This window comes from Hydrogenophaga defluvii (assembly GCF_042665235.1).
Taxonomy (GTDB): Bacteria; Pseudomonadota; Gammaproteobacteria; order Burkholderiales; family Burkholderiaceae_C; genus Hydrogenophaga; species Hydrogenophaga defluvii_A.
Map to the genome: position 1 here is coordinate 112,496 of NZ_JBHTBZ010000020.1, position 52,399 is coordinate 164,894.

General features: G+C 64.4%; 66 protein-coding genes, 2 tRNA genes and 2 pseudogenes (2 of these 70 cut by a window edge). 29 read left to right on the forward strand and 41 right to left on the reverse strand.

Features of this window, described 5'->3' with window-relative positions; translation table 11 throughout:
• The 3 genes in view from ACFQU0_RS09860 to ACFQU0_RS09870 are tightly spaced (at most 7 nt apart) and all read left to right on the forward strand, a layout consistent with a single transcriptional unit that may run on beyond the window.
• On the forward strand, positions 1-1,304 hold the 3' portion of the coding sequence (locus ACFQU0_RS09860; protein WP_382200260.1) for an amidase. Its footprint begins 79 nt before the window's first position; the window shows 1,304 of its 1,383 coding nt (coding positions 80-1,383); its start codon lies off the left edge, out of view; the stop codon is at positions 1,302-1,304.
• The gene (locus tag ACFQU0_RS09865) at positions 1,301-2,575 is read left to right on the forward strand and encodes a D-amino acid dehydrogenase (RefSeq protein WP_382200262.1); all 1,275 of its coding nucleotides are present in this window, start codon (positions 1,301-1,303) and stop codon (positions 2,573-2,575) included. Before ACFQU0_RS09860 ends, ACFQU0_RS09865 begins: the two co-directional genes overlap by 4 nt.
• A gap of 7 nt (positions 2,576-2,582) precedes the next feature.
• Positions 2,583-4,103 (forward strand): NAD(P)H-hydrate dehydratase, encoded by a 1,521-nt coding sequence (locus tag ACFQU0_RS09870; RefSeq protein WP_382200264.1) that lies wholly within the window; start codon positions 2,583-2,585, stop codon positions 4,101-4,103.
• A gap of 1 nt (position 4,104) precedes the next feature.
• Here ACFQU0_RS09870 and ACFQU0_RS09875 read toward each other — a convergent pair whose 3' ends face one another.
• Positions 4,105-4,641: a YggT family protein gene (locus ACFQU0_RS09875; RefSeq protein WP_382200266.1), complete on the reverse strand. Its 537-nt coding sequence runs from the start codon at positions 4,639-4,641 to the stop codon at positions 4,105-4,107.
• 1 nt (position 4,642) lies between these two features.
• Complete coding sequence (rnr, locus tag ACFQU0_RS09880; protein WP_382200268.1) at positions 4,643-6,931, reverse strand: ribonuclease R; 2,289 nt, start codon at positions 6,929-6,931, stop codon at positions 4,643-4,645.
• 51 nt (positions 6,932-6,982) lie between these two features.
• Between rnr and ACFQU0_RS09885 the strand changes: the two genes are divergently transcribed.
• Both ACFQU0_RS09885 and ACFQU0_RS09890 read left to right on the forward strand, forming a co-directional pair.
• Positions 6,983-7,067, forward strand: a tRNA-Leu gene (locus tag ACFQU0_RS09885).
• Positions 7,068-7,242: 175 nt separating this feature from the next.
• Positions 7,243-7,327: transfer RNA gene (locus tag ACFQU0_RS09890), tRNA-Leu, on the forward strand.
• A gap of 75 nt (positions 7,328-7,402) precedes the next feature.
• Here the strand turns inward: ACFQU0_RS09890 and rimO are convergent.
• Together rimO and phaR are read right to left on the reverse strand one after the other, a co-directional pair.
• Positions 7,403-8,779, reverse strand: coding sequence for a 30S ribosomal protein S12 methylthiotransferase RimO (gene rimO / locus ACFQU0_RS09895; protein ID WP_382200270.1), 1,377 nt, complete (start codon positions 8,777-8,779; stop codon positions 7,403-7,405).
• 48 nt (positions 8,780-8,827) lie between these two features.
• The gene (gene phaR, locus ACFQU0_RS09900; protein ID WP_382200272.1) at positions 8,828-9,400 is read right to left on the reverse strand and encodes a polyhydroxyalkanoate synthesis repressor PhaR; all 573 of its coding nucleotides are present in this window, start codon (positions 9,398-9,400) and stop codon (positions 8,828-8,830) included.
• A 153-nt stretch (positions 9,401-9,553) separates the two neighbouring features.
• Between phaR and ACFQU0_RS09905 the strand changes: the two genes are divergently transcribed.
• Positions 9,554-11,026 (forward strand): amidase, encoded by a 1,473-nt coding sequence (locus tag ACFQU0_RS09905; protein ID WP_382200274.1) that lies wholly within the window; start codon positions 9,554-9,556, stop codon positions 11,024-11,026.
• A 355-nt stretch (positions 11,027-11,381) separates the two neighbouring features.
• Positions 11,382-11,747, forward strand: a complete 366-nt coding sequence (locus ACFQU0_RS09910) for a DUF6232 family protein (RefSeq protein ID WP_382200276.1) — start codon at positions 11,382-11,384, stop codon at positions 11,745-11,747.
• Between the two features lie 292 nt (positions 11,748-12,039).
• Here the strand turns inward: ACFQU0_RS09910 and ACFQU0_RS09915 are convergent, their stop codons facing one another.
• A complete protein-coding gene (locus ACFQU0_RS09915) occupies positions 12,040-12,696 on the reverse strand; it encodes an SOS response-associated peptidase (protein ID WP_382200277.1) in 657 nt (218 codons plus the stop codon).
• A gap of 58 nt (positions 12,697-12,754) precedes the next feature.
• Here ACFQU0_RS09915 and ACFQU0_RS09920 point away from each other — a divergent pair, with 58 nt between their 5' ends.
• Entirely contained in the window at positions 12,755-13,456 is a 702-nt protein-coding gene (locus ACFQU0_RS09920) for a hypothetical protein (RefSeq protein WP_382200278.1), read from the forward strand.
• Positions 13,457-13,530: 74 nt separating this feature from the next.
• On the opposite strand, the gene ACFQU0_RS09925 is transcribed toward ACFQU0_RS09920, so the two are convergent.
• From ACFQU0_RS09925 to ACFQU0_RS09985, 13 genes are read right to left on the reverse strand one after another with little or no spacing between them, the layout of a single operon-like run.
• The gene (locus ACFQU0_RS09925; protein ID WP_382200279.1) at positions 13,531-14,040 is read right to left on the reverse strand and encodes a DUF2514 family protein; all 510 of its coding nucleotides are present in this window, start codon (positions 14,038-14,040) and stop codon (positions 13,531-13,533) included.
• Positions 14,037-14,378 (reverse strand): hypothetical protein, encoded by a 342-nt coding sequence (locus tag ACFQU0_RS09930; RefSeq protein WP_382200281.1) that lies wholly within the window; start codon positions 14,376-14,378, stop codon positions 14,037-14,039. Before ACFQU0_RS09930 ends, ACFQU0_RS09925 begins: the two co-directional genes overlap by 4 nt.
• Positions 14,378-14,884 carry a glycoside hydrolase family protein gene (locus ACFQU0_RS09935; RefSeq protein WP_382200283.1) on the reverse strand — a complete coding sequence of 169 codons (507 nt, stop codon included), beginning with the start codon at positions 14,882-14,884 and terminating at the stop codon, positions 14,378-14,380. Before ACFQU0_RS09935 ends, ACFQU0_RS09930 begins: the two co-directional genes overlap by 1 nt.
• Entirely contained in the window at positions 14,884-15,132 is a 249-nt protein-coding gene (locus ACFQU0_RS09940; protein WP_382200285.1) for a holin, read from the reverse strand. Before ACFQU0_RS09940 ends, ACFQU0_RS09935 begins: the two co-directional genes overlap by 1 nt.
• Positions 15,133-15,140: 8 nt before the next feature.
• The gene (locus ACFQU0_RS09945) at positions 15,141-15,425 is read right to left on the reverse strand and encodes a hypothetical protein (RefSeq protein WP_382200287.1); all 285 of its coding nucleotides are present in this window, start codon (positions 15,423-15,425) and stop codon (positions 15,141-15,143) included.
• Positions 15,422-15,616 carry a hypothetical protein gene (locus ACFQU0_RS09950; RefSeq protein ID WP_382200289.1) on the reverse strand — a complete coding sequence of 65 codons (195 nt, stop codon included), beginning with the start codon at positions 15,614-15,616 and terminating at the stop codon, positions 15,422-15,424. Before ACFQU0_RS09950 ends, ACFQU0_RS09945 begins: the two co-directional genes overlap by 4 nt.
• 3 nt (positions 15,617-15,619) lie before the next feature.
• Complete coding sequence (locus tag ACFQU0_RS09955; RefSeq protein ID WP_382200291.1) at positions 15,620-15,949, reverse strand: hypothetical protein; 330 nt, start codon at positions 15,947-15,949, stop codon at positions 15,620-15,622.
• Positions 15,950-16,294, reverse strand: a complete 345-nt coding sequence (locus tag ACFQU0_RS09960) for a hypothetical protein (RefSeq protein WP_382200293.1) — start codon at positions 16,292-16,294, stop codon at positions 15,950-15,952. It abuts the gene before it with no gap.
• A gap of 3 nt (positions 16,295-16,297) precedes the next feature.
• A complete protein-coding gene (locus ACFQU0_RS09965; protein WP_382200295.1) occupies positions 16,298-17,143 on the reverse strand; it encodes a hypothetical protein in 846 nt (281 codons plus the stop codon).
• A complete protein-coding gene (locus ACFQU0_RS09970; protein WP_382200297.1) occupies positions 17,143-17,373 on the reverse strand; it encodes a hypothetical protein in 231 nt (76 codons plus the stop codon). The genes ACFQU0_RS09965 and ACFQU0_RS09970 overlap by 1 nt, the downstream gene beginning before the upstream one ends.
• A gap of 6 nt (positions 17,374-17,379) precedes the next feature.
• Positions 17,380-18,360: a head decoration protein gene (locus ACFQU0_RS09975; protein WP_382200299.1), complete on the reverse strand. Its 981-nt coding sequence runs from the start codon at positions 18,358-18,360 to the stop codon at positions 17,380-17,382.
• A gap of 10 nt (positions 18,361-18,370) precedes the next feature.
• Complete coding sequence (locus ACFQU0_RS09980; protein WP_382200301.1) at positions 18,371-18,766, reverse strand: hypothetical protein; 396 nt, start codon at positions 18,764-18,766, stop codon at positions 18,371-18,373.
• On the reverse strand, positions 18,756-19,130 hold the full coding sequence (locus tag ACFQU0_RS09985) for a hypothetical protein (RefSeq protein WP_382200303.1): 375 nt from the start codon (positions 19,128-19,130) through the stop codon (positions 18,756-18,758). The genes ACFQU0_RS09980 and ACFQU0_RS09985 overlap by 11 nt, the downstream gene beginning before the upstream one ends.
• A 96-nt stretch (positions 19,131-19,226) precedes the next feature.
• Between ACFQU0_RS09985 and ACFQU0_RS09990 the strand changes: the two genes are divergently transcribed.
• Entirely contained in the window at positions 19,227-19,388 is a 162-nt protein-coding gene (locus ACFQU0_RS09990) for a hypothetical protein (RefSeq protein WP_382200305.1), read from the forward strand.
• On the opposite strand, the gene ACFQU0_RS09995 is transcribed toward ACFQU0_RS09990, so the two are convergent.
• From ACFQU0_RS09995 to ACFQU0_RS10035, 9 genes are all read right to left on the reverse strand, one after another.
• Complete coding sequence (locus ACFQU0_RS09995; RefSeq protein ID WP_382200307.1) at positions 19,385-23,221, reverse strand: LPD38 domain-containing protein; 3,837 nt, start codon at positions 23,219-23,221, stop codon at positions 19,385-19,387. The two genes, ACFQU0_RS09990 and ACFQU0_RS09995, sit on opposite strands and share 4 nt — an antisense overlap.
• Positions 23,218-24,378 carry a hypothetical protein gene (locus ACFQU0_RS10000; RefSeq protein ID WP_382200309.1) on the reverse strand — a complete coding sequence of 387 codons (1,161 nt, stop codon included), beginning with the start codon at positions 24,376-24,378 and terminating at the stop codon, positions 23,218-23,220. Before ACFQU0_RS10000 ends, ACFQU0_RS09995 begins: the two co-directional genes overlap by 4 nt.
• Positions 24,372-25,202 carry a hypothetical protein gene (locus ACFQU0_RS10005; protein WP_382200311.1) on the reverse strand — a complete coding sequence of 277 codons (831 nt, stop codon included), beginning with the start codon at positions 25,200-25,202 and terminating at the stop codon, positions 24,372-24,374. The genes ACFQU0_RS10000 and ACFQU0_RS10005 overlap by 7 nt, the downstream gene beginning before the upstream one ends.
• Before the next feature lies 1 nt (position 25,203).
• Positions 25,204-26,073, reverse strand: coding sequence for a hypothetical protein (locus tag ACFQU0_RS10010; RefSeq protein WP_382200313.1), 870 nt, complete (start codon positions 26,071-26,073; stop codon positions 25,204-25,206).
• Positions 26,074-26,085: 12 nt separating this feature from the next.
• Positions 26,086-26,490: a hypothetical protein gene (locus tag ACFQU0_RS10015; protein WP_382200315.1), complete on the reverse strand. Its 405-nt coding sequence runs from the start codon at positions 26,488-26,490 to the stop codon at positions 26,086-26,088.
• A 422-nt stretch (positions 26,491-26,912) separates the two neighbouring features.
• Entirely contained in the window at positions 26,913-28,382 is a 1,470-nt protein-coding gene (locus tag ACFQU0_RS10020; protein WP_382200317.1) for a portal protein, read from the reverse strand.
• A gap of 8 nt (positions 28,383-28,390) precedes the next feature.
• On the reverse strand, positions 28,391-29,938 hold the full coding sequence (locus ACFQU0_RS10025) for a terminase (RefSeq protein WP_382200319.1): 1,548 nt from the start codon (positions 29,936-29,938) through the stop codon (positions 28,391-28,393).
• Positions 29,935-30,675 carry a hypothetical protein gene (locus ACFQU0_RS10030; protein ID WP_382200320.1) on the reverse strand — a complete coding sequence of 247 codons (741 nt, stop codon included), beginning with the start codon at positions 30,673-30,675 and terminating at the stop codon, positions 29,935-29,937. The genes ACFQU0_RS10025 and ACFQU0_RS10030 overlap by 4 nt, the downstream gene beginning before the upstream one ends.
• Before the next feature lie 83 nt (positions 30,676-30,758).
• Positions 30,759-30,995 (reverse strand): hypothetical protein, encoded by a 237-nt coding sequence (locus tag ACFQU0_RS10035; protein WP_382200322.1) that lies wholly within the window; start codon positions 30,993-30,995, stop codon positions 30,759-30,761.
• Positions 30,996-31,101: 106 nt separating this feature from the next.
• On the opposite strand from ACFQU0_RS10035, the gene ACFQU0_RS10040 reads away from it, so the two are divergent.
• Positions 31,102-31,797, forward strand: coding sequence for a hypothetical protein (locus ACFQU0_RS10040; RefSeq protein ID WP_382200324.1), 696 nt, complete (start codon positions 31,102-31,104; stop codon positions 31,795-31,797).
• Here the strand turns inward: ACFQU0_RS10040 and ACFQU0_RS10045 are convergent.
• The 12 genes from ACFQU0_RS10045 to dnaB all read right to left on the reverse strand — a co-directional run bounded on the left by ACFQU0_RS10045 (position 31,764) and on the right by dnaB (position 38,029).
• Positions 31,764-32,324 carry a hypothetical protein gene (locus ACFQU0_RS10045; RefSeq protein WP_382200326.1) on the reverse strand — a complete coding sequence of 187 codons (561 nt, stop codon included), beginning with the start codon at positions 32,322-32,324 and terminating at the stop codon, positions 31,764-31,766. The genes ACFQU0_RS10040 and ACFQU0_RS10045 overlap by 34 nt on opposite strands.
• On the reverse strand, positions 32,321-32,563 hold the full coding sequence (locus ACFQU0_RS10050) for a hypothetical protein (protein ID WP_382200328.1): 243 nt from the start codon (positions 32,561-32,563) through the stop codon (positions 32,321-32,323). Before ACFQU0_RS10050 ends, ACFQU0_RS10045 begins: the two co-directional genes overlap by 4 nt.
• Complete coding sequence (locus tag ACFQU0_RS10055; protein ID WP_382200330.1) at positions 32,560-33,030, reverse strand: hypothetical protein; 471 nt, start codon at positions 33,028-33,030, stop codon at positions 32,560-32,562. The genes ACFQU0_RS10050 and ACFQU0_RS10055 overlap by 4 nt, the downstream gene beginning before the upstream one ends.
• Complete coding sequence (locus tag ACFQU0_RS10060) at positions 33,027-33,635, reverse strand: hypothetical protein (protein WP_382200332.1); 609 nt, start codon at positions 33,633-33,635, stop codon at positions 33,027-33,029. The genes ACFQU0_RS10055 and ACFQU0_RS10060 overlap by 4 nt, the downstream gene beginning before the upstream one ends.
• Complete coding sequence (locus tag ACFQU0_RS10065; protein ID WP_382200334.1) at positions 33,632-34,147, reverse strand: nuclease domain-containing protein; 516 nt, start codon at positions 34,145-34,147, stop codon at positions 33,632-33,634. The genes ACFQU0_RS10060 and ACFQU0_RS10065 overlap by 4 nt, the downstream gene beginning before the upstream one ends.
• A gap of 2 nt (positions 34,148-34,149) precedes the next feature.
• Entirely contained in the window at positions 34,150-34,563 is a 414-nt protein-coding gene (locus ACFQU0_RS10070) for a Gp49 family protein (RefSeq protein ID WP_382200336.1), read from the reverse strand.
• On the reverse strand, positions 34,563-34,697 hold the full coding sequence (locus ACFQU0_RS10075) for a hypothetical protein (RefSeq protein WP_382200338.1): 135 nt from the start codon (positions 34,695-34,697) through the stop codon (positions 34,563-34,565). The genes ACFQU0_RS10070 and ACFQU0_RS10075 overlap by 1 nt, the downstream gene beginning before the upstream one ends.
• Positions 34,690-34,860, reverse strand: a complete 171-nt coding sequence (locus ACFQU0_RS10080) for a hypothetical protein (protein ID WP_382200339.1) — start codon at positions 34,858-34,860, stop codon at positions 34,690-34,692. Before ACFQU0_RS10080 ends, ACFQU0_RS10075 begins: the two co-directional genes overlap by 8 nt.
• The gene (locus ACFQU0_RS10085) at positions 34,857-35,399 is read right to left on the reverse strand and encodes a hypothetical protein (protein WP_382200341.1); all 543 of its coding nucleotides are present in this window, start codon (positions 35,397-35,399) and stop codon (positions 34,857-34,859) included. The genes ACFQU0_RS10080 and ACFQU0_RS10085 overlap by 4 nt, the downstream gene beginning before the upstream one ends.
• Positions 35,400-35,544: 145 nt before the next feature.
• Positions 35,545-36,132 carry a hypothetical protein gene (locus ACFQU0_RS10090; protein WP_382200343.1) on the reverse strand — a complete coding sequence of 196 codons (588 nt, stop codon included), beginning with the start codon at positions 36,130-36,132 and terminating at the stop codon, positions 35,545-35,547.
• Entirely contained in the window at positions 36,129-36,599 is a 471-nt protein-coding gene (locus ACFQU0_RS10095; RefSeq protein ID WP_382200344.1) for a RusA family crossover junction endodeoxyribonuclease, read from the reverse strand. Before ACFQU0_RS10095 ends, ACFQU0_RS10090 begins: the two co-directional genes overlap by 4 nt.
• Positions 36,599-38,029, reverse strand: coding sequence for a replicative DNA helicase (gene dnaB / locus ACFQU0_RS10100; protein ID WP_382200346.1), 1,431 nt, complete (start codon positions 38,027-38,029; stop codon positions 36,599-36,601). The genes ACFQU0_RS10095 and dnaB overlap by 1 nt, the downstream gene beginning before the upstream one ends.
• Before the next feature lie 103 nt (positions 38,030-38,132).
• Here dnaB and ACFQU0_RS10105 point away from each other — a divergent pair, with 103 nt between their 5' ends.
• Positions 38,133-38,666 (forward strand): hypothetical protein, encoded by a 534-nt coding sequence (locus ACFQU0_RS10105; RefSeq protein ID WP_382200348.1) that lies wholly within the window; start codon positions 38,133-38,135, stop codon positions 38,664-38,666.
• A 10-nt stretch (positions 38,667-38,676) separates the two neighbouring features.
• On the opposite strand, the gene ACFQU0_RS10110 is transcribed toward ACFQU0_RS10105, so the two are convergent.
• Positions 38,677-38,964 (reverse strand): hypothetical protein, encoded by a 288-nt coding sequence (locus ACFQU0_RS10110; RefSeq protein ID WP_382200350.1) that lies wholly within the window; start codon positions 38,962-38,964, stop codon positions 38,677-38,679.
• Positions 38,965-39,002: 38 nt separating this feature from the next.
• Here ACFQU0_RS10110 and ACFQU0_RS10115 point away from each other — a divergent pair, with 38 nt between their 5' ends.
• Positions 39,003-39,803 carry a S24 family peptidase gene (locus ACFQU0_RS10115; protein ID WP_382200352.1) on the forward strand — a complete coding sequence of 267 codons (801 nt, stop codon included), beginning with the start codon at positions 39,003-39,005 and terminating at the stop codon, positions 39,801-39,803.
• 40 nt (positions 39,804-39,843) lie between these two features.
• Positions 39,844-41,277, forward strand: coding sequence for a GIY-YIG nuclease family protein (locus ACFQU0_RS10120; protein ID WP_382200353.1), 1,434 nt, complete (start codon positions 39,844-39,846; stop codon positions 41,275-41,277).
• 605 nt (positions 41,278-41,882) lie between these two features.
• On the opposite strand, the gene ACFQU0_RS10125 is transcribed toward ACFQU0_RS10120, so the two are convergent.
• The gene (locus tag ACFQU0_RS10125; RefSeq protein WP_382200355.1) at positions 41,883-42,200 is read right to left on the reverse strand and encodes a hypothetical protein; all 318 of its coding nucleotides are present in this window, start codon (positions 42,198-42,200) and stop codon (positions 41,883-41,885) included.
• A 160-nt stretch (positions 42,201-42,360) separates the two neighbouring features.
• Here ACFQU0_RS10125 and ACFQU0_RS10130 point away from each other — a divergent pair, with 160 nt between their 5' ends.
• From ACFQU0_RS10130 to ACFQU0_RS10205, 16 genes and pseudogenes are all read left to right on the forward strand, one after another.
• Complete coding sequence (locus ACFQU0_RS10130; protein ID WP_382200356.1) at positions 42,361-42,564, forward strand: hypothetical protein; 204 nt, start codon at positions 42,361-42,363, stop codon at positions 42,562-42,564.
• Complete coding sequence (locus tag ACFQU0_RS10135) at positions 42,561-42,785, forward strand: hypothetical protein (RefSeq protein WP_382200358.1); 225 nt, start codon at positions 42,561-42,563, stop codon at positions 42,783-42,785. Before ACFQU0_RS10130 ends, ACFQU0_RS10135 begins: the two co-directional genes overlap by 4 nt.
• Positions 42,782-43,054 carry a hypothetical protein gene (locus ACFQU0_RS10140; RefSeq protein ID WP_382200360.1) on the forward strand — a complete coding sequence of 91 codons (273 nt, stop codon included), beginning with the start codon at positions 42,782-42,784 and terminating at the stop codon, positions 43,052-43,054. The genes ACFQU0_RS10135 and ACFQU0_RS10140 overlap by 4 nt, the downstream gene beginning before the upstream one ends.
• Positions 43,054-43,749, forward strand: coding sequence for a hypothetical protein (locus ACFQU0_RS10145; RefSeq protein ID WP_382200362.1), 696 nt, complete (start codon positions 43,054-43,056; stop codon positions 43,747-43,749). The genes ACFQU0_RS10140 and ACFQU0_RS10145 overlap by 1 nt, the downstream gene beginning before the upstream one ends.
• On the forward strand, positions 43,746-44,249 hold the full coding sequence (locus ACFQU0_RS10150; protein WP_382200364.1) for a zinc-finger-containing protein: 504 nt from the start codon (positions 43,746-43,748) through the stop codon (positions 44,247-44,249). The genes ACFQU0_RS10145 and ACFQU0_RS10150 overlap by 4 nt, the downstream gene beginning before the upstream one ends.
• Positions 44,246-44,377: a hypothetical protein gene (locus ACFQU0_RS10155; protein WP_382200365.1), complete on the forward strand. Its 132-nt coding sequence runs from the start codon at positions 44,246-44,248 to the stop codon at positions 44,375-44,377. Before ACFQU0_RS10150 ends, ACFQU0_RS10155 begins: the two co-directional genes overlap by 4 nt.
• A gap of 26 nt (positions 44,378-44,403) precedes the next feature.
• Positions 44,404-45,501, forward strand: a complete 1,098-nt coding sequence (locus ACFQU0_RS10160) for a hypothetical protein (RefSeq protein WP_382200367.1) — start codon at positions 44,404-44,406, stop codon at positions 45,499-45,501.
• Positions 45,498-47,237, forward strand: coding sequence for a YqaJ viral recombinase family protein (locus tag ACFQU0_RS10165; protein ID WP_382200368.1), 1,740 nt, complete (start codon positions 45,498-45,500; stop codon positions 47,235-47,237). The genes ACFQU0_RS10160 and ACFQU0_RS10165 overlap by 4 nt, the downstream gene beginning before the upstream one ends.
• Before the next feature lie 29 nt (positions 47,238-47,266).
• A complete protein-coding gene (locus ACFQU0_RS10170; RefSeq protein WP_382200369.1) occupies positions 47,267-47,887 on the forward strand; it encodes a 3'-5' exonuclease in 621 nt (206 codons plus the stop codon).
• Positions 47,888-47,897: 10 nt separating this feature from the next.
• Complete coding sequence (locus tag ACFQU0_RS10175) at positions 47,898-48,134, forward strand: hypothetical protein (RefSeq protein WP_382200371.1); 237 nt, start codon at positions 47,898-47,900, stop codon at positions 48,132-48,134.
• A gap of 43 nt (positions 48,135-48,177) precedes the next feature.
• The gene (locus ACFQU0_RS10180) at positions 48,178-48,870 is read left to right on the forward strand and encodes a hypothetical protein (protein WP_382200372.1); all 693 of its coding nucleotides are present in this window, start codon (positions 48,178-48,180) and stop codon (positions 48,868-48,870) included.
• The gene (locus ACFQU0_RS10185) at positions 48,867-49,082 is read left to right on the forward strand and encodes a hypothetical protein (RefSeq protein ID WP_382200374.1); all 216 of its coding nucleotides are present in this window, start codon (positions 48,867-48,869) and stop codon (positions 49,080-49,082) included. Before ACFQU0_RS10180 ends, ACFQU0_RS10185 begins: the two co-directional genes overlap by 4 nt.
• Positions 49,082-50,701 carry a DUF4942 domain-containing protein gene (locus ACFQU0_RS10190; protein ID WP_382200375.1) on the forward strand — a complete coding sequence of 540 codons (1,620 nt, stop codon included), beginning with the start codon at positions 49,082-49,084 and terminating at the stop codon, positions 50,699-50,701. The genes ACFQU0_RS10185 and ACFQU0_RS10190 overlap by 1 nt, the downstream gene beginning before the upstream one ends.
• A pseudogene (locus ACFQU0_RS21855) lies at positions 50,698-51,126 on the forward strand (DNA methyltransferase); the annotation flags it as partial. The gene ACFQU0_RS10190 and the pseudogene ACFQU0_RS21855, both read left to right, overlap by 4 nt.
• A 504-nt stretch (positions 51,127-51,630) precedes the next feature.
• Positions 51,631-52,299 (forward strand): annotated as a pseudogene (locus ACFQU0_RS10200) (DNA-methyltransferase); the annotation flags it as partial.
• Positions 52,296-52,399, forward strand: the beginning of a protein-coding gene (locus ACFQU0_RS10205) for a DNA cytosine methyltransferase (RefSeq protein WP_382200377.1). The gene runs 1,723 nt beyond the window's last position; only the first 104 of its 1,827 coding nucleotides appear in the window; it begins with the start codon at positions 52,296-52,298; its stop codon lies off the right edge, out of view. The pseudogene ACFQU0_RS10200 and the gene ACFQU0_RS10205, both read left to right, overlap by 4 nt.

The window sequence follows — 52,399 nt, forward strand, 5'->3', positions numbered from 1 at the left end:
AACTGTTGAACGCATCGCTCGCTGCCGCGCAAAGCAGCGCCTGCGAACACGCCTGGGTGGTGGCCCCGACCGCTGCTGATGTCCACGATCAACTGGCCTCGCTGGAAAGGCGCCACGGCCAGGACCTGCCGCACACGCCGCTGGCCGGCTTGGCTGTCTCGGTGAAAGACTTGTTCGACGTGGCCGACCAGGTCACCACCGCTGGATCGCGCGTGCTCGGTCCGGATGGCGTCAACCTGCCGGCTGCCAAAGCGGACGCCACGGCCGTGGCCCGCCTGCGTGCGGCGGGCGCCGTCATCTTCGGGCGCACCCAGATGAGCGAATTCGCTTTCTCGGGCGTGGGCGTCAACCCCCACCACGGCACCCCTCGCAACCCCTGCGATGCCACCACCCACCGTATTCCGGGCGGGTCGTCATCGGGCGGCGCCGTCACGGTGGCGGCAGGTGCTGCCTGGGCCGCGCTGGGCAGCGACACCGGCGGCTCCATCCGCATCCCCGCCGCGTTGTGTGGCATCGTCGGGTTCAAAAGCAGCGCTCAGTGGGTGCCCACCGACGGCGCCTTTCCCCTGTCCACCACGCTGGACACCGTGGCCGCCATGACGCTGAGCGTGCGTGACGCCATCTTGCTGCACGAGGTGCTGGCCGCCCGCAGCGTGGTGCGCAGTCCCACCGGCCTGCGCGATTGCCGTTTTGCTGTGCCCCAACACACCGTGCTCGATGGGCTGGACGCGACCGTGGCGCGCGCGTTCGAGCGCAGCCTGAGCATCCTGTCGGCGGCGGGCGCCCACATCGTGGACGTCGCCCTGCCAGAACTGGGCGAAGCGGCCGACATGCAGACCCGCTGCACCTTCCCAGCCGCAGAGGCGTTCAGCGTGCAGCGCACCTGGGTGCAAGACCATGCCGCGCTCTATGACCCGCGTGTGCTCGCCCGCGTGTTGCGTGGCGGCACCATGCTGGCCGGCGACTACATCGAACTGCAACGCGCCCGCACCGACTGGATGCGCCGCGTCAACCAGGCGATTGCCCCGTTCGACGCCCTGCTCTCGCCCACCGTGCCCATGGTCGCACCACCGCTGGCCGAGGTGGCACCGGGCACCGAACGCGACGAGGCCTTTTTTGCCGCCAACGCCCGCCTGCTGCGCAACACCGCCTTGGGCAACCTGCTGGACGGTTGTGGCCTGTCGCTGCCCTGCCACCGCGATGGCGAACTGCCCGTGGGCCTGATGCTGTGGCACGGCAATGGCCGCGACGACAGCGTGCTGCACGCGGCACAGCTGGTCGAGCGGGCACTGGAGGCCGCATGAAGGTGGCCATCATCGGCGCCGGCATCATCGGCGTGACCACCGCGTACGAACTGAGCCGTGACGGCCACGATGTCACGGTGTTCGAGCGCCGCGCCGCCGCCGCAGAAGAAACCAGCTTTGCCAACGCCGGCATCGTCGCACCGGGCTACGTCACGCCCTGGGCCGCGCCCGGCATGCCCCAAAAAGTGCTCAAGCACCTGTTCAGTGCCCATGGCCCGGTCAAACTGGCCTGGCCCTTGAGCGCCCGGGATCTGGCCTGGATGTGGCGCTGGTGGCGCGCCTGCGACGCCGGCACCTACATGGCAACCCGGCGCCAGTTGCAGCAACTCGCTTTCTACAGCCGCGAACGCTTGCACCACCTCACACACGACCTGCAATTGCAGTACGACCGGAGCGATGGCTTCATGGTGCTGCTGCGCGACGCGCAAGACCAGGCGATGGTGCAACCTGGCCTGGCGGTGCTGCGCGAGCTGGGCATCGCGTTCCACGAAGTGCCTGGCCACGTGGCCCGCGCGGTGGAGCCCGCGCTCAACCCCGACACGCCTTTGGTGGGCGCGGTGCACGTGCCCGGCGACGAGGTGGGCAACTGCCGCCAGTTTGCCCTCCTGCTCAAGGACGAGGCCCAGGCGCTCGGCTGCCGCTTCGAGTTCAACACCGAAGTCGAGCGCATCGAAGCGCAACCCAGCCGCGTGTGGGTGCGCCCGCGCCAGGGCGCAGGCGCCGCTGATGCGCAGACTTTCGACACCATCGTGCTGAGCGCAGGCGTGCACAGCGCGGCCCTGGCGCGCCCGCTGGGCGTGCACATCCCGTTGACCGCCGTCTACGGCCACTCCATCAGCATGGCGGTCCGCGAAGACATGGATGCCCCGGTCTCCGGCGTGATGGACGAACGCTACAAAGTGGCCATCTCGCGCATGGGCCAGCGTGTGCGAGTGGCCGGTGGCGCCGAAATCGGCGGCCGCGCCGACCGCCACGGCAAACACGCCTTCGACACCTTGCACAAGGTGTTGTACGACTGGTTCCCGGGCTCGGCTCGACACGGCCGCACCGGCGGCCAGATGCAGACCTGGAAAGGGGCCCGCCCCATGTTGCCCGAGGGCCCGCCCCTGGTGGGCGCCAGCGCCGTGCCCGGGCTCTGGCTGAACCTGGGCCACGGCTCCAGTGGCTGGGCCCTGAGCTGTGGCAGCGCGCGGGTGCTGGCCGACCAGCTCAGTGGCCGCAGCCCTGGCCTGGACGCCACCGCCCTCTCCCCCTCCCGCCTGCCCGCCTGAGGTCCACATGATCCAGCGCGTCACCCCCGATCGCCCCTGGCCCCTCTTCGGCGCCACACGCAGCCGAGCGATAGAGGACGCCGCGCTGGCCGCCTCTGCCCCCCACGCCTTGATGGCCCGCGCCGGCCTGGCGGTGGCGCAGTGGGCACGCGCGTTGTACCCACACGCACGCCATGTGTGGGTGGCCTGCGGCCCTGGCAACAACGGCGGTGACGGCCTGGTGGCTGCCTGCCACCTGGCGGAATGGGCAAAAACATCAGGCGCCCAACTGAGCGTCAGTTGGCAGGGTGACGTGACCCGCCTACCCACCGATGCGGCCTGGGCCTTGGCGTTGGCACAACAAGCCGGGCTGCACTGGGTGAACCACCCACCCGACGACTGCGACCTCGCCATCGATGCGCTGTTTGGGCTGGGCGGCCGCGCCGACCAGATCGCCGGTCCTCTCAAACTCTGGCTGGACGCCTTGCGCCGGGCCACTTACCCCGTGTTGTGCGTGGACCTGCCCAGCGGCCTGAACCCCGACACCGGCGCCCTGTCAGGCCCGACACCTGCACGCGGCCGCCGGCACACTTTGAGCCTCTTGACCCTCAAGCCGGGCCTGTTTACCGCAGAGGGGCGCGACGCCGCCGGCGAGGTCTGGCTGGACGACCTGGGCTGCGCCAGTGCCGATGCGCCCGACGCCTGGCTGGGCATAGCGCCACCACCGCACCACCCGCGTCCGCACAGCAACCACAAGGGCAGCCACGGCGACGTGCTGGTGCTCGGCGGCCAAGGCCTGAACGTCAACGGCGCGGGTATGACGGGCGCTGCGGTGCTGGCCGCGCGCGCCGCCTTGCACGGCGGCGCCGGCCGGGTATATCTGGTGCCACTGGAAGCAGCTGGCACATCCAGCCTGGGATGGGACGCCGAGACACCCGAGCTGATGGTGCGCACCACGGCGCACCTCACCCCTGAAGGACTCGGCAACACGACCGTGGTCTGCGGTTGTGGCGGCGGGGACGCCGTGGCCCCTTGGTTGCCACAGGTCATCGCCCACAGCCAGGCACTGGTGCTCGACGCCGACGCGCTCAACCACGTGGCCGCTTCGCCCACTTTGCAACAGGCACTGCGCGAACGCGGCCAAGCGCGGGGCGTTGCCGCCACGGTCATCACCCCTCACCCGCTGGAAGCAGCACGGCTGCTCGGCACCAGCACGCACGACGTGCAGTCAGACCGACTGGCGGCGGCACAGCGGTTGGCGCAAGAGCTGGGGCTGATCTGCGTGCTCAAAGGCTCAGGCACCGTGGTCGCGATGCCAGACCAAGTGCCGGTCATCAACCCCACCGGCAACGCGCGCCTGGCCACAGCAGGCACCGGTGACGTGCTGGCCGGCTGGCTGGGCGCCCGTCTGGCCGCACAGGAGGCCACCCCCTTCCAAACCACCTGCAATGCCGTGTACCAACATGGGCGGGTGGCAGACAATTGGTCAGTCCACCGCAACGGCACCCTGACCGCCAGCGGCCTGGTGCGCCACCTGGGGCGGCACTGACTCAGCCCAGCACCAACAGGCCCACCTGCATCAGCAGGATCAGCACCAGCACCGACAGATCCACACCGCCAATCAGCGGCACCACACGGCGTATGGGCGCCAACAAGGGCTCCACCAGGCGGCCCATCAGGTGCATCACCGGCGCCTGCGGCTGCACCCAAGACAGGATGGCGTAGGCAAACGCCAGCAGCATGATGAGCTGAATGGTCGAACGCAGCAGCATCTTGATCGCCACGAGCGGAATGCCCACCAGCCCCATCACGGCCGACAACCCGCCCACCAAGGCAAGCAACACCACCGCGTACAGCAGCGACAACATGACGGCCGCCAACAAGCTGCCCATGTCCATGTCGTGTTGGGCCAGGCGGCGCGGCAGCACACGGCGCAGGGGGCCCACCAACCAGTTGGTCAACGCCATCACAAAGGGGCCGGGCTGCTGGGTCATGCGTATGCGCCGGGTGTTCATCCAGGCGCGCAGCAGGCAGGCCGCGATCAACGCAAAAAACAGCGTGTCGAGCAGGAAAAGCAAGACCGACATGTCAACGAGGCCCCTTGCGCGATGACGGCGCACCTCCACGGCCGCTCCCGCCGCTGCGACCTGAGCGCTTGCCGGCCGTGCGCGCTGCGCCGCCCTTGTCGGCGCGCTCGCGTTTGGCGCTTTTTGGCATGGCAACGCCCTGGCGCGCTTCCGCGTTGCCAGAGGACCGCTTGCGCAACGCCCCCGCACCACCACTGTCGGCGCCCGCCTTGTCGCGCATGGCTCGCGCCAGCACATCATCGCCCTCGTTCACCAGGCGGAAATCGATGCGCCGGCCATCCAGATCGACCCGGCTGACCTGCACTTGCACACGCGAACCCAGGTGGTAGCGGATGCCGGTGCGCTCGCCGCGCAGCTCCTGACGCGCCTCGTCGAAGCGGAAGTACTCGCCGCCGAGTTCGGTGATGTGGACCAGGCCCTCGACGTACATCGCGTCCAGCGTGACGAACAACCCGAAACCCGTGACCGCCGTGACCACGCCGCTGAACTCTTCGCCCAGGTGCTCGCGCATGTACTTGCACTTGAGCCAGGCCTCCACATCGCGGCTGGCCTCGTCGGCGCGGCGTTCGTTGGCGCTGCAGTGCAGGCCGGCAGCCTGCCAGGCCAAGGTGTCGGCCGAGGGTTTTGCGCGTGGTTTGTCGGTCGGCGGCGCCGGGCGCGACGCCAGGCGTTTGCTGAGCTTGGCATGGGCCTCGCCCGGCGTGGGCAAGGTCGGCAGCTGGTAACGCTTGCCACCCAGGATAGCCTTGATCACCCGGTGCACCAGCAGATCGGGGTAACGCCGGATGGGGCTGGTGAAGTGGGTGTAGGCCTCGAAGGCCAGGCCAAAGTGGCCGTTGTTGCTGGGCGTGTAAATGGCCTGCTGCATGGAGCGCAGCAACATGGTGTGGATTTGCTGCGCCTCTGGCCGGTCCTTGGTGGCGTTGGCGATGTGCTGGAACTCGCCCGGCGAAGGGTTCTCGCTCAGGGTGTGGGGCACGCCCATGGCCTTGAGGTAGTTGCGCAGGGTTTCCTGCTTTTCGGGCGTGGGGCCTTCGTGCACACGGAAAAGGCCGGGCTGCTTGCCCTGGGCAATGAACTCGGCGCTGCACACGTTGGCGGCCAGCATGGCCTCCTCGATCAGCTTGTGCGCATCGTTGCGGGTGCGAGGCACAATTTTTTCAATGCGGCCCGATTCGTCGCAGACGATTTGTGTTTCGGTGGTTTCAAAGTCCACCGCACCCCGGGCGTTGCGCGCCGACAGCAAGGCCCGGTAGACGTCGTGCAGGTTGAGCAGGTAGGGCACCAGCGGCTTGCGGTTCTGCGCCTCGGGGCCGCGCGTGTTTTGCAGGATGGCCGCCACCTCGGTGTAGGTGAAGCGCGCGTGGCTGTGCATCACCGCCGGGAAAAACTGGTAGGCGTGGATCTCGCCCTTGGCGTTGATCAGCATGTCGCAGACCATGCACAGGCGGTCCACGTCGGGGTTGAGCGAGCACAGGCCGTTGGACAGCTTCTCGGGCAGCATGGGAATCACGCGACGCGGGAAGTACACGCTGGTGGCGCGGTCGTAGGCATCGACGTCGATGGCGCTGCCCGTTTCCACGTAGTGGCTCACATCGGCGATGGCCACCAGCAGGCGCCAACCCTTGCCGCGCCCAACTTTGGCGGGCTCGCAATACACCGCGTCGTCGAAGTCACGCGCGTCCTCACCGTCGATGGTGACCAGGGGCACATCAGTCAGGTCGATGCGGTTTTTCTTGTCGGCCGCTCGGACCTTGTCGGGCAGCGCCCGCGCCTGCGCCATGGCGGCATCGGAAAACTGGTGGGGCACGCCGTATTTGCGCACCGCGATCTCGATTTCCATGCCGGGGTCGTCGATCTCGCCCAGCACCTCTTTCACGCGCCCCACGGGTTGCCCGTACAAGGCCGGCGGCTCGGTCAACTCGACCACCACCACCTGCCCCGGCTTGGCCGAGCCGGTCGCACCTTTGGGGATGAGCACATCCTGGCCATAGCGCTTGTCTTCAGGCGCCACCAACCAGATGCCACTTTCCTGCAGCAATCGCCCGATCAAAGGGGCGGACGAGCGTTCGATGATTTCGGTGACGCGGCCCTCTGGACGGCCCTTGCGGTCGTAACGCACGACACGGACCTTGACGCGGTCCTTGTGCAGAACCGCACGCATTTCGTTGGAGGGAAGGTAGATGTCGGGCTGCCCGTCATCGCGGACCACAAAGCCGTGGCCATCGCGGTGGCCTGAGACGGTGCCTTCGATTTCGGCCAGCAGATGGTTTTGATTTTTTTCGTTCACGTAGTTTGAGACTGGCTCTTTGTTAGTGCTATACTAGTCGTTTCCTGAGATGCCCAGGTGGCGGAATTGGTAGACGCACTAGTTTCAGGTACTAGCGCCGAGAGGCGTGGAGGTTCGAGTCCTCTCTTGGGCACCATCATAAAGTTGAAAGGTCTGCAAACTGAATGTTGCAGGCCTTTTTTCTTTTCTGGGCCACTCAACGCCGCCTACAGGGCGTGGCGCCTGCCAACCAGGACAACCATCCCAAGGCAGATGCGCCTACCACGCACAAGCGATCAAATTCTCGGTGTATACTGCTGACTTCCTGAGATGCCCAGGTGGCGGAATTGGTAGACGCACTAGTTTCAGGTACTAGCGCTGCGAGGCGTGGAGGTTCGAGTCCTCTCTTGGGCACCAAAAATTTGAAAAGCCTGCGATGTCACCATCGCAGGCTTTTTTGATTGACCAGAACGTCCCCGTTCTGACCTGCGATCAGACGGGCATCGCCACCAAATCGTGCCCTTCGGCCGCCACGATGCGCGCCTTGGTGAACTCCCCCACCTTCAAGGTCTTGCTGATCTTCTGCGGCGGCAACAGGCGCACGGTACCGTCGATCTCAGGCGCATCGGCGTAGCTGCGGCCCACCCCGCCCTTTTTGCCCATGCCGGGCGCCGAATCCACCAGCACTTGCATGGTGGCACCCACACGGCGCTGCAGGCGTTCGGCCGAGACGGCTTCGGCCACCGCCATGAAGCGGGCACGGCGCTCTTCGCGCAGCTCATCGGGCACCGGGTTGGCCAGCTCGTTGGCGGCCGCGCCCGTCACCGGCGAATAGGCAAAACAGCCAGCGCGGTCGATTTGCGCCTCGCGCACGAAATCGAGGAGGTGCGCAAACTCTTCTTCGGTCTCACCTGGGAAGCCGGCGATGAAGGTGCTGCGCACCACCAGTTCCGGACACACGTCGCGCCACTGCTGGATGCGCTCCTGGTTGCGCTCGCCACTGGCGGGGCGCTTCATGCGGCGCAGCACGTCGGGGTGGCTGTGTTGCAGTGGCACGTCCAGGTAGGGCAGCACCAGACCTTCGGCCATCAGCGGCAGCACCTCGTCCACGTGCGGATAGGGGTAGACATAGTGCAGGCGCACCCAGGCGCCAAAACCTTTGGCCAGCTCGCCCAGTTCGCGCACCAGATCGAACATGCGGGTCTTGACCGGCTTGCCATCCCAGAAGCCGGTGCGGTACTTCACATCGACGCCGTAGGCCGAGGTGTCCTGGCTCACAACAAGCAGTTCTTTGACGCCCGCCTCGAACAGCTTGCGCGCCTCGGTCAACACGTCGCCAATCGGACGGCTCACCAGATCACCGCGCATGGACGGGATGATGCAGAAGGTGCAGCGGTGGTTGCAGCCCTCGCTGATCTTGAGGTAAGCGTAATGGCGGGGCGTGAGCTTGATGCCCTGGGCGGGCACCAGGTCCACAAAGGGGTCGTGTGGCTTGGGCAGGTGTTTGTGCACCGCCTCCATCACCTCGTGGGTGGCGTGTGGGCCGGTCACGGCCAACACCGATGGGTGGATGTTCTGCACCATGTTGCCGCCATCATCGCCCTGGCGTGCGCCCAGACAGCCGGTGACGATGACACGGCCGTTTTCGGCCAGCGCCTCGCCAATGGTGTCCAGGCTTTCCTTGACCGCGTCGTCGATGAAGCCGCAGGTATTGACGATGACCAGATCGGCACCATCAAATGTCTTGCTGGTTTGGTAGCCCTCGGCGCTGAGTTGCGTGAGGATGAGTTCGGAGTCGGTGAGCGCCTTGGGGCAGCCCAGCGAAACAAAGCCGACCTTGGGGGCGGCGGAGGTGGCGGGAGCGTTCATAGCCCCGATTGTCTCAGGTCGGCCCGGGATGCGCCCGGGCAAACGTCGTCAGCGCTTGAGCCCCATGGCCGCCAGCATCTGCTCACTGTTGCGTTGCATCTGCTCCTGCATCTGCACAAAGGCGTTCTTGGACTGCTCCATGTAGGTGCCCATCATGCCCTGCATCATGGGCGACTGCACATTGACAAACTGCTGCAGCAGTTCGGGCGTGAGCACCTTGGACTGTTCGGTCATCTTCTTCTGCAGGTCCATGAAGATCTGGACGTTTTTCTCCAGATAGGAACCCATGAAGTCCTGCATGGCGTGGCCGTAGAAACGGATGATGTTGGCCAACACCTGCTCGGTGAAGATGGGCACGCCAGCGGTCTCTTCCTCCAGGATGACTTGCAGCAAGATGCTGCGCGTGAGGTCTTCGTTGGTCTTGGCGTCGCGCACCACAAAACGCTCGTCGTCCATGACCAGCTGTTTGATTTCCACCAGCGTGATGTAGGACGACGTGTCGGTGTCGTACAGACGCCGGTTGGGGTATTTCTTGATCACCCGAACGCCGTTCGGGCGGGCGGCCTGGGGGTCGGCCTTGGATTTCTGCACTGAGTCGGCTCCTGTAGGAAGAAAAGACATTCTAAAAACCGCCATCAACGGCACAGACATGGGTTTACCCTGAAGCGGCGTCTGGCACAAGAGCGCCGGCATCCTGGCCCACGTTATGCTTTTCAACACCACGCGGCCGCACCAGTGTGTGAGCGGCCATTGTTTCACACAGGAATACGACACATGACCTTGGCAATGAGTTGGGAAGAATGGGCCTCGCACGACGCGTGTGCCTTGGCCGAGAAGGTGCGAACAGGCGAATTGAGCGCCACCGAACTGGCCCAACAAGCCGCTGCCGGCATCGCACAAACCAACCCGGCACTGGACGCCGTGCTGGAGGTGTTCGATGACGTGGTGACCGATCCGCTGCGCGATGGCCTCAACCCCCAAGGCCCCTTGGCCGGTGTGCCCTTTCTCATGAAAGACCTGGGCCCCACCCTCAAAGGGCGACTGCAAGAACAAGGCTCCCTGTTCATGCGCGGCAACCGCCCCACACAAGACACCTGGCTGACCAGCCAGATGCGCCGCGCCGGCCTCAACCTCATGGGCCGCACCACCACGCCCGAGTTCGGCGTCTGCAGCTCGGCCGAAAATCCCGCCGTCTGCGTCACCCGCAACCCCTGGAACACCGAGTACACCACCTGCGGTTCGTCGGCCGGCACAGCCGCCATGGTGGCGGCAGGTGCGGTGCCGCTGTCGCACGCCACCGATGGCGGTGGCTCCATCCGCATTCCCGCCGGGTTCAACGGCAACATCGGCCTCAAAGCCTCGCGCGGCGTGTTTTCCATCGCGCCCCACCTGTCAGACATCAGCGGCTATGTGTCCACCCAAGGCTGCCAAAGCCGCACCGTGCGCGACACCGCCGCCTTTGTGGACGCCTGCCGGGGCGGCGCGCCGGGGGAATTCATGCCCTACTGGAGCCCGGCCGAACCCTACAGCACGCTGATCCAGAAAGACCCTGGCCGCCTGCGCATCGCGCTGTCGCACGAATGGGGCGACTACCGCGCCACACCCCACATCGTGGGCGAGCTTGAGCGTGCCGGCAGTTTTCTGGAAAGCCTGGGCCACCACGTCGAATGGGCGCTGCCCCAAACCGATTTGCGCGCCGCTTTCGCAGCCCAGACCACCTGCTACATCAGCAACTTCGCCCAGGTCATCAATGGCATGCTTGCGTCGCGTGGGTTGGAGCGCCCACCAGCCGATCTGATCGAGCCCATCAACATCCGCATCTGGGAAGCCGGCAAAGACATGTCGTACACCGAGCGTCACAAGATGCAGGGCGTGTTCAACCACACGGCGCGGGCATTTGGCGCCTTCTTTGAGGACTGGGACATCATCCTCACCCCCATCACCGCCCTGCCCACACCACGCGTGGGCACCACGGAGTACCTCACCACCAGCGACAACCCGGACGTGCTGGACTGGTTTGGCAACCTGTGGAAGTTTTTCGCCTACACGCCGCTGTCCAACCTGTGTGGCATCCCCGCGATCTCTTTGCCCATGGCATGGCAAGAGAACGGCCTGCCCTTCGGCATACAAGTCCAGGCCAAACAGGCCAACGACGGCCTGCTGTTGCAACTGGCGGCGCAGATCGAGCGCGCATTGGGCGGCAAATGGAATGACGGCCGGCGACCTGCCGTGCACGTCACCCATTGAAAGTCCTGGCCGACAGACAACAAAAAACCCCTGCAGGCCGGGGCTTGCAAGGGTTGATGTTTGGTAGGCGCGATTGGATTCGAACCAAGCAAGCCGGGGAACTCAGGGGGTCTACAGAGTGAAGCGGCCAGACGATGACGGGGACGAATTACCCCAAAATCCCCCGATAAGTCCCCGGATTCGTCCCCAATGCAAAAAGCCGCCCACCCCGGAGGGCAGGCGGTAAGGGCTGGTTGCCTGACGCCTACTGGGGGCGCCCAGTCCGGCCATGGCCGCTCCCTGCACTACGCAATTCCCCGGCACATGGTGTCGCTGGTAGTATTTCCAGCGCTTTCAACAACAGACGGAGCCGAGGATGGAAGAGAAGTCGTTTTTTCAACACGACGGCGTGCAGGTCACGAACAGCCGATTCGTCGTTGATGGTCAAACCTACGCTATGAGCAACATCACCTCGGTGAAAGCCTGGGTGAACAAGCCAAGCCGACTTTGGCCCGTATTGCTGATCATCGTAGGACTGCTGCCAGTCATCAGCGGGTCAAAAGCCTACGGCGCCCTGATCTTTGCATTGGCTGGCGTGATTTGGTTGCTGCTGCAAAAAACCTACTACCACGTGCAACTGCACACCGCAGGTGGTGAGACGAACGCCCTCAAGAGCAATCAGAAAGAGTACGTCGAGAAGGTAGTGTCAGCGATCAACGAAGCGATCATTCACCGCGGGTGACCGGCGTATCACCTTTTGATACGGGCGCCCGCCACACTCCGTGCACAAGGAGTGTTTTCGATGAAGCCCACCAAATTCTGGAGTTGGTCCCTCAAGAGTCTTGAGGGCCGCAGCCGTTACGTCATGCGCGGAAAGTACACCGAGGACGAGGCCCATCGGTACTTTCCCAACCAAGACCCCCAGAAAGTAGAGGGCTCAGTGGAGGTCAGGGACTTGCCGGAGACTGCTGAGGAGACCTTGGCGATGCAAACCAGCACGAGCCTCACCCGCTGGCATCTCCAGCAAGCCGAGCTCAAGAAGCAGGCAGTGAGTCCAGCAGCTCCACCGCCGGCGCCCTGAGTAGCCGCTGCGCATCAGCCAGCGTGCCCGCCAGCCACTGGTCCACGTCGGCCGCTTCGATGGCCACCACCGAGCGTTTGTCCTGCTGGTCGGGCGGAAACTTGGGGTCGGGCTTGTGCATGCGGCTCATGATCGGGTGGTCATCCGCGTTGACCGTCAGCATGGTGTAGCTCTCGTGCAGTTCGCCTGTGACTTTGTCCACCCAGGTGTTCCACAGTCCGGCCAGGCCCCAGGGTGCGCCATCGGCGCGGCGGAAGGTCCACCAGACGTTCTTTCCGGTCTCCCAGCACGGTTCGTCGAAACTCTCAGCAGGGATGATGCAGCGCTGGCCACGTGCCCACGGGTGCTTGTAGCTGGCCTTGGCCGCCAGCTCCTCTGACCTGGCGTTGTTGGTGCTGTACGGCAGTTTGGGTTCCTTGGCGAACCAGGGGATCAAACCCCATTGCCCCACCACCAGCTCAAGGCTGTAGCCGGCATCATCGCGGGCGCGCCGAATGAACGGGCCAGGCGAGCGGGGGAATACACCGCCACCGGGCCAAGGGTTGCATCCACCGATGGCCCACTCGCGCTCGATGCGGGCGTCGGTGGGAGAGACGTATCGGTTGCACATGGGCGGCAGGATAGCGCAGTAGGCATACGGCCGGAAACCACTGTGCTAGAACTGAGCCATGGACTACAAACAGCTACTCACCCTCTTACTCGGGGCCGTTGGGGCGCTCGGTGCCATTTTCCTGAAGGAGGCGGTCCAAGTCGCCATGCAACGGAGGACCATCGCCTGGCAGTTGTTTGGCTACATGCAAACCTACAAGGCGCAGATCATGCGAATTCCCGGCATTTTGCCGGCCTGGAACAAGATTAAGGAACAAGAGGCCAGCTTGGCCAAAGCCTACCAGGCTGGTGCGGCTACTTTCGAACAGGAGTATGCAAAGCACACCTCCCAGCGAACGGAGATCCGTGAACTCATTCGGGAGCGCGTTGTCGAAATGCTTGCAACGCCCACCGGGCTCGGGCCTAGTTTGGGCAACTCAATCATCTTGGCTGGAACGCGTCGGCAGCTGAGCAAGGCTCACGACTTGATGATCGAATCAAAAGTTTTCATCAGTGATCGGGATGCCGCACTACTTGGCCCTCGTGCTGCGATCCACGTCATCAAGTTCAGGACATCATGGATCGGCGTGCTGTCAGCCCTGGAAACGCTGCTGGCAATAACTGAGCAGGACGGTGTTCACAAACCGGAAGTTTCAACCGTGCTCGTGGACGCGTTGGTCAGAAACGGCGAGGAAGCATTGGTGGCGGTCGCATACCTAGAAGGCATATCCGAGGAAATGACCCGCAAAACCATGATTTCAATGCTACGAGACACTTGGTGAAAAAGGCCCGCACACCCCATACAAGGTGGCGGGCCTGAAGCGGGGGCGGTGGCACCCCACGCGGAGACAACAGGTCAACTGGGCGGGCGGGCCGCGTTCATTTGGTCGAAGATGCGCTCGCAGGTTTGGCCGGCGAGGTGAGCTGCGTCAGCGAATCCAACAGTTCCGTCCGTAGCTTCGTCCAGCCGGCGGCGCACGTCGGCGAGCAGATCGGCGGCGGGGTCGGCTGTCGGGCTTCGGCCGGCAGTGTCGGAAGGATTGCTTGGGGCGTTGGTGCGGGTGGCAGCTGCGAGGGCGATGCGCAGGCGCTCACCAACAGCACGAGCAGCAGCCAGGTCAGTGCCCAGGTCTTGGGCTTTCTTGCGGGCATGGGTGACTTCCTTTTCAACTACGGCGGTTCGGCGGTGTTCTTCGGAGCGGGCGGCCTCAACGGCCACTCGGGATTCCCGTTGCCAGTCGCCGCGCTCGCGTTCGAGCTGGGCGACGGTGGTTTGGTGGGCGGTGCGCTCGTCGGCTAGGCGCATGGTTTGCCAGCCGGCCAACCCGGCCAGGGCCAGGACGGCGGCGATCAGGATGCGGCTCACTTGGGCACCTCGCACTCGTAGCCGTGGTACTTGTTGGCAGCGCAGGCCTTTTCGTCCGCCCACGCCTTGGCCCCTTCGATGCCACAGGACTCCAGCACCGGCCCCACGGCTGTGTACCAGCCCGGCACCAGATCGCCCTCACGCATGGCGATGTCCAACAGCTCGCAGGCCTGGGCGGCGGTGCGGTACTGCACGACCGTGCAAGCGGACAGGAGCGTGGCCGCCACCACAGCTAGTACCACCAATGCTGCGATTCGCCAGAAGCGCCGGACCAACAGGCCAGCGCCCACCACCAGCAGCAGAGGAATCCACCACCATTCCTTGAAACGTCCGTCCATCACTGAACCTCCATGCACTTGGTGTGGCGCTCAAGCTGGCGCGTCCACACGCCGGAACAGCGCTTGTTCCCCGGCGTGCTGCAGTCGTAGCCGTCCACAAAGCGGTAAAGCAACAGGGATGCACAGGCGTCGGCGTAGCGGCCCGCCAGCAGATGGGTGCGAATGCTTGACTTCGCCCAGGCCCCGGTGCCGTACTGGTAGACCCAATCCATGTAGAGGTCGTATTCGGACTGGTGCAGAGCCACCCCGGGCAGCAATGCGCGAAAGGCCGCTTCCTCCCGGGTGATGTGGGCATGCGCCTTGATGATGGCCCGCACGGGCGTGGTGCGGTCGCCCATCTGCACCGGGCGGCCATCCTCATGGAAGGTGCTGCCCAGGCCCACGGTGGGGCGGTCGCCCTTCACGGGCACCACCGCAGTGTCGGTGTAGCCCTCATGGGTCACAAGGCCGATGAACGCTGCCGCGCTGAGAGACAGCGACGCCACCAGAATGCGAGCCGCCTTCATCAGTACAGCCCCATGCGGGCCTCATGCTCGCGTTGCATACGCTTGTCGGCCTTGTGCTTGTAGTACCAGTTCACAAGGAAGCCCGCGACACCCAGCACCAGACCGGCCAGAACGGCGAACTCCGACGAGAGCAGCCAGCCACTGAGGGTCATTCCGGCGCCCGTGTAGGTGGCCTTGCTGCCAGCGGCGGCGACAGTGGTTTCAATCATCGCCTTGCCGGCTTCTGCGTGTGTTTGTATGTCACTCATGGGCGTGCTCACTGGTCAATCGGGTCGCCGCCCGGTGGGTAATAGACGTGCTTCTCTGGTGGAGGTGGCAAGACCGAGCGAGCAAAACGCAGGTCATCCTCGTAGGACTGGCGGCAGTGGTCGGCCTGCCAAAAGAAAACACGGTTGATGGCGTGATAAGCCCGCGACCAGCCGGAGCGCTCGCGGTTGACCCAGCACCGGGCACTGACGGTCATGTTGGGATTGCCGGCCAAGAACACCGTGTTGAGGCCCTGGCTAAACCATTCGAGGATGTTCCAGATATACGTGCTCATGCCGCCACCCACGAGGTTCCGTCCCAGCGCTTCAGCACGCCCGTGTTCACCCACACGCTGCCGTTCCACCACTTCAGAGGCTTGAGCACCCAGGCGCTGCCGGCCCAATGCTTCAGGGTCGGCCCGGTCGATGGCGGCTCGGACTGAAGCTGCGCAGCGGCCGGCAGGATTGGCTGAAAACCCCACGACATGGCTTATTCCGGCGCGGTCGCGGGTGCGTCTCGTGCCACTGCCAACGCGATGTAGAGGCTATGCAGCAGAACATAGACATCCTGATAGCTGGCAGTGGCCCCCAGCGCCTCGCCAGTGACTGGGTTCAGCAGCGGGAACGTTTTGGCCGGATCAGTGAAAGGCTCGGTCAAACCCTCCAGCGGGGTGTTGATGGTCTTGCCATCGGACAGCACCGCGATTTCTTCCTCTCCGAAGCGCACCACAGGCAGGCCCTGGTACGGGTTGGAGATTTGAACCGAGTTGGAGCGGACCCATTTCTGGCCGCTGATTGCTTGTTCGCGGTAGTTGCTCATTTAAGCCACCTGTCGGATAGACCAAGAGAAAGAGCGGTCGGTGCCCGCCAGCTTTGTGATCGTCACGTCCCAGCCGTGCAGCAGGATGAGCGACGGGAATGCGAGGGCTTCAGCCTGGGGGCCAGCGAGCGTCGATTCGTAGACGACGCGCTTGCTGCCGCCGCTCGTGACCTTCTCGTAGACCCGCACACGGAACTGGTCGCCAGCGGCCATGTTCATCGGGTCAAGGAATGCCTGAAACACACCATCTGTCGTGTCGTTGGCCAGCGTGGTGCCAGGGGTAACGACGCTGTACTCAGTGGTGCCGATGGTGGCGCTGCCAGTTTTGTACTCGGTGATTGCCATTTCTTATCCTCCTGCCGCGTAGGCAACTGCCGCGTAGGTCTCTGCCGTTCCGCTCGACTGTCCGCGAACATAGACATTCGTGCCCGCCGGAACGGCGCACTCAGAACCAACGATTTGCGGCCGGTTAACAGACACCTCGGTGCTGGCGATGTTCAGGAGATGGTCTCTGAGAACGATGTGTTTCTGGCTCGCATCGCCAACTGCAAGGTCAATATAGGCAGTAGCGTTCACATGATTCGTGTCGCCCGACGCCACCTTTACGCCGACTTGCCACCACCACACCTTTCTGGTCGCTGCGCCGAGCAGTGTCCAGGCGCCTTTGAGTGTGGTGCCGGGAGTGAAGTTTGTCCCGGTGGGCAGAGTTGCGCCGATGGACTCAACGAAGGTGGCAGCTTTGACGCTTGTTCCGTCGCTCGGCTTCTGGAGCAGCCGAAGGACCATGCGCAGCGTGTTGTTGGTGATGTTGTTGAGCGTATGCCGTGCTGAAATGCGTGAGCCTGCGGGGACTTTGATCGGGAAGTAGTACCAGTAGCCCTGGCCAGGGCCATACGAACTGACTGGCCCGTACATCAAGTTAGGGATGATGACGATCTCTTGCCCCACCGCACCGATGGCGATATCGACAGCACCAAAGAGATGATTTGCTGATACCCACCGGTTGTTAAAGTTGATGAGTACGCCAAAACTCTCAGCTCGTGTCGATGCGATGACCTCGGTGTACCCGCCATAGCTTGGATGCACCGCACCAAGAAGTTCCGTCCCGAGTTCGCCAGTGGGAGGTCGCACGCCTTCATGTGACCCCTGGATATCCGCGAAAGAACCGCCAGAGCAATTGGGTACGTACAGCATCAGGAAATGTCCAGCCAGAGTTGATTGACAACAGGATCGGCAGGCGGTGTGGCCGACACAGTGATCTGAGGCACCGCCGTGCCGAGGGGCACAGCCCACTTGGAGCCGTCCCATTCCAGCTTCTTGCCGGCCGTGGTGGACCAGATCACCGCGCCGAGAACACCGGTCGGGGTAGTGGCGTTCTCAGCGACGGCCAACTGAGGTGGCCCACGAAAGGAAAGATCGCGCATGGTCTATCAACCCTGGACGACCACCCGGTACACATCGGCGGTGACGGCAGAGGCGAACCCCAAGGTGACTTGGTTCACGCTGTTGCGCTTCACGTCGCACTCCACCGTATCGCCGGTCGAGATTTCGTACACCTGGACCTGGACATCAAGATTGTTCAGACCGTGGGTGATCGCCACGCTGGTGCCCGAGCCGACGTTCTGGGAGAACTTGCGCACTACCACAGCGGTGTCAACGTTGATGACGTTGCCAGCGATGTCGATGCCGGTGCCCTCGCTGTAGCTGGAGCCCGCGCCGATCTGCGCGAAGGTCAGCGCAGTCGTGCCCACCACAATGGCGTCGTTGGTCGTGAGGCGCCACTGGCTGTCGGCCTGCGTTGTGCCCTCCGTCACCATCACGCTCAAGCCTGCAGTGACTTCGGCGTTCTCGTCGGCGTCGGTAGCGCGGCTCCAGGCACCAGAGGCAGCGACGTAGATGCCGTTGGCCGATCCGGTGGACTGGTCTTTGACCAGCACACGGTCGCCGGCTACGAGCGTGATGCCGTCGATGGTCAGCAGGCCAGAGAGTGCGCCAAGGTTGGCGGTGGTCGCCACGCGGACGCTCTGCTTCCAGTCGGTCCCATTCACCGCCGCGTCAACGTAGCCCTTGGTTGCTGCATCGGTTGCAGCGGTCGGCGTTGCGAGGCCAGTGATCTTGCGACTGTTGAACGACACGTCCGCCGTGGGCGCTGCCATCTGATCCAGGCGGTTGGTTCGGACCTGGGTGTCGAAGTCGCTGATGGTCGAAGCGGCTTGCGTGCCGGTGTGGCTTGCGCGTGCCAGGGGATTCACCCAGCCCGAACCGTTGCGCCACGTCAGCGCACCTGCGGTGCTGTCGTAGTAGAACTGGCCGGGCACAGGAGCGGACGGCGCGGAGCCGAGCACCTGGGCGACGGCGTTCTGGATTTCGTTCTTCGCGAGGTCGATGGAGTGAAGAAACTTCTTTGCCATGGCAGGCTCCTTAGTTCAAAAAAGCACGACCGGCGAAGGCCGCAGAAAACGAAATCACCAACTGGTTGGGGCTGATGTGGTTCACGCTCCCCTCGCACTCGTCGTTGGCGGAATCCACGACGGTCACGCTCGGGTACTTGCCCAGGTTGTGAACGATGGTCCAGAGGTCGGAAGCGGAGGCCTGTTCGTGGGCATACGACAGATCGCCACCGGCGCCGGCAGGCCCTTGTGGGCCGGGAGGTCCAGCAGGGCCAGCAGGCCCGTCAGCACCAGGGGGACCGGGCGGCCCCTGCTCTGCCACCTCCAGCAGCTCCTGCTCGGTCGAACCAACCTCAAGCAGCTCCTGGGAGACAACTGCCTCCTGAAGCAGCTCAACGCCGTTGACCTCAAGGACTTCAAGCTGCACGTGTCACCTCCAGGGAGACAGTGAAGGAGCCGTACATGAGGCGGCGAACTTGCCCGCCAGGGAAGACGATTTCCAGGTCGTAGACGCCAGAGGTCCAGGCGATGGCGGCGGTGTCGTCAGCGTCAATCAGCAGCTCGATGGTGCCGGCAGTGCCCCCCAATGCGATGCCACCGTTTTCGGTGGTCAGGGACAACAGCACCTCGGACGCACCGATCTTGGCCCGGACCTGCATCCGCGCGGTGCAGCCCGTCAGGTCTACCGGGGTCTTGGGGGAGTCCTCATCAGGCGCGGTTTTCCACGTCAGCGTCTTGCTGAACGTGGCACCTTGGTAGATGACAAACTTGACTTTGAACGGGGCGGACATTCGAGGCTTCCGGTGAAGGTTCGCCGCAGTGTCTTCGTGTGCGCTTTGTCGGTGAACCCGTATTGGGGGGCAGCCCAGTTCTAGAATCCCGGCCTTATGGGTGAACTCATCGGCACACTGCTCGTCCTGGCCTTCTTCGGCTTCCTGGCCTTCATCGCCATGGCACCCAAGGAAATGCGCCAGATGGCGCTGGCTGGCATGTGGGGCGTGCTGGGCCTGGCCGCTGTGATCAGCATCCTGGCCGCAGCACTCACTTAACGCACTGTTTCGCGCGCCCGCTCCACCGCCAAGTTCAGGCGGGTCATCTCAGCCGTGACCTGCGCATCCTTGGCGCGTACCGCTTCCCTTTCGGCGCCCTTCTCCACCAAGGCCCGCTTCTCGCGGCGCAGCTCCTGCACGCGGCGCTCGGTGCGATTGGCCATCTGGATCAGCCGCGCCTCGGGTCGTTCGCGCATAAGACGCGCGGCATCGACCGAGCGCCCGTCCTTGCGCAGGCCCTTGATCTCTGTCTCCACCTCGTTGATGCGGTTCAGGTTGGCGTAGAACGCATTGCCCTGGCTGGCCTGGCTGTCGGCGTTGCCCACCAGACGCCCGATCAGGGGCATCGTGTAGGTCGGCAGCTCCTCACCGGTGATCAGGCTTCGCGCGCTCTGCTCCACCTTGGACAGTTCGCGACCTACGCCACCCGTGAGCTGGGCGATCAGGTAATCGATCTGGTCCGGTGTCGGGCTCAGCACGCCGGCCACGTATTCGTTGCCGCCACTGATGGAGTTGATGCCCTCGGCGATCAGCTTGGACCATGTCGTGGCCGTGTCCTTCCACTGGGCATGGCCTGGCAGTGCCTTGTTGCTGGACACTCGGGCAATGGGCTTGCCGGTCCAGTCGCGGTTCTCCGACAGCGCCACCAGCGGATCGAGTGCCGTGGGCGCCAGCGTCTGGATGGACAGCCCGGCGTTGCCGATGGGGTTGAAGGCGTCGGCGAACATGGCTACCAGCGACTGCACGCGGTGGGTCGGCTTCTCGAAGCCCGACAGCGCGAACTCGGTGGCATGGCGCCCCAGGCCCGGGATGACGTGCAGGCCCAGCGGCATGGGAATGCTGATGTAGGTCTTGCCACCGGTCGGGATGATCAGCGCACGCTCGCGCACGAACTCGGGCGGATCGTCGTCACCGAAGCCGGCAGCGGCCAGCATCAGGGCCTGGATGGAGCCCAGCAGCACGCCCCCATAGACCACCTTCTTGCCGACGCTGGACAGGCGCAAGGTCTTGGGGTTGCCGTTGTCCATCTCGAAGATCGTCTGGCCGATACGCGCGGTGCCCTGCATGGCGGCGTTGAAGAAGGCGTACAACGCGCCCGCCTGCAGGCCCACTTGGCCGCGCCGGTTGAAGTTCACCGTCAGGTTCTTCGCCATGCTGGCGGCCTGCTCGCGGCTCATGCCGTTGTCCAGCGCGGCCTTGTATGTGGCCAGGCGCACGCCGTTCTCCATGGCCTCGTTGTAGTCCGAAAGCCAGTCGAACAGCATGCCGGCCTGCTTTTGCAGCATGGCGGCCGGGACCTTGAGGCGGCCGTCAGCGGTCACGAACCGGCCCCAACCGGTCTTCATCCAGCCCTCGGGCGTCAGGATGCTCTGCATTTCCTCGGCTCGGTCAGCGCTGGTGCGGAACAAGTCCCGGTAGCCGGTGGTGCCGCCGTCGGCCTGCATCTGCTCCCACAGCGTGGACCACGCGGAAGTCGCCCGGCCGCCCCGACGGGTGGCGCGTACATCGCGGTAGATCGCTGCCAGGGCCGTAGCCGTGTCGGTAGCGATGCGGCGCTGCTGTCCGGCCAGCGGCGTGGCTGCCAGGTTGACCATAGCCGCCTGCACGTCGCGCACCAGGTTGACCACCCCGAACACCGGGTTGTACTGGGTGTTGATGGCTGCGAAGTAGCGCGTGATGGTGGCGCTGGCGCCCAGCAGGCCTTCGAGGTTGCCAGCGTCCAGGTTCTTCAAGGCCTGCGCCATGCGAACAGCACGCGGGTTGTCTTCGTTGAGCACCACCGCCTGCTCGGTGACGTTGCCGCGGCTGTCGCGCACCTTGGCGGTGATGACGTTGGGTCGCTGCTTGAACATGCTGTCCGGGCGCTCCACCACCATGTCGCGCGCGGAGTCGTAGACGCGCTCGGTCGGTGGTTGGCTGCGCACTTCCCAGAACTGCGGGTTGGGGCTCACCTGGGCCAGGCCCAACAGTGCACGGGCCACGCGGTTCTTTTCGCCTCGCACGATGACGCGCTCGCGCTGGGCCGCCACGTTGGCCAGGATGTCCACCACCTTGCGGGTGGAGCCGGTGCGGCCCTTGACTTCCTTGCCCTTGATGCTGAATCCCTGCCCCACGCCCATGCCGCCGTCCTTGTCCTCACGCATCAGGGGCACGTAGTGCTGGAACATCTGCCCCCAGCCGTCCACGGTGGCCTGGTCTTCAAGGCCATAGTCCGCGTACAGCTGGCGGGTGCTGGCGATGATGGCGTCCACCTGGCCGGCGACCTGCTCCAGCCGGCGACGCTGGGCGGGGTCCAAGTTGCGGAAGTAGTCGTCAGCGGCCCGATTGGTCATGCCGGAGCCACCATCGGGCATACCGGGTTCGCGGCCGGCGATCAGCGCATTGGCTTCACGGGCATGCCGGGCGTGCAGAAACTCCTCGACGTCGGACATTTGCAGGCCCAGAGTGCGCATCTGCGTCAGCAGCGGTTTGAGCTCGCGGGAGGCGAAATCCTTGACCCGCGATGCGGCGCGGCCGTGGAACAGTTCTTCCTGCAGGTACGCCTCACCGAATTTGAACAGCGCACGGTGATTTGCCGGCCCGAATGTTTGATCGGTGTAGCGCGGCGCCACGTACCCATCCGAAATCCAGTTCACATACTGCGCCCAGAGCATGGGGGCCTGGGGGATGGTGATTGAACGTGGGTCAGGCGGAACCTGCGGCGGCGAGCCGGCGAGCGAGATGCTCCATGCGGCGTTGCGGTTCCACCGGAAACTGGCCAGCAAGCCCTTGACCTCGTTTTCTGTGTAGGCCGTCTCTGCAACTGGTGGGGTGAAGTCACTCCCGGACCAGTCCACCGCATAGGTGGCCGGCTCGGGTGGTTCCACGGCAATCGGCTCCAAGGTCAGCGGGTCGGCATAGTAGGACCGACGCTGACGGTTGGTGCTTGGGGTTGGCCTTTCGTGGCTCCAAACATTGTCCTGGTTGCTGGGGGCGAACTGGTCAATCACCAGCATGCCCCACTTGGTAGCCCCAACGCCAAGGATGCCCTCGCTGGTTATGTCTAGGCGGGTTGACCTGTCACCAGTCTCGATGATCCCGAAATACTCCACCCACACGCCACCGACAAAAGCATAGGGCCGACGAGTGCGGTCAACCGTTTGAAAAAAGCCAAGCTCAACGTCTTCCGTGCCCTTGGAACGGAACAGGGTCATGCGGCGCGTGACGGCAAAAACCTTGACCGTGTAGCCGTAGAGCGATGATGTGTATTGCTCGTCGGTCAGCTCCACACTCGTGCCTGTCTCGGCTTTGACCCAGTAAACGAAATCCTCGGCCACCGCTTGGCAATAGGCCCAGGCCTGGAAGACTGTTGGTGCAAGCACCCATTTGCGGCGCAGGACTTTCTTCAACCCGGTCAGCGCCTTGTCGAACCTGACCACCTCAAACATGGCCTCTGGCGCCGGGGTGTCGTAGTCGGTGTAGAAGTAGCCGGCCCAGTAGTTCAGGCGCAGGTCGTCGTCTTCATGCACAGGCACCACAAGCGACACCTGATGCACCTCCGCAATCGAGGTCATGCGCAGCCGGGCCGTTCGCGGAAGGTCGTTGATTTCGTACTGGAACGTGCGGTTCTGGACGTGAAAGCCGCCAGGGTTCGGCGTCACTGCGATGGCGTCGCAGAACAGCTTGTAGGCGTGGTAGACCGAGCCCAGCAAAAAGGCTGGCACCTCGGGCGTCTTGCGCGGCGGGTTGCTGCCGGGCACCAGCTCGAACCGCACAGCCATGGACGCGGGCACCCGCCCGGTGACGGGCGAGCCATCAACACCTATCCACGACTGGTTGAACTGGACACTCATTGCGGGACAGCGATGTACTGCGGGATGCCGTTCACATCGCGGAAGGTGGCGGCCACTTCGGTCACGGCCGTGCGGTAGCGGTCGGCGGTCAGCACCTTGGTGGTGCCGTCGGCAAACCCGGCCACCAGTTCGCCACCGGCGATGCCCACCATGGCGTCAACGGGCGAGGCGCCCAGCTTTTCGCCGGGCACAGTCACGCCAGAGCCCAACACCGTGCGGCCCTTGATGTGGCGGCTGTAGACCAAACCGTCCCAGCTCGTGCCGCCCAGGAAAGCCAACTCATGCTCGGTGCCCACAAACACGCCACCATCGACCGGCTGCACCAGCGTGATCGGCGCGGTGAACTGCTTGAAGTCGCGGCGCATGTCGCACAGCTCCCAGCGGTGGGGGAGCGAGGCGAACAGCACATTGCCCTTGGCCACCAGCACCCGGCCGCGCCAGAAGGCAGTCAGCGTGCCCACCGGCATGGGTTCGAGCATGTGCGTGCGCAGCGGCAGCACCAGCCGCTCGTTGGCCTGGGTGAAGCTGAAGGCCGGGCCAAGCGTCTGACCAGCCAGGAACAGCTCGGCGCCGTTGTGGCTGGACAGGTAGACGTTGATGGCGTGGCCATCCAGCGTTGGCAGGCCGGTGCACAACAGGCCACCGCTGGCCACCGTCACGGGCGGGGCGTAGGCTGGCGGCCCCTCCAGGCCGTCGGAGAGGCGCACGTAGGTGAACGCGCGCTGGTACTCGCCAGGGAACATCGAGCCGGGCACGTCGGTGGCTGCGCCCACTCCAGCCGGGATCGGCGGCCCCCAGGTGGTGGTGCCAGCCAGCGTGCCGTCAGTCAGGCCATTGATGAGGCCATTGCTGAAGCTCGTGCGGCCGTCGGGCAGGTTGCAGTACCAAACCCGGTCACTGCCCAGAGAAGGCAGCAGAACGGTTCGCACGCCGTTGTCGGAGCGCACCAGATCGCCATTGCACGTGGCCAGCATGAAGCCGAGCGCTTGCCACAGGTTCTTGTGGCAGTCCTCCACCACGCGGGTGAACCCGGCGCGGCGGTGAATCTCCTTGTCCAGGCCAATGTCCACGTTGAGCGCCTGCGCCAGATCGGTCTGCTTGTGGCGGTGCCCAGGCACGACGTTGTTGATGCCGGTGAATTTCTCGAATGTCAGCATGCAGGCGTCCTTGAAGCGGTGGGCCGCCCTGCACGGGTCACGGGCGGGAGGGAAAAGGCCTGATGGGTGTTGGCAGCAGTGGGAACACCGGCTACCAAAAGCGAGACGCCGCTGGCCTGCCGGGCATCCATCACCACGCGAGCGCTTGGCCGACCGAATCGAACGAGCTGAACGCCGTAGGCCCGCATGCCCTTGGGCTCGATGTGGCGCGGCTTGCCTGCGCGGACCAGCAGCGCCCCGACGGCGTGGCCGCGAACAGCGCCCGTGGGTTGGCCAGCCTGGGCCAGACGCACGCCAGTGGCGCGGTGAACCGTGGTCAGCTCGGGCAAACCGTAGGCAACAACGCTCATGGCGCCAAGCGCGTAGGCCACCTGGGCGGCGCGGGGCCGGCCGGCCTGGGTCAACGACACACCCGTCGCGTCAACCAGCGCATGAGAAACCGCCTCGGGTGTGCCGGCCTTGGTCAGGTGCACACCACGCGCGGTGACGGTCCAGGTGACGCCTGGGTGGAGCGGGTTGGCCCAGCCGTAGGGCACGCCGGCCTGCGTGACCTGCACACCAGCAGCGAGGCCAAACTGGTAGTGAGGGTGGAAGTGCGATCCATACCGCGTGACCAACGCACCAGACGCGCGGAAGGTGTTGGCAGCTCGTGGCGTGCCGGTCTGGGTCAGGCTCACCCCAGTGGCTGAGTTGGGAACGAAGTAGCTCGGCGTGCCGTACTGGGTCAGCAGGACGCCGGTGGCGATGTGGTCGGCGGGTGGCGCTTCCTCGTCGCCAGCACTGACGCCGAAAGCAAGCGTGCCGAATGAGCTGGTGCCAAGCATGTCACCACCAGTCGTCAGCACTCACCCAATGCAGGTGAAGAAGTCCCTGGGCAATGTAGGCGACTGATGTGTCGTCGTTGGACATGGTGATCCGGCCGCCCGAATGGAAAAAACTCACATCGGTGACGGTGGACCCACTCACGAGGGGTGTGAACGTAGACGAACCAAGCTGATTCAAGAAGCCGCCGATGTTCGTGAGCATGAGCGACACATCGAAGACCTGTGTGTTTTCCGCCGCCTCTGCGTCGGCGTCTGACACCATGATCGTGCCGGTGATACGCACCACGCCCTTGTTGGGCAGCATCGCGCTTGTGATTTCCAGGTAGCCCGTGGCCGCTGAAAACTGAAGGTGATCCGACGATTCGGGGTCAACGAAGCAACTCACAGGCACCCAGGACGGGTACGAATAGCCGGATGGGCCCACCGCAATCTCGCCGGTCATTTTGGCCTCGGCACTCAGGCCGATGGCAGAGGACCAGTTTGGCAAGGCCGATGCACCCGACCCAACCGCCATGGCGTTCGTCCCTGCTGCGCGGGGGCCATCCGTTATGTCTGCACTCGTGGCAATGCCAGAGGATGCGACCTGGACGATGCTCAGGGTCAGGCCAAAGGTAGAGGGAGCAAACCCAGAACCGCCGCCCACGTTGGACTGGGAAACCGTGCGGAACGTGTCCATGGTCGGGTCGTTCCACGTCTGGGAATACAGCCCCAGCTCGTAGTTGCCCGTCCCGTCTTCCAGCAGGTACTGGAAGTTGTCGTTTGCCTCCACCTCCAGATCGACTGCCTCGTGGCCCGCAAGCGCTGTGCCGAACACAATCAGGCCGGCGCCGTCGATTGAGGCGTTCTGCTTGATGCGGTTCTTGAGCTGCATGGGCCGCGTCGATCAGAACGAGAAAATCTTGTAAGCGCCGTTGTCCCAGCGCACGTCCACGTCACCGCCACTGGTGGCCAGGGGGAAGCCGGTGATGGTGTCGCAGTAGAACAGCAGGAACGACGTGGCCGGGTTGCCCGTGTCCACAAAGAGCACCACGGCCTCGGCGGTGTCGCCTGCCGCAATGGTCGGAAAGCTCAGGTCGTCAGCGTCGAAGATGCCGCTGGCAAAGGTCTTGCCGGTGAGGGCCACAGGCGTGCCCAGCACGTGGGCGCTGATGGAGGTGTAGAACTCGTCCGTGATCAGGTTCTGCGCGTAGGTGTTCTTCACCAGCGCGGCCTTGATGTCAGCGGTTTCGAGGTTGACCTGGGCGCGTCCAATGCGCTCCTTGCCTTTGACGTACAGGACGTTGGCCATGGTGGGCTCCAATGACAGGTGGTTTCAATGGCAGTTCCGGTGCAGTGGTGGTCGTGGGCGCGCCACCGTTGTCCAGCGTGGTGCTGGTATCGCCCGATGCCGTCAGCTCAAGAAGCTGTGCGGCCTGCTCCGGCGTCAGTGCGCCGTCGATCTGATTGCTGCTGAAGAAGTCCGTTACTGATGTCGTCATGCCTGTCCCGCCACATATCGCCGTGGCCGCAAAGAGGGCCAGAGCAATCCGGTGCGACCTGCTGGGGTCGCTCCATCTGCCTGGTTTGCATGCCCTGGCGTGAGCCGGGGCGCTTCACCGTTGCGCGTTGGCGCTTCGGCTTGGGGGGAAGTGTCTGGACAGGATGCGTTTCAACGAACCCGGAATGGGGGGCCGGGTTCGCTGTGAGCGCTACGGGTTGCCGGGGACGTTGTCAGAGGTGCGCGGTGTCTCGATGCCACCCAAGCCGGTGTCGGCCTGCTGGGGCACGGGCGGGAACTCCGGGCTGGTGTTCTCGCGAACCGGTGGCACAGCGCCCTGCCCTTCGCCCTGGACGTAGGGCGCTGGCATGTTCACGGCTGCTGTCTGCTGTGCCGTGGGGAAGTTGGGGTCCTGCCCGGCGGGCGTGGGCCTGCGGTAGCCGGCGCCCTGCATGATGGCGTCGGCCACGGGTGGCTTCGGGGTCCAGGATGATGTCGGCGTCGATGCGGCCCACGGTACGGCGGAACTGGGCGTCGGTCATGGCCACCGCACCCTTGGTGCGCTCGGTGCGCACGGCGCTCATGCCCCAGCGCAGCTTGGCAGAGCCGCTGTTGAGGGTGTCCTGCTGGTAGATCAGGCCACGCACGTAGCCGAATGGCACGCCGGTGTTGTCCTCGGTGAAGCCGAAGAACGGCACGTAGGGGAAGTGCCGGTGGCTGTACGGGCTGGGCGAGTCGTCCAGCAAGTGCGGGCCCAACCAGTAGGCGCGGCGCACGCGGGTGACCACGGCGCGGCTGTATTTCACCAGGCCGGTGGCCAGCGCACGGTTGTGCAGCTCGTTCTTGTCGTCGTATTCCACGACGCGGCCGTCAGGGCTGTGCAACACGCCGACATCCACCCAGCGCCGGTACCAGAGCTCGGAGATGCACACCTCCTTGGTCGCTGGGTTGTAGAGCCGGTCTTCTGCCACCGTCCAAGCGCGGGCTTCGTTCCAGGCGTTGCGCAGGTTGGTGCCCATCCCGCCGGTCATGTCCAGCTCACCGGTGGCCCACCACGTGGCGCCGTGCTTGCCGTACTGGCGCAGCAGGTCTTTGTGCTTGGGGAAAACGCGCTCCAGGCGCGACGGGTGCAGCCAGCGCTGACGGCGCAGGAAGCGCCATTCCTCGGGGTCCGTGCTGCGGCTGGACATATCCCAGTGGATTTCGTTGCGGTGGATGGCCCGGCAGCGGTAGGGATACTTGAACGGATCGCTCTCGCGCGAGACCTCCACCCAGCCCAGGCCCACGCCGATCTGCGGGCGGAAGGCCTCGCTGCAGGCGCGATCGGCCTTGGACTGGCGCTCGGCCTCGTTCAGCTTGAAGTTGATGGCGTCGGCCACGTCCTGGCCGCCGGGCTGGCCGTTGGGCGTCACGCGCCAGTCGGTGCGGGTGGCCACCTCAAAGCCTCGAATGGCCTCCAGGGCCGGGCCGATCAGGTCTTCCATGGCGGGCGGGATGCCCAGCGCTTTCTGGGCGCGCAGCAACTCGGTGTCCAGCTGGTTGCCGTCGGCGTAGTCCATCTCCTTGTCGGCCGTGGTGCGCCAGCCCAGCGGCTGGTTTTCCAGCTCGTAGAGCATGTCCACATACTCGGACTGGGTGATCTTCAGATCATCACCGGCCGTGGTCTTGGGCTCTTGGGTCTCGTTCGAAGTGATCATGTCCATGGTGGTCCTCACATGCGCCAGTCAGGCGGGGGTGGCTCAACGTAGCGGCTGCTGGCGCTGGCGGTGGGTTCGGGGATGCCACTGACGAACGTCAACGCGACGGCGTCGCCCTTGTCCGGGCTGCGGCCCAGCACCTCGCGGATTTCGTCCTTGTCCCGCATCTGGATGGCGGTGACCTGGCCCATGGTCACGACCTTGTAGCGAACCGCGCAGATGTCGGCCAGCAGCTCGGGGTCAGGCGGCAGCGCAATGGGGTCCGGGTTGGTCGGGTCCAAGGCCTCGCGCAGGCGCCAGTACATCTCGGCCCGGATGTTCCTGAAGCGAAGGTCACCCTTCTTTGGCGTCATGGTCGACTTGTTGGAGCTCACGACTGGCAGGACGTTGAGGTTCAGGCCCGTCAGGAAATCCAACGCCGATGACCCGATGCCGATGGCGTCCACACAGACGCACACGCCGTTTCGCAGGTGGGGCACCACGAAGGCGGCGGCGGTCGGGCCATCCTTGGTCACTGCACCGGGGGCGCTGATCAGTTCATCGAACCAAGAGCCGTGGCGACGTGCCAGGCAGGACTTGTCGACGCCGCCACGTGCTGGGTCAAAGCCCATGGCCGTCATGGCGCCCTTCTCCGTGCGGGCCTTCCATCGGGCTTGGGCTGCCTTCACCCAGTCGGTGGGCACGGCCTGCCACACGGGGTCGGCCGCACCTGCGTTGAAGTCGCCGCGCAGCATCTGCGAGCGCAGGGGCTCGGGCAGCGACTGGAGCGTGGCACGGTAGCCGGTCTCCATGTAGAAGGCGTTGTCGTCCACCTTCGACGGGATGAAGGTCCGGCTCTTGGGCTTCATCAGCTCGCCGCCGACGTCCACCAGGTCAGGGCCTGGCACTTCCTGGTCCTCGCCCTTGGCGTTCGTGACGTACCAGCGCAGCTCGCCGGGTTTGGCTGGGCGCGGGTGGGCGGGGTCAAGCCACGGCGCCCAGAAGCGCTTCACCCATTCACCCTCGGGGCCGGTGGGCGGGTTGCCGGCACCGACCACGCGCTGGCGCTGGCCAGGCTTGTCGGTGCGCAGCCAGCCGCAGAGCGTGCGGAACTGCAGCTCGGTGAAGTGGGGCAGCTCGTCGAAGGCCTTCAGGTCATGGGGACGGCCTTGGTATTTGACCCAGTCGCCGGGCTCCTTCACGCTGCCCAGCTCCATCACGCGGTTGCCGGGCAGGCGCCAGATGCCGTCCTGGCTGTTGTAGCCGGTCCGAGAGCCCAGGATTTCGGTCATCCGCTCCTCGATGCCCACCAGCTGGACGGCCTCACGCCGAAAGATGATGCTGCGCTGGTGGCCTGTCAGGCACAGGCCCAGCAGGAGGTCGGTCTTGCCGCCACCGGCTGCGCCACCGTAGAAGATGATGTCGGCGTCAGACGAATAGGCCAGCGTCTGGGGTCCAGGCTGCGGCACCCAGATCGGGGCACCGCCGGCCATCAGCTCGCGGTCGAGTTCGGCCTTTGCCTCGGGCGACATTGCGCGCACGATGGCCAGCGCCTCTGACACAGTGCTCGGCACGCCGGTCATTGCTGCGGGCCTCCACGATTCAGGAAGTGCACCAGGCGCACGGCGCGCTCAACGTCGGTCAGGGACTTGCCACCGCTGGCGCCGGAGTCATCGGGCGGCGCCTTCTCGTCCAGGCCGAACGCGGTGCGCTCCAAAAGCTGCAGGCGGGTGAAGGTCTCGGCCAGAGCCTTGGCGCTCGCGATGCGGCCGGGAAGCTCCAAAGACTTGCGCACCAGGGTCTGGGCCTTGGTGAGGCGGTCACCGGTCATCACTTCGCCGCTCTGGAGTGTGACCAGCAGCGCGGCCAGTTCGTCCTGCTCTGCTGCGGCCAGGGCGGATTGGGCCAGTTCAGCCATCAGGCCGGCGGTCAAGTCGCGCAGGCTTTTGATGTCTGTGCGGTGCCCCAGGATCACCTGCTTGTTGACTTCAGCGGCCGCCAGAACCGTTCCTGTGACCTTGGTGTGATCTTCTGTGATCTTTGCCGCCGCAAAGTCTTGCATCAGAAGCGCATTCGTCGCGGCTCGGACGTGTGGACCCAGGTCTTTGGCCCAACGGCTGGCGTCCTGCTGCTGCTCGCGCGCTCGGCGCCTGACGATGGCTTCACGGCTCACACCATGCTTGGTTGCCAGCTCGCTGTCGGTGAACTGGCCGGTGCTGTAGTCGCGCTCCACGGCGTCCCAGTCCACCTTGCGGCGGCTGGACGGGGCTGGTGGTGGTGGCGCCGGTGGCTTGGCGCCCTTCTTGGGGGGTGTGACCATGGGCAGGGATGCTGCCCGGGGCGCATACGCGCGTGAACCCAGAATGGGGGGCTGGTATTACCCCCGCTTTCCCTCGGAAAGTCTCATGTACTTTCGATCATCGGGCCGTCGTAGCGGATCTTTACGCGGTCGATCAGGCGCCCGCCGGTTTGGGACTCGCGGTGGTCATCCAGGTAGGTGAAGGTGTCGGCTCCGCCTTCGCGCTCCCAGACTCTGGCTTTGGCGTCGAAGGTCTCCAGTTGCACACCTAGGTCTTCAGGTGACAACCAGATCGTGGCGCCGGGCTCGTATTTGGCGAGGAGTTTGGTAAGTGCGTCCATGATCTGATTTTATGGAGTCGCCGCCAGACATGGTGACATCGAGGCGGATGCTGCTGCCGGGGCTGTACCCTGTCTAGATCCGCGTTCAGCGAGCTGGGTTGGCACAATGACCTACATGGAAACGACAGAAACCAAGAAATTCAGCCAAAAACTGACCCGCTGGGCAGTTGGCGTGTCCGTTGCGTACGCGGGATTGCTGGTGTGGCTGGTGTGGGTGCGTTTTGACAAGCTGCCCGACATGGAACTGAACGCGATCGGCGACTTCCTTGCGGGCGCATTCAGCCCGCTGGCGTTCCTATGGCTGGTGGTGGGCTACTTCCAGCAAGGACATGAACTTTCGGCATCAGTGGCGCAGCTTGAACGGCAAGCCAAGGTGTTTGAAGCGCAACGCGAGGACGAAGCAGACCGCCACCGAGCAGTCTCTCTGCCCAAGATCCATGTAGATGCGGACCCGGCCCTTTCAGCCTTTGGCCAGCCCAGCTCTTGGGACATCGTCATGACCAACATTGGAGGTGCCGCATGCACGCATTTCTCTGTGATGGCATTCGATAGACGCTTTCGCCTTGATCCATGGAGCGTCCCTCAACTGGCGCCAAATCAATTTTTGCGGGCTTCGCTGATATGGACACCTGGCTCCGTGCCATCAGCGGGGCCGTTCAGGCTGGTGATTGGCTATGTGTCCCCGCAAGTTGGGAGCCAAGCCGAGCTGATTGATATGGAGTTCTATGTCGAACGGGACTGCCTGTATTTGCGCAAGGTTGCCCCAACTCACCCTCTAACAAAACCGTCAAACGAAAGCTGATCGGGGTTTCCGTGACCGCTGCGCAAGGCAGTCACCACCCGCTGCAGCTCTCGCACCTGGTTAGCCAGCTCGGCCACGCGCACCAGGTAGTGGCTGGACGATTCGATGTCCAACAGGCTGTTCATCTCGCCGCCGAACATGCCCGCCAGGGTGCGCACCTCCTTCGGGGTCAGCTCCACCAGCAGGTCATCGATCTCCAGCTTGACGATGCCGTTGGGCATGACGGTCTTGCTGATGGGCCGGGGCGGCGGGAACTGCTCCACCACCTCCAGCACACCGTAGCCCAGGCGGCGCAGGCGGTTGTGCAGGATCAGGCGCTCGACGTGGTCATCCACGATCTTGGCTTTGAGGCCGGTGACCTCGCACAGTACCTTGCGGGTGACGTGGCGTTCCTCGTTGGCCAGGTCCACGATGGCGTCCCAGACGATCTGGGCGTTGCTTTTGGCCGTGCCGGCGTCATCGCCACCTGTGGTGTCAGGGCCGGTGGGCATGTCGTCGTCGATGAGGGTGGTCTGGGCGTCGGTCATGCGGTTCCTTTCTGCAACTTCTCGGCCCAGGCCTTCACCTGGGTGTGTCCGTCCTTCCAGTCAGTGCCGAAGGCGTGCTCCAGGGCGCTGCGGTATGCGGGCGTGATGGCCTCGGCGGCCACGGCTTCGAAGAACTGGGGCGACTGGGCCAGTGCGCGGGCTTGGCACTCGGCGCAGCCGGCGCGGTAGAGGCCACTCAAGGGGTTGGCCAGGGCAGCGGTGCAGGCGTCGCAGCTCACTTCACCCCCATGGCTCTGCGCAGGTCGCTGGTGCCCATGCCTTCGCTGCTGGCCAGGAGCTGGTCCAGCTCAACGGCGGCCAGGCCCAGGGCCCAGTCGTTGCAGAACGGCAGCAGGCGGCCGATGGCAGCGCAGCCGCTCAAGATGGCCGGGCGGTGCTGCTCGATGGCGTCGAAGTCTTGGGCCAGGTCGCCGATGGCCTCGCCCATGCCGCGCAAGATCCTCATGTCCGGGTGATCGGCATCGACTTGGCAGGCGCAGGCGGCGTGGCCGACGATGAAGGCCAGCCGGCCGGACAGGTTCACCAAGTTGGCGGCGTGGTTGCTGGCCCAGGCTTGCAGGTTGGCGCTGCGCTCCAGGCGGGTGACGTCTTCTCGGATGCCCTTTCGCACCAGAGCGACGGCGACCGGGTGCAGGCCCCGGTATTTGCTGCTGGGGCGGGTGGTGGTGCGTCTGGCGGACTTCATGCGCGCCTCCGGGTGCTGTCGTTGGCAGCCATCAGGCCTGAGAAGATGCCGGTCATGGGGCTGTCCAGCTCCATCCACTGAGCGCCAGACAGCACGCGGCGGATGGTTTGCTTGGACACGCCATGCTCCAGCGCCTGTTCCGCCACCGACTTGGTGGATGCGCGGATGGCGCGGGCCTTGTCCATGTCCAGCTTCGTGGCGCGCTTACGGCGGCCGATCATGATCTGGCGGCGGTGGTGGGCGTTCAACAGCAGGCCATCCTTGACCTGCTTGTGCACCACGTCAGCCTTGGTGGCCACCGTAGCCAACTTGGGATTGATGCAGGACGGGTGTGGGCACTTCGACATCAGGACGCGGTCGGCGGGCTTGGCGCGCAGTGTGGTCGCGGCCCAGGCGAGCGTCTTCACCGGGTAGCGGATGGCGTTGATCTCCAGCACCGCGTGGACCACGCTCTTGCGGTGGTTGCCCAGCCAGTCCCATTTCTCGCCGCACTCCGGGCAGACCCCACATCGCCGCTGCAGGCGGTCCAGCAGGTAGGCCGCGCGCAGCGGGTCCAGTTTGCGTTCGCTGCTCCAGCGCAGCAGGCCGTTCTTGCGGTCCGTCATGATGCGATTCCCCACTGTTCCAGGGCCCACCGCGAGGCGCGACGGTCGGCCGGTTTCTCGTTTTTGTCGGCGGCGATGCGCTGCCAGGCCTTGATCTGGCGGTCCATGGCGATCATGAAGACCTGCTTCTTGACCATGGCAGTGGCCGGACCTTGGTCGTAGGCCGTGTGGCAGGCGGCACAGGCCCACGCGCTGCGCTCGTCATTGGCCTTGCGGGCACCGGCCTTGCCTGCCTCGTGGCTGTTTTCGTGGGCGGCCACCGTGGTGGTGCCGCCGGTGCGCTCGCAGTTGTCCATCCAGCGGAACAGGCAGGGCTTGCCCTGGGCCATGTCCAGCAAGTGGCGGTTGCGGTGCACTTCGGGCTTGGGAACCGGGCGGGCGCTCTCGTCCACCCTGGCCATCACGGCGCGGGCCGTGGCCGGGTGCGGCCGGCATGGCGCCGGCGGCGCGGCGCAGACCTCCTCAGGCTCCCTGGCTTTGAAGCGGCGGACCCATCCGGTGCGTTTGAGCATCGTCAGGCCCCTGCTGCCAGCTTGCTGCGCAGCTCGTAGCCCATCAGCTCCCAAATCTTGCTGACGGCTTCCTTTCGGGCCTCCACGCGCCCCATCTCGGCACTGTGGCGCGCGGGGTCGATTGCGCCGTAATTGACGCCAACGACCTTGGTGCCGTTGCGCAGCACCAGAACGCAGAAGGTCAGCAACTCCAAGCACTTGGGGCCTGGATCGCCCAGGCTGCCGTAAGCAGCATTTTCAGCGGCCACACCTTGCGCAGCGGTGAAGTATTCCTCGTAGGTAATGTTGCCCTCGATGTCGTCCGGCGTGATGCGCGGCGCGACGATGGCGGTTTCAAGTTGTTGGTCGGGTGTGGTCATGGTCTTGTCCTGTTGTGCTGCCAGGTGGCGTGCGGCAGCGGTCACGGTTGGGGTCATCACATCCACCAGCGCAGCTCGGCGCCGTGGATGCGCAAGGTCATCAGGTGAAGGAAGGTGCGCTTGAGGTGGGGCAGCGGGCGGCGCGCGAGAACGGCGCGGCCGTCGGGTAGAAGCCAGGGCCGCTCACGCATCGTTGACATCCCGCAGTTGCGAACCGCTCTCGTGGGGGTTGGCCTGTCGCTGCTGGGCTGCGACTTGATGTGCCAGCCTGGGCAGCTCTTTGCGCTTGGCCAGGTGTTCCCGCTGCTCGCGGCGGTACCGCATCTTCTGGAAGGCCGTGGGTGGCTGTCTCATGGCGCTTCGTCCTCCAAGGATTGGCTCAGCACGTCGGCCAGCATCTGGGCGCGCTTCGCCGGTTTCAGGGTGGGCCACAGGTAGGTCAGGGCCCGGTCGGTGTGAAGGAAATCCAGCATCTGGGTGTGTAGCTCGCGCATCTCGTCGTCACTGCACTGGTCATAGGCCGTGGAGCTGGGCACGAACACCAGGGCGGTGCCGTCGCGCTCAAAAGTGCCCCACCCTGCCCCGGTCTTGAGCCAGAGCCGGAAGCCCTGGAACTGCTCGAAGCGCTCCTGGGCGTCGAACACCGCCTGCTCCATGGCCATGTGCATGCGGTGGAAGGGGCCGGAGCGGTCCACCACGTTGTCCAGCTGCAGGACTTCGCCGGCCTCGGCGCGCCACAGGCGCTTCCAGAGCTGGCGCCAGCGGGTGTCGTGTTGGCGATCCAGGCCACGGATGCAGCCGAACAGGAAGCGGCTGACCACCTCGCGCTCGGCCGGCGGCAGCTCGCGCAGGGCCCTCACCGGCGCCACCAGGATCGGGCTGGGTTTGGTCATGGGCGTACCTCGATGACGCGCCACATCACACCGCCCAGGAAGAAAGTCTCCCCGACCTCCACCACGAACGGCTGAGCGCGGCTTCCCGAAAGGACCATGACGAGCGGGTCCCAGTTGCCACGACCGACGGGTTTTAGTGTCACGGTCAAGCGGCCTCCCGTGTCGTCCGTTGTAGGCGCGCTGCTTCCTCGCGGCGATAGGCCTCCCACATGCGCAGGTTCGCCAGTCTTGCGATGTCCATCACCTGCTCTGGCTTGAGCCGGAAGGCATCAATGGCAGGTTTTGCACGGCGTTCAACGTGCACAGCCAAGGGGGTGTGGCTGTTCCGCTGTTCGCGCAACAGGAGCACACCGCTGGCCTTGCTGGGCAAGCAATCCAGCAGTTCGGGCTTCCAGATTTCCTGGGGCAGCGCGTAGTAGTGCTTCCAGACCTTGCGTGGGTGCACGACGGGTTTTTTGTCGTAGCGCGTTCGTTGATAGGAGCCGCCCCACTTGGTTTGGACGGTTTCGGAGCCGCTGACAAACTCGTGCCACCACTTCCCCTTCTTGGCGTCTGCCTTCAAGTCAGCCCGGCTGATCTTCACCTCCACATCGATGATTCGCAGGTCGTTGGTAACCGCCAGGACGTCGCACTCGTGGCCGGTCCAGTTGCAGTTGTCGACCAACACCACACACTTGCGCGCCAGCGTCTGCAGGCTGATCGCGCGCGCGATGGCGTGTTCTGACCAATTCACGCTGCAGCCCCCAGCAGGTCACCCTGCACCTGCTCAGTCGGCATAGGCGTGATGGTCACCACCACCCGGGCCTCGCCATCGGGCTCTCGGCGCACCAGGTGGATGTCCCGCAGCCACTTGTCATCACCGAAGGCGATGTCCTTGAGCGCGTCGCTCAGCACCTTCTCCGCGTTGCCCAAGTCGATGCACTGCACCGAGTCATCCCAGGCCGGGCCCAGCTTGCGCTGGCGGGCCTGCCAGTCCAGAGGCCGGTGGGGGAACAGCTCGATGCGCAGTGCGACGCGGCCCTCGATGGGTTTGCGCACGCCGGCCGCGCGCAACAGCCAGCCCACCTTTTCCTTGTAGGCCTTCGCCTCGGTGGTGACGTAGGTCATCGCCATGGATCGGCTCGCGCCTTTCGGCGTGACGACGCGGGTGGCCCAGTAGCGATTGGCGGAGATGGGGTAAGGAAGGGTCACGGTGATCATCAGGTGCCCCGGTTGGACGCCACGCGCACGCGCGACATCGGCAGTTGCTGGTCTTCGGGCCAGTCCTTGAACAAGGTGTGCTCGCCCACGTACATGAGGTCCACGAACCCGGGCTCGCCGTCGCGCAACTTGGCGACTTGGACCTTGGCGTGGTACTTCCACTCGTCCGACAGGTCCGGCTTCACCACGATCTCACGGTGCAAGAACATCACGATGTCGGCGTCCTGCTCGATGGCGCCCGAATCGCGGAGGTCGGACAGCATCGGCATCTGGTCGGCGCGCTGCTCGACGCCGCGGCTGATCTGGGCAAGCAACAAAACCGGGCAGCCCAACTCCTTGCCCAGCGCCTTGAGCCCCTTGGTCACCTCCTCCAGCTGGTAGGCTCGCGACTGCTTGGGGTCGGTGGCCGTGGTCAGGCCCAGGTAGTCCACGACGATCAGGCCCAACTTGCCCACCTTGCGTGCCAGCTTGCGGGCCTTGGTGCGCATCTGCGAAATGGTCTGGCCGCTGTGGTCGTTGATGTGGATGGGCGCGCAGCGCAGCTCCTCAACCGCCCTTGTGAGACCTGGCCAGTCGAAGTCCTTCAGGCGCTCGGCGCGCTTGATGCGGCTCAAGTGGATGCGGGCGTGGCCTGCCAGCAAGCGCTTGACCACCTGTGTGGCCGGCATCTCCATGGTGAACACGGCAACCGGCAGGCCCTGCCGATACCCGACGTGGTCGGCGATGGTCATGGCCAGCGCAGACTTGCCCATGCGGGGCCGTGCGCCAAGGATGATCAGGTCACCGGGACGCATGCCGCCGTCCAGCCGCTCATCCAGGTCAGCAAGGCCGCTCGGCGTGTAGTCCTGCTCGACGTTGGAACCGTCCGCGACAGCCTGGATGCGGTCCAGTTCCTGGACCACCAGGTCCTGGATCGACGCCCAGTCGTCGTCGCGGCTGCTCTGCTCGCCAATGGCGAACACCTTCTGCTGGGCCGCGTCCAGGATCTCGATCACCGACTTGCCGCTGGGGTTGAACGCGGCCGTGGCCACCTCGTCACAGGTTGCGATCAGGTGGCGCAGGACCGAGCGCTCCCGCACGATCTCGGCGTAGCGCCGCAGGTTCGATGCGCTCGACACGAACTGGCTCAGGCCGTTGATGAAGGCCAGGCCGCCCACTTCACCGTCGTGGCCGTTGCGCTTCAGGTGCTCGAACACCGTGATGACGTCCGCCGGGCGGTTGGAGTTGATGAGCGCAGCCACCGCACCGAAGATCAGGCGGTGCTCGTGGCGGTAGAAGTCGCGCTCGACCAGGATGTCGGCCACGTGGTCCCAAGTGCCGTTGTCCAACATCAGGCCGCCCAGGATGGCCGCCTCCGATTGCACGCTGTTGGGTGGAATGCGCAGCTGGGCTGCGGCTTCGTCAGGGGGGAAGTCGTCGAATTCGGTCATGGTTGGTCAGGCGCTGCGTGCGTGCCTGGGTGTGTGATGGGTGCCCGCCCTCTTCCGGGACAGAATGGAAGCTCCTACACAACCATTCCCGGAAGGGGCAGACATGCTTTCTGAAATCGCGGCTGCCACGTCAGCGCTCTCTGGCATCAAAACGATCATCGAGGGCTTCGTCAGCGAGCGCGACGCGGCGAAGTTGCAGCAAACACGAGCCGAGCTTTTCAAGCTGCTGGCTGATGCCTGGCAGGCCGTGTTTGAGCTCCAACAAGCGGCTTTGCTTCAGCAGACCGAAATAGCGAAGCTCGCTGACGCGAATCGCAAACTTGAATCCCAGCTCGCCCAGGCGGGCAAAACCGAGTCCCAATTTCAGGGCTATGACCTTGTCGAAGTGACTCGTGGCGTTCACGTCTACACCGGCCCAGCAGATGCTGATGGCGCAAGAAAGCCGCCCTACTTGTGCCCCACCTGCATGAGCAAAGGCGAGCACTCGATCTTGAACCTTCAAAAAGGCAAGTCGCCCAACGATCAGACGCGTCTCGTGTGTCCGAGCAACGTAGGCCATTCGCTCGGCCTCCCGCGCGGACTGTGGTCGATGGCCCATTTGGGCAAACCACCCCATAAGGAACCTCCAAATGCGTGATCGGCGCATGTCAGGCCTCCGCTTTCATGGGAGGGGCATCCTTGCGCTCGCGGACGGTGCGCTGATGAACGGCGCGCTCGGTCAAGGGCAGGTCTTCCAGTGCTAGGCCTGGGCACAAAGCAACAAGGCAGTCGGCGAGGCCAAGCTCGATCCGCTTACCCCCGTAAATGATCTGGTTCAGTGTTCCCCGAGTCGTGCCGGCCTGCAGAGCTAGCGACTCCCTCTCATTGACAGGGAGGCCGAGGTAGTGGGTTTTGAACTTGTCCATCCCCAGAAGATACCCAAGGGTATTGCTCAAGTCAATACCTTCAGGTCATTTACCTAAAGGTAACAAACGTGGACGATTGGCGGATGGACAAAAAACTACGCCTGCAAGCCCTACTTGGGTTGCTGCGGGAGCGCTACTGCAGCGGAAACGGGGCTGAGCTGGGCCGGCGGATTGAAACGGATGGCACGTACATCAACCGTTTGTTCTACGAGCCGGGCAAGCCCGGCGGCAAGAACGTCGGGCCAGACATCATGGACAAGGCCACAAGAGCCTTCAACCTGCCTCGTGGCTTCTGGGAGATGGACCTTGGGGAGGCCGCAGCGGCAATTGGCGCAGTCAGCGCCGAGCCTCCGACAAACGTGGTGGCCGCTGGGCCCACGTCTTCGACGGAAGTGCTATCTTTGCCAGCAACATCTCCTGACACAACTGACGTCGTCATTCACCAGTACGGAACGGGTGGCGCAATGGGAACCGGACTGGTGCTGCAAGAACAACCTGGAATCATCAAAGAGTGGCGTGTCTCCGATGAGTGGCTTCGCTTGAACGTCCCCCACTACAGCGCAAAAAAGAACCTGGCGATCGTGACAGGCTTCGGTCCTTCAATGAAGCCTATGTTCAACCCAGGCGACCCACTGCTCGTTGATACAGGGGTCAAGGTTGTGGATCACGAGGGTGTCTACTTCTTTCGTGTCGGTGAGGAAGGCTTTATCAAAATTGTCCAGCGTGTACCCGAGTTTGATGGACCCGGATTTGTGCTACGCATTATTTCCAAAAACGAAGACTACAAGCCCTACGACATTTCTCCCAAGAACCCACATTTCGAGGTTCTCGGAAAAGTCTTGACGGTGTGGCGCAGCGAGCAGCACTAGCCAGATAAGAGCATCAGACACCGATCTCTAGGCGAATTCAATGCGAACATACAGAAGAAAGAGTTACCAACACCACGGCGGCAACTACAACCAAAATGATGGAGTACCCGGAGTTGTCTACATTCTGAAGAATGATGCCTTCAAGGACGGATGGATTAAGATAGGACAAAGCAGACACTCCGGACACAAGAGAGCTGCAGACATGAACAAGGAAGCATCAACCGGACTTCCTGCTCATCATGTGTGCATCTTCGAATGCAGAACCCTTGATTGCGGCAATGCCGAAAAAGAGGTTTTCAAAAGTCTAGGTGCATATCGAAAAGGACGACAAGAGTTTTTTGAAGTCGAGCTTGAGCTTGCCAAAAAAACGATAATTGAAGCTTGCGAGCGCATTGACCGCACACTCAAGGAAAAAGAAAAAAGAGAACAAGAAAGAGAAAGACTTTCAGCCGAAAGCGCAAGAAAGGCCGCAGAACAGCGCCAAAACTCGATGGCAGCGAAACAGGTAGCCGTCAATACTGTTGACTTCACGTGCCCAACTTGTCAAACAGTTCTGTCTGTCCCTATCGCAGCAGCCAATCCGGGACAACGGTTGCGCTGTAAGCAATGCGGTGCCATTTCTCTCTACAGGACGCCTGGTCACGATGCCCCGCCGGCAGACCCACAACCGACAAAGGGGCGAGAGAATCAGTGGGCGTTGCACAACTATCCTGACACAAAGGACGCAACCACTGCAACGCCAAAACAGAATTTCAGTTTTCCCTTTAGCCTAGTATTTTGGGGCCTAATTGCAATTGTTGCCTGGAACGTTTTCTTTGACAAGAAAGTAGAAAAGCAAACAACTAGTCCAACTATCAATGGCTCAAAACCGCCCACGAATTTAACACCACAAGCTCACACTGAAACATCAACATCAAAACATCAACCAAGTGTTGCTGGCTCGCAAACCCCTTCCATCAGAGCTCAGCAGTATCCGAAAAGCATTGACGATAGTAATCGATCAAGCAGAGCCAATGCCGAGCTTTATTTAGCCCACCCAGACGCTGACACAGTCATATCATCGAATGGATTTAGGCAATGGCTCGCAACTCAAGGGCAGAATTGGAGCAATACCTCGGAGATCGGAACATCATCTCAGAAGATATCGATGCTCGACTCTTACAAAGTCTTCCTACGTAAAACCTCACAAGAAAATTCAGCACGACTTGAACGACATAAGCAAGAAGAGGACCGCGCGGCAAAGGAAAAAGTCCGAGCAGATGTCAACGCCGCTGCAGAGCGAGCTTTTGAGAGATTTCCATACCTTCGCGAACCCGAATATGCCCACGTTCTAGAGAAGATTGTCGAAACACGTGATCACTTGATTTCTCAGGGTGTTTATCCTTCCGTGGCACTAACCCGCGCAGTGAATGATCACGCATACGCTTATGACCCGCGAGGGCAGAAACTTCCCATCGTTGAAGTTACCAGATGACGCGTCGTCAATGCGCGACCCTATGGCCAATCATCCTGGCCCTTTCGCAATCTACGATGGACGCCAACGCCCGGATCCAACGCGACTCAACCCAGGTCACGCGATTTCGAGCAATGCAGCCATGCCCTGCCACCGGCCGTTCCAAAGGTGCCTGTCCTGGCTGGCAAGTTGACCACATCATTCCTCTCTGTGCTGGCGGGCCAGATCACCACGCAAACATGCAGTGGATCACCCTTGACGACCACCGTTTCAAGACTTTTGTTGACGTGCGCGAATGTAGGCGACGAAAAGGACCATAGCCATGCCAAACCCATCCACATGCCCGCTGTGCGGCGCAGCATCGCACCGCACGTCAACCAAATCACCTGACGGCTTTCTTGTGTCGTGCCCACACTGCACAGAGTTCTGGATTGACCAGCCATCCGAGGATCACATCGAAAGCTGGGTGGAAGTATTCCGTACTGAAACGCGCGAGAAACTTCAAGGCATGGCCCGCAGAGCGGGACCAGGAATGCGCCTGGTGCTGCGGCAAGCCAGGGCGGAGGAGCGCGGAGGCGACGGTCATGGAGTGGCGGAAGGCAAGATGGTGGCCAGGGTTTTGCCCATCACACCTTGAGGCCAGGCTGCGGGTCGCACTGATACGCCCGCAACTCATCGTCATTCGTCAGGACCACGTCACACCCCGCCGTGATTTGGGCGCCCTTCCCCACGCACCATTGACCGTCAATCCGTAGACCGCAGCGGATCAGCATCTTCCCGTCGCCAAAACCCTGGGCCAGACCGCTGGCGTAGAACTTGTAGACGCGGCCAGCTTCTGCTTCGACGCCGATCCAGACGGGCATTCCGTCACTCCCATCCCCAACTTGCAGCGCCTCCTCGTCTAGTGACGCCAGGAAGGCTTGGGCTCGTTCGCTCGTTTCCATGTGTTGCTCCGTAGTCGCCATGAAGCGCTTCAGATGCCTGCAAAACCTGCAGGTGGAGCAATGGTAGTGAAAAACAGTACCTTTGGGTATTGACACAAGCAAATACCTAGGGGTATTCTTCTCTCAACGACTCACCAAGAGTCGCAACGCGGAGAACAGCATGGACAAACAAACAACGGCCCGGCCTGGCTGGGCCGCATGGCCGCCACACCCTGCCGAGAAGTGCGGGAGCTACAGCCTGAACGAGCGCGCCCGCCTCGCGGCCGACCTCAAGCGCAACGAGGCGAAGAACAGCGGTGCCCTGAAGCGCGACGAGATCGACGCGGCCCACCGCCGTGAAGTGGCGGAAGGGGTGCACCAGTGAGCCTCATCCAACGACAAGACGGCATCGTGCGGGTGCTGGAAAACCTGTATCGCCGCAAGTGGCAGAACCCCGGCCGGCGCTCTCGGGCGGTGCGCAAGGTCGCCGAGTTCAACACCAAGCGCATGGTGTTTGCCGGCTACACCCCGGACGAGGCCAAGGCCAGTTTTCGCCAGTGCGTGGACATGGCGGTCCTGAATCTCAACGCTGAGGTGCCGGCATGACCGCCGCCCGCAATGCCCTGCTGGCCGTGTCGCTGATCGTGGCGTTCTTCGGCGCCATCCGCTGCACCGGTGAGCCCACCGAGGCCGTGGCCATGCAAGACGTGGCCGCCGAGGTCGAGGCCCTGGCCGTTGAAGCGGCCCAGCTCCAAGCCGACCTTGAACTGATGGTGCGCCAGCACTGTGACCGCATCCACGGTTCGCGCGCCCAGGTGCTGCGGGTTGCTGGCGAGGGGCATCTGGTGTGCCGCCGTCGGGGGGAGGTGATGTGATGGCTGAGACCGCGCACTTGATCGCCAAGTCCTGGACGAGCCACGCGAACACCACCTTGGGCTACGTGGGCGCGGATGGCCATTTTGTGGCCATCGGAGACATCGAGGGCCACGGCCATGCGCCCGAAGACAGCGAGGTCTACGCCCGCCGCCTCGCCGCCGCCTGGAACTCCTGCAAGGGCATCACGACAGAGCGCCTGGAGGACTTGGGCCGCCCACTGATGCAGCACCTGATCGGTTGCGACGAGCGCGCAGCCAGGATGGTGAAGGAGCGCGACGAGCTGGTGGATGTCTTGCGTGGTCTGCACCGTGTTTGCATGGCCATGGACCTGGAAGCCGACCACGAACGGCCGACCGAAGAGGCCTACCTGCAGGCGACCGCACAAGCCGCGCAAGCCATTGCCAAGGCCACTGGCCAGGAAGGCAGCGCTCCAGTCAGCGCCGCTACCAACCTTCGCCGGCTGTTCGACCTTCCGTTGGGCTCGCGGTTTCGCTACCAGGGCAAGCCGACCGTCTACGTCCTTCTCAGCTACGCCGACTTCGGCTTGGTGGGCGACAACCCTCAAAACGAGGGCCTGCGCCGCCCGTTCCAAGGGCTCTATTCCGCCGCCGAATCGCGCGCCGAGTTTGAGGCCCTGATGGTCGAGTTTGTGCCTGTGGTCGAGGCCACCGGCCAGGAAGCGAGGACGGCATGAGCGCCCAGCCCCATCAACTGGCCGATGTGCCCGAAGCCTTCCGTCCCTTCGTGCCCGACCACGGCAAGTCCCCCTGGCACCCATCGGTCAAGGCAACGAAGCGCGTGCTCAACCCTCTGCCCGCTCCCACGGTGCACGAGTGCGGCACGCCCGTGGAGATCGCCCACCACCAGCAGGTCTACGGCCGGGACTACAGCGAGTGGCCTTGGATGTACCGCTGCGCTGCGTGTGACGCCAGCGTCGGCATGCATCCGTTCACCAACATCCCCCTGGGCACGCTGGCCGACAAGGCGCTGCGCGACATCCGCAAGGCCTGCAAGCAGCCGTTTCAGGTGTTGTGGGAGCACGGCCGCATGACGCGCACCGAGGCCTATGCCGGTCTGGCGGCGCACCTGGGCATCGAGGTGGAGGCCTGCCACTTCGGCTGGTTCGACGCCGCGACCTGCATCCGTGCGCGCGATTGGGCCGTGGCCACTCTGCGCAACGGGGGCACCCGATGACCACCTACCCCACCGAGAGCCGCAGCGAGCGCATCAAGCGCCGACTGGCCTACGCCGCCGTCATCGCTGGCGGCGCCCTTCTGGCTTTTGCCGCCGCCTTCGCATTTGGCCGGGCATACGCCGGCTGACCACTTCACCACCACCCGAGAGAACCATGAACGACATCGTCACCCAATCTGCCCTGGCGCCAGCCCTCATGCAACCCATGGGCATCGAAAGCGCATCCACCGCCGTGGCCGCCCAGGCCAAGGCCATGGTCGAGTCCCGCTACGTCATGGCCATGCGCAACCCGCGCAACATGGACCAGGTGCGGCTGGACCTCATCAAGGAATGCCGCCGCCCGTCCTTCGCCGACAACAAGTCCACCTACTACGTCAAGCCCATCGGCAACGGTGTCGAGGGCCTGGGCATCCGCTTCGTCGAGGTGGCGCTGCGCTGCATGAAGAACGTGCTGGTCGAGACCACCATGATCTTCGAAGACGAGATCAAGGAGGTGCACCGCGTCAGCGTCACCGACCTGGAAGCCAACATCACCTACCCGCTGGACGTGCGCGTCAGCAAGACGGTGGAGCGCAGCAAGCCCAACGATGACGGCACCTACCTGAGCGTGCGGATGAACAGCCGGCAGAAGCCGGTCTACACCATCCTGGGCACCGACGACGACATCCTGAACAAGCGCGGCGCGCTGATCTCCAAGGCCATCCGCACCATCGGCCTGCGCATCATCCCCGGCGATCTGCAGGACGAGGCCGAGCAGATCATCAAGCAGGTGCGCCTGGACAAGGCTGCCCAAGACCCGGACGCCGAGCGTCGCCGCATCGTGGACGCCTTCGCCGACCTGGGCGTCAACGCCACCGACCTGACCTCCTACCTGGGCCATCCCATCGCCCAGTGCTCGCCGGCCCAGCTGGTGCACTTGCGCGGCATCTACGGCGCCATCAAGGACGGCGAAGCCACCTGGCAGACCGTCATGCAGAACAAGGCCGAGGCCGCTGGCGGTGAAGGTGGCCCCAAAGGTGGCCCCGCCCTGCCCCCCTGCAGCACCGAGCGCTTCGCCAAGAACCTGCCCGGCTGGAAGAAGCAGATCAACGAGGGCGGCAAGGTCTCCGACCTGCTGGCCATGTTGGCTACGAAATACACCCTGTCGCCCGAGCAGCTGGCGCAGATCAACGCTCTCACCCACCCCGAGCCCGGCAGCCAAGAAGCCGGCGCCACCGATCCCACCACCACCAACGAAGAAGGCCAGCAATGAAAGTTCAAAACGTAGTCCAAGGCAGCCGCGAATGGCTGCAGCTCCGCGCCAGCGTCGATGGCACCGCCAGCGAGGCACCCGCCGTCATGGGCGCGTCCAAGTATCAGACCCGCGAGGGCTTGCTGAAGCAGAAGGCCACCGGCATCACGCCCGAGGTCGACGAGAACCAGCAGCGCCGCTTCGACGCCGGCCACGAAACCGAGGCCCTGTTCCGCCCCGTCGCCGAAGACATCATCGACGACGAGCTGTACCCGTGCACCGGCACCATCGAGGTGGACGGCATGGTCCTGCTGGCCAGCTTCGACGGCCTGACATCCGACCGCACCATCGGCTACGAGCACAAGCTGAGCAATCAGAAGCTGGCGGCCGACATCAAGGCCAACGGCGAGCCAGGTCCGACCTACTACTGGCAGATGGAGCACCAGCTGCTGGTCTCCGGCGCTGAAAAGATCCTGTTCGCCACCAGCGACGGCACGCTCCAGGGTGCAACCTACTGCTGGTACACCAGCAAGCCCGAGCGCCGCGCCGCGCTGATCGCCGGCTGGAAGCAGTTCAAGGCCGACCTGGCCACCTACAAGCCCACCGCTGCGACGCCGACCGTGGTGGCCGCGCCCACCGAGAGCCTGCCCGCCGTGTCGGTGCTGATGTCCGGCGAGCTGGCCGTCAAGTCCAACCTTCCAGAGTTCGCCACCGCGCTGCGCGCCTTCATCGACAAGATCCCGGCCAAGCCCGAGACCGACCAGGAGTTTGCCGACACCGAAGCCGCGTGCAAGGCCCTGAAGAAGGCCGAGGACGCGCTGGAAGACGCCGAGAACAGCGCGCTGGCGCAAATGTCCAGCGTCGAGGAAATGCGCCGCGTGGTGGGCGACCTTCGCACCCTGGCCCGCACCACCCGCCTGGCCAAGGAAAAGCTGGTGTCGGCCCAGAAGGACGCCATCCGCGAGCGCATCGTCAGCGACGCCCGCAAGGCGCTGACCGCCCACATCGCCGGCCTGAATGAGAGCCTGGGCAAGCCCTACATGCCGGACGTGCCCGCCGACTTCGGCGCCGCCATCAAGGGCAAGCGCACCATCGACAGCCTGAAGGAGGCCACCGGCGTGGAGCTGGCCCGCGCCAAGGCTGCAGCCAACGAGATCGCCACCCGCATTCAGGTCAACCTGAACTTCATGCGCGAGCGCGCCGCCAAGCACGCCTTCCTGTTCGCCGACACCGCCAGTCTGGTGCTGAAGGCTGCCGATGACCTGCAGGCCGTGGTGAACAGCCGCATCGGCGAGCACGACCGCCAAGAAGCCGAGCGCCTGGAAACCGAACGCGCCCGCATCCGCGCCGAGGAAGAAGCGCGCGTCCGCCGCGAAGCCGAAGCCCGCGCACGTGCCGAGCAGGCCGCCGCCCTCGCTGCTGCCGCACCTGCGCCAGCTCCGGTAGCAGTGGCGCCAGCTCCGGTAGTGACGGCCCCTGCCCCAGACGTTTCACCCGTCACCGCCGTGGCCACCGCTCCGGCCGCCAACAACACCGTGGTGCCCATCACCCGGGCCGCCAGCAACAAGAAGCTGCGCCTGGGCGAAATCTGCGAGGCCCTGGGCTTCTCGGTGACCGCCGACTTCCTTGGCCGCCTGGGCTTCCAGCCCGCCGAGACCGAGCGCGCCGCAAAGCTGTACTGGGCCGACGACCTCCCCCGCATCTGCCAGGCCCTGATCAACCACCTGACCGCCATCGGCCAGCGCGCCGCCGCCTGACCTTCATCGCCACCCACCAGGAGCACACCTTGAACACCGCCCTCTTTTACGACACCGAGACTTCCGGCCTCCCACTTTTCAGCGAGCCCAGCGAAGACCCACGCCAGCCCCACATCGTCCAACTGGGCGCCCTGCTGGTGGACCTGGACACTGACAAGACGCTGGCCAGCATGGACGTGATCGTTCGCCCACACGGCTGGACGATCCCCGACGAGGTGTCCGCCATCCACGGCATCAACACCGAGATGGCCATGGACCTGGGCATCCCCGAGGGCACGGCCGTCGAGATGCTGCTGGAGATGTGGCGCCCCAGCGCGCCGCGCCTGCGCATCGGCCACAACGAGTCGTTCGACGCCCGCATCATGCGCATCGCCCTGATGCGCCACTGCGACGCAGAGGTGGCCGACCAGTGGAAGGCCGGCCTGGCCGACTGCACCGCCGTGCTGACCACAAAGCTGTGTGCCCTGCCGCCCACTGAGGCCATGCGCCGCACAGGCCGCAGCCACTTCAAGACGCCGAAGCTGACCGAGGCCTACCTCCACATGTTCGGCCGCGAGCTGCAGAACGCGCACAGCGCCATGGCCGACGCCCAGGCCTGCCGCGAGATCTACCAGCACGTCAAGCGCCCGGCCCCTGCCCTGGCTGCTTGAGCGAATCGCCATGGACTGGAAAGCACACCACGAAAAGCTGGCCGCCCACAAGGCCATGCTCGCCGCCCTGGAAGCGGGCACAGCCACACCAGACCAGCAGCGCGCGGCCTTCGCGCACCTGCAGGCGGTGAAGAAACAGCACGCGCTGGACTTGCGCGACGCGGACCGCGATGCGCGCGACGCCTACAGCGAAGGCCGGCACGAAGGCCGTGCCGAAGAACGCGGCTACGACCCCTGCCACTTCTGAAACCCGAGGGCGGCCACACGCCGCCCACCGAAAGCCCACCACCATGAATTTCCAGTTCCCCACCACCAAAGAAGTGCACCTCTCGCACGTCAACATCCGCCGCGAATTCCACGGCGATGAGCACGTGCCCGCCATCGACCTGTCCCTGCGCCTGGAAGGCTCCAACGAGCTGCTGGACATGCTGGACCCGGCCCTGCGCACCAGCCTCTACTACAACGCCGCCGCCACCGGTGGACAGGAGGCCCTGCCCGAAGTGCTGGCCGTCCTGCCGAACCTGCGCCTGCCCAAGCTCAACGGCCAAAAGTTCACCTGGGCCAAGGGCGAACGCCACAAGGGTTACGCCTTCACCCTGGATTACGGTTTGGGCGACGGCCGCAGCAACGTCGATTTGGACGACTGCACCGTCACGAACTGGCGCTTTGAGGTGAAGGAGGGCGGCACCGTGGTTCTCGAGTGGGTTGTCCAGTACGCCGGTGAGCGCCTGACCAGCGAGGCGCGCGGCCTGCTGACGGGCCTGACCGATGAGCCCATCTTCATCCACCTGATCCCCCCTGCTACGCCGCAGATCACCAGCGGCAAGGCCAAGCCCAAGGCTGCGCCAGCCGGTGATGACGACGACACCGAAGACCTGTTCGACCCGGAAGGCGATGACGACAGCGACGATGACGACGCCGACCCGCAAACCCCCGAGGGCGCCCTGGCAGCGGCCGTGGCCGGTGAAGGCGACGACAAATGAGCGAAGCCGTCTACCACCTCGACGGCGTGCGCCTCAAGGTCCTGGCCTACCTGCGCAAGCACGGCGCCAGCACTGTGGAGCAGATCGCCACCGGCTTGGGGCTGCCCGACTGGGCCGTCCGCCCTGCCCTCGAAGCCGCCCAGATCGCCAACCTGGCCACGCCCACCGCTGATGGGGCGTGGGCCATCCAACAGCAGAAGGTTGCAGCCTGATGTCCCTCGAAGCCGACACCTTCGACGTGGTGCTGGACGAACCGTTCTTCGCGCCCGTCACGTCCGACATCTTCGCCACCCTGGTGGGCCAGTACCAGCACATGCGCACGCGCATCGAGCAACTGGCCGACCTGGTGGCGGGTGAAGCGGGCGCCGCCGTGCCCTACTTCCTGGAAGGCAACGTGGAGAACAGCGGCCGGTGGGCGCCGTCGGTATCGGCCCTGTTCGACCGCAAGGGCGCCATCGCCGCGCTGAACTCCACCTACTGGTCCAAGGCCCTGGCCCTGACCGATGTGCTGGACCTCATGCCGCAGAAGCGGCGCGACGAGTGGAACACAACCATCCGCGAACAGAAGTGCCCCGAGTTCGAGGAAGAGACTGTCCGCAACACCATCATGGACCTGCTGCACATGCGCCAGCAGTTCCTGGCCGAGCGGGTGGACGGCATCTTCCGTGGCCTGTCTGGCGAGCACGTCACCAATGCGCCCGAAGCGTTTGGCAAGCGGATGATCATCGCCCGCGTGCTGACGCCCTACGACACCGTGGAGCACAGCACTGCCGGCCTGATCAACGACCTGCGCGCCGTGGTGGCCAAGTTCATGGGCCGCGACGAGCCGAAGTATCAAGCCAGCGAAGCGCTGGTGCAGCGCCTGCGCGGCCGCTGGGGCGAGTGGGTCAGCATCGACGGCGGCGCCCTGCGCATCCGGCTCTACAAGAAGGGGACCGCCCACATGGAGGTGCACCCGGACATGGCTTGGCGCCTGAACCAAATCCTGGCGCACATCCACCCGCTGGCCATCCCGGCCCAGTTCCGCGAGCGCCCGCGCCGCAAGGCCAAGGACGTGCCGCTGATCCAGCGCCCGCTGCCGTTCCAGGTGCTGTCGATTCTGGGCAGCGTCAAGCCCGCCAAGCAGAAGGTCAACGACTGGCCCGAGCGCTACACCAGCGTGCGCAACACCGTGGTGCTGAGCGACAGCCACCAGCCCGGCACCCAAGCCCTCGAAGAAGCGCGCGGCATCCTGGCCAGCATCGGCGGCACACCAGTGGCGGGCAGCTACGGCCGGTGGGAGTTCGACTACGACCCCACCGACGTGATCAACGAGATCGTGGTCACCGGCTGCGTGCCCGACCAGCGCGCCCACCAGTTCTACCCAACGCCAGCCGGTCTGGCCCAGCGCGTGCTGGAGATGGCGGAAATCGGGCCCGAGCACCAGTGCCTGGAGCCCAGCGCCGGCATGGGCGGCCTGGCCGACTTCATGCCCAAGGACCGCACACGTTGTGTCGAGGTCAGCAAGCTGCACAGCAACGTCCTGACTTCCAAGGGCTTCACGGTGGCGTGCGACGACTTCCTGGTCTGGGCTGGCCTGCCGGGCCACCACGGCTACGACCGCATCGTGATGAACCCACCCTTTGACCAAGGCCGTTGGGCCGCCCACATCGACCACGCCGCTCCGCTGCTGCGCCCGGGTGGCCGACTGGTGGCAATCCTGCCCTCTGGCGCCAAGAACCGCGACGTGCTGCCCGGCTTCCGCAAGGAGTGGCACGGCCCATTCGACAACCAATTCCCCGGCGCCAGCGTGTCTGTCGTGGTGCTGGTCGCTGACAAGGACAAGGCATGACGCCCTGGCTCAACCGCTGCCACTTCGGTGACGTGCGTGAAGTACTGCGCCGGATGATCGCCGACGGCGTGAAGGTGAACACCATCGTCACCAGCCCGCCCTACTGGGGTCTGCGCGACTACGGGCACCCCGGCCAGATCGGCCTGGAGCCCACGGTTCACGAGTTCATCGACACCATGGTCGAGGTCTTCGACCTGGCCCGGCAGGTGCTAGCCGACGACGGTACGGCCTGGGTGAACATGGGGGACTGCTATGCGACCGGCGCTGGACGGGTCAACACGGCACCTGGCGGCGGCCCCCAGGGCGCGAACTACGTTGGCTCACGCATCGGCCCCATGACCCAGCCCAACCGCATGCCGCAGCCGGGCCTGAAGTCCAAGGACCTGGTGGGCCAGCCCTGGCGCCTGGCCTTCGCGCTGCAGGAGCCCCGCGAGGTTGTGAACATCAAGGCGCGGGAGGATCGCGCATGGCTTGCTGCGCTGGTTGACGGCGAGGGGTGCCTGACCATTCTGGAGGCCGAAAACGGCAAGGGCACGGCCACGTCTTATCCCCCGGTGCTGCAGGTCAAGATGTGCGACCCGGAATGCATCGAGCACTGCAACGCCATCACCGGGTTCATGCAAAACCTGCATCAGGCATCGCCGTCTACGGTCGGCAACCGCGACACGTACCAGTGGCGCATCACTGGGCGCCGGGCGGCTGACACGGTTGCGGAGATTTACCCGTTCCTCCGGATCAAGCGCAAGCAGGCCATCGTCTTGTGGAACCACCAGTTGGTGCGCGATAGCTATGAGACGAAGCGTGGTGTGCCAATGCCGCCAGCGGCGCGTGAAAAGCAGCAGCAGTGCCGCGACCTCATCCAGCGGCTGAACCGGCGCGAGCCAGTCGACATTCCCGACTGGATGATGGAGCCGACGATCAAGGTCATCCCTGGGTGGTACTTGCGGCAAGACGTGATCTGGCACAAGCCGAACCCCATGCCCGAGAGCGTGCGCGACCGGTGCACCAAGGCCCATGAATACATCTTCCTGCTGAGCAAGTCCGAGAAGTACTACTTCGACTTCGAGGCCTTTCAGGAGCCGGTGACCGGTGGTGCCCACGCTCGCCGCCCGTCCAATGGCGTGGGCTTCGGCCATGGTTTCGATGCAGATCCCAAACCGCGCCAGAAATGGAAAACGCCCGACGGCTGGGACACCAGCACCGGAGGCGGTGGCCACGGCTCGTTCCATCACGCTGGCAGGGAGAAAGGCCGCAAGGCAGCGGAAGCCAGCTCCGGCGTGAAGAACAACGCCGGCATGGACGAAGCGCTGGCCACCATGCCCGAAGTGCGCAACCGCCGCAGCGTCTGGACCGTGCCCACCGAGGCATTCAAGGGCGCCCACTTCGCCACCTACCCCACCAAGCTGATCGAGCCCTGCATCCTGGCCGGCGCACCTGCTGGCGGCATCGTTCTCGACCCGTTCTTCGGTTCCGGCACCACCGGGCAAGTCGCCCAGCAGCTTGGCCGCCAGTTCATCGGCATCGAGCTGAACCTCGAATACGCCCCGCTGCAGGCCGAGCGCCTGCGCCAACCCTCTCTCAACCTGGAAGCAGCATGACCACCACCGTCGAAATCCGACACTTTCACTTTTTTTGCGGCCTGGGCGGCGGTGCACGCGGCTTCAACCGCGCCAGCCCCCGCGTGGGCAACCTTCAAGC

Bases quoted from the DNA above. Each gene is read 5' to 3' on its own strand.
- ACFQU0_RS09865 (WP_382200262.1), top strand. From the start codon at position 1,301: ATGAAGGTGGCCATCATCGGCGCCGGCATCATCGGCGTGACCACCGCG.
- ACFQU0_RS09870 (WP_382200264.1), top strand. From the start codon at position 2,583: ATGATCCAGCGCGTCACCCCCGATCGCCCCTGGCCCCTCTTCGGCGCC.
- ACFQU0_RS09875 (WP_382200266.1), bottom strand. From the start codon at position 4,641: ATGTCGGTCTTGCTTTTCCTGCTCGACACGCTGTTTTTTGCGTTGATC.
- rimO (WP_382200270.1), bottom strand. From the start codon at position 8,779: ATGAACGCTCCCGCCACCTCCGCCGCCCCCAAGGTCGGCTTTGTTTCG.
- phaR (WP_382200272.1), bottom strand. From the start codon at position 9,400: ATGTCTTTTCTTCCTACAGGAGCCGACTCAGTGCAGAAATCCAAGGCC.
- ACFQU0_RS09905 (WP_382200274.1), top strand. From the start codon at position 9,554: ATGACCTTGGCAATGAGTTGGGAAGAATGGGCCTCGCACGACGCGTGT.
- ACFQU0_RS09910 (WP_382200276.1), top strand. From the start codon at position 11,382: ATGGAAGAGAAGTCGTTTTTTCAACACGACGGCGTGCAGGTCACGAAC.
- ACFQU0_RS09915 (WP_382200277.1), bottom strand. From the start codon at position 12,696: ATGTGCAACCGATACGTCTCTCCCACCGACGCCCGCATCGAGCGCGAG.
- ACFQU0_RS09920 (WP_382200278.1), top strand. From the start codon at position 12,755: ATGGACTACAAACAGCTACTCACCCTCTTACTCGGGGCCGTTGGGGCG.
- ACFQU0_RS09930 (WP_382200281.1), bottom strand. From the start codon at position 14,378: ATGGACGGACGTTTCAAGGAATGGTGGTGGATTCCTCTGCTGCTGGTG.
- ACFQU0_RS09935 (WP_382200283.1), bottom strand. From the start codon at position 14,884: ATGAAGGCGGCTCGCATTCTGGTGGCGTCGCTGTCTCTCAGCGCGGCA.
- ACFQU0_RS09940 (WP_382200285.1), bottom strand. From the start codon at position 15,132: ATGAGTGACATACAAACACACGCAGAAGCCGGCAAGGCGATGATTGAA.
- ACFQU0_RS09945 (WP_382200287.1), bottom strand. From the start codon at position 15,425: ATGAGCACGTATATCTGGAACATCCTCGAATGGTTTAGCCAGGGCCTC.
- ACFQU0_RS09950 (WP_382200289.1), bottom strand. From the start codon at position 15,616: ATGTCGTGGGGTTTTCAGCCAATCCTGCCGGCCGCTGCGCAGCTTCAG.
- ACFQU0_RS09955 (WP_382200291.1), bottom strand. From the start codon at position 15,949: ATGAGCAACTACCGCGAACAAGCAATCAGCGGCCAGAAATGGGTCCGC.
- ACFQU0_RS09960 (WP_382200293.1), bottom strand. From the start codon at position 16,294: ATGGCAATCACCGAGTACAAAACTGGCAGCGCCACCATCGGCACCACT.
- ACFQU0_RS09965 (WP_382200295.1), bottom strand. From the start codon at position 17,143: ATGCTGTACGTACCCAATTGCTCTGGCGGTTCTTTCGCGGATATCCAG.
- ACFQU0_RS09970 (WP_382200297.1), bottom strand. From the start codon at position 17,373: ATGCGCGATCTTTCCTTTCGTGGGCCACCTCAGTTGGCCGTCGCTGAG.
- ACFQU0_RS09975 (WP_382200299.1), bottom strand. From the start codon at position 18,360: ATGGCAAAGAAGTTTCTTCACTCCATCGACCTCGCGAAGAACGAAATC.
- ACFQU0_RS09985 (WP_382200303.1), bottom strand. From the start codon at position 19,130: ATGTCCGCCCCGTTCAAAGTCAAGTTTGTCATCTACCAAGGTGCCACG.
- ACFQU0_RS09990 (WP_382200305.1), top strand. From the start codon at position 19,227: ATGGGTGAACTCATCGGCACACTGCTCGTCCTGGCCTTCTTCGGCTTC.
- ACFQU0_RS09995 (WP_382200307.1), bottom strand. From the start codon at position 23,221: ATGAGTGTCCAGTTCAACCAGTCGTGGATAGGTGTTGATGGCTCGCCC.
- ACFQU0_RS10000 (WP_382200309.1), bottom strand. From the start codon at position 24,378: ATGCTGACATTCGAGAAATTCACCGGCATCAACAACGTCGTGCCTGGG.
- ACFQU0_RS10005 (WP_382200311.1), bottom strand. From the start codon at position 25,202: ATGCTTGGCACCAGCTCATTCGGCACGCTTGCTTTCGGCGTCAGTGCT.
- ACFQU0_RS10010 (WP_382200313.1), bottom strand. From the start codon at position 26,073: ATGCAGCTCAAGAACCGCATCAAGCAGAACGCCTCAATCGACGGCGCC.
- ACFQU0_RS10015 (WP_382200315.1), bottom strand. From the start codon at position 26,490: ATGGCCAACGTCCTGTACGTCAAAGGCAAGGAGCGCATTGGACGCGCC.
- ACFQU0_RS10020 (WP_382200317.1), bottom strand. From the start codon at position 28,382: ATGGACATGATCACTTCGAACGAGACCCAAGAGCCCAAGACCACGGCC.
- ACFQU0_RS10025 (WP_382200319.1), bottom strand. From the start codon at position 29,938: ATGACCGGCGTGCCGAGCACTGTGTCAGAGGCGCTGGCCATCGTGCGC.
- ACFQU0_RS10030 (WP_382200320.1), bottom strand. From the start codon at position 30,675: ATGGTCACACCCCCCAAGAAGGGCGCCAAGCCACCGGCGCCACCACCA.
- ACFQU0_RS10035 (WP_382200322.1), bottom strand. From the start codon at position 30,995: ATGGACGCACTTACCAAACTCCTCGCCAAATACGAGCCCGGCGCCACG.
- ACFQU0_RS10040 (WP_382200324.1), top strand. From the start codon at position 31,102: ATGACCTACATGGAAACGACAGAAACCAAGAAATTCAGCCAAAAACTG.
- ACFQU0_RS10045 (WP_382200326.1), bottom strand. From the start codon at position 32,324: ATGACCGACGCCCAGACCACCCTCATCGACGACGACATGCCCACCGGC.
- ACFQU0_RS10055 (WP_382200330.1), bottom strand. From the start codon at position 33,030: ATGAAGTCCGCCAGACGCACCACCACCCGCCCCAGCAGCAAATACCGG.
- ACFQU0_RS10060 (WP_382200332.1), bottom strand. From the start codon at position 33,635: ATGACGGACCGCAAGAACGGCCTGCTGCGCTGGAGCAGCGAACGCAAA.
- ACFQU0_RS10065 (WP_382200334.1), bottom strand. From the start codon at position 34,147: ATGCTCAAACGCACCGGATGGGTCCGCCGCTTCAAAGCCAGGGAGCCT.
- ACFQU0_RS10070 (WP_382200336.1), bottom strand. From the start codon at position 34,563: ATGACCCCAACCGTGACCGCTGCCGCACGCCACCTGGCAGCACAACAG.
- ACFQU0_RS10075 (WP_382200338.1), bottom strand. From the start codon at position 34,697: ATGCGTGAGCGGCCCTGGCTTCTACCCGACGGCCGCGCCGTTCTCGCG.
- ACFQU0_RS10080 (WP_382200339.1), bottom strand. From the start codon at position 34,860: ATGAGACAGCCACCCACGGCCTTCCAGAAGATGCGGTACCGCCGCGAG.
- ACFQU0_RS10085 (WP_382200341.1), bottom strand. From the start codon at position 35,399: ATGACCAAACCCAGCCCGATCCTGGTGGCGCCGGTGAGGGCCCTGCGC.
- ACFQU0_RS10095 (WP_382200344.1), bottom strand. From the start codon at position 36,599: ATGATCACCGTGACCCTTCCTTACCCCATCTCCGCCAATCGCTACTGG.
- dnaB (WP_382200346.1), bottom strand. From the start codon at position 38,029: ATGACCGAATTCGACGACTTCCCCCCTGACGAAGCCGCAGCCCAGCTG.
- ACFQU0_RS10105 (WP_382200348.1), top strand. From the start codon at position 38,133: ATGCTTTCTGAAATCGCGGCTGCCACGTCAGCGCTCTCTGGCATCAAA.
- ACFQU0_RS10120 (WP_382200353.1), top strand. From the start codon at position 39,844: ATGCGAACATACAGAAGAAAGAGTTACCAACACCACGGCGGCAACTAC.
- ACFQU0_RS10125 (WP_382200355.1), bottom strand. From the start codon at position 42,200: ATGGAAACGAGCGAACGAGCCCAAGCCTTCCTGGCGTCACTAGACGAG.
- ACFQU0_RS10130 (WP_382200356.1), top strand. From the start codon at position 42,361: ATGGACAAACAAACAACGGCCCGGCCTGGCTGGGCCGCATGGCCGCCA.
- ACFQU0_RS10140 (WP_382200360.1), top strand. From the start codon at position 42,782: ATGACCGCCGCCCGCAATGCCCTGCTGGCCGTGTCGCTGATCGTGGCG.
- ACFQU0_RS10145 (WP_382200362.1), top strand. From the start codon at position 43,054: ATGGCTGAGACCGCGCACTTGATCGCCAAGTCCTGGACGAGCCACGCG.
- ACFQU0_RS10150 (WP_382200364.1), top strand. From the start codon at position 43,746: ATGAGCGCCCAGCCCCATCAACTGGCCGATGTGCCCGAAGCCTTCCGT.
- ACFQU0_RS10155 (WP_382200365.1), top strand. From the start codon at position 44,246: ATGACCACCTACCCCACCGAGAGCCGCAGCGAGCGCATCAAGCGCCGA.
- ACFQU0_RS10160 (WP_382200367.1), top strand. From the start codon at position 44,404: ATGAACGACATCGTCACCCAATCTGCCCTGGCGCCAGCCCTCATGCAA.
- ACFQU0_RS10165 (WP_382200368.1), top strand. From the start codon at position 45,498: ATGAAAGTTCAAAACGTAGTCCAAGGCAGCCGCGAATGGCTGCAGCTC.
- ACFQU0_RS10175 (WP_382200371.1), top strand. From the start codon at position 47,898: ATGGACTGGAAAGCACACCACGAAAAGCTGGCCGCCCACAAGGCCATG.
- ACFQU0_RS10180 (WP_382200372.1), top strand. From the start codon at position 48,178: ATGAATTTCCAGTTCCCCACCACCAAAGAAGTGCACCTCTCGCACGTC.
- ACFQU0_RS10185 (WP_382200374.1), top strand. From the start codon at position 48,867: ATGAGCGAAGCCGTCTACCACCTCGACGGCGTGCGCCTCAAGGTCCTG.
- ACFQU0_RS10190 (WP_382200375.1), top strand. From the start codon at position 49,082: ATGTCCCTCGAAGCCGACACCTTCGACGTGGTGCTGGACGAACCGTTC.